Source organism: Halomicrococcus gelatinilyticus (genome assembly GCA_024227995.1).
Taxonomy (GTDB): domain Archaea; phylum Halobacteriota; class Halobacteria; order Halobacteriales; family Haladaptataceae; genus Halomicrococcus; species Halomicrococcus gelatinilyticus.
Map to the genome: position 1 here is coordinate 1,593,719 of CP100465.1, position 55,039 is coordinate 1,648,757.

The 55,039-nt window shown below is 68.8% G+C and carries 57 protein-coding genes (2 of these 57 cut by a window edge); 27 read left to right on the forward strand and 30 right to left on the reverse strand.

What is annotated here, in order from left to right; translation table 11 throughout:
- On the forward strand, positions 1-480 hold the 3' end of the coding sequence (hemL, locus tag NKT36_RS08440) for a glutamate-1-semialdehyde 2,1-aminomutase (RefSeq protein WP_327050605.1). 861 nt of this gene lie to the left of the window's left edge; the window shows 480 of its 1,341 coding nt (coding positions 862-1,341); the start codon falls outside the window, past its left edge; the stop codon is at positions 478-480.
- Positions 481-492: 12 nt separating this feature from the next.
- Here the strand turns inward: hemL and NKT36_RS08445 are convergent, their stop codons facing one another.
- The 8 genes from NKT36_RS08445 to NKT36_RS08480 form a co-directional block, all read right to left on the reverse strand.
- Complete coding sequence (locus NKT36_RS08445) at positions 493-822, reverse strand: DUF5783 family protein (RefSeq protein ID WP_327050606.1); 330 nt, start codon at positions 820-822, stop codon at positions 493-495.
- A 250-nt stretch (positions 823-1,072) separates the two neighbouring features.
- On the reverse strand, positions 1,073-1,633 hold the full coding sequence (locus tag NKT36_RS08450; protein WP_327050607.1) for a GNAT family N-acetyltransferase: 561 nt from the start codon (positions 1,631-1,633) through the stop codon (positions 1,073-1,075).
- A 338-nt stretch (positions 1,634-1,971) separates the two neighbouring features.
- Positions 1,972-2,220, reverse strand: coding sequence for a hypothetical protein (locus NKT36_RS08455; RefSeq protein WP_327050608.1), 249 nt, complete (start codon positions 2,218-2,220; stop codon positions 1,972-1,974).
- A gap of 94 nt (positions 2,221-2,314) precedes the next feature.
- Positions 2,315-3,748, reverse strand: a complete 1,434-nt coding sequence (locus NKT36_RS08460; RefSeq protein ID WP_327050609.1) for a DHH family phosphoesterase — start codon at positions 3,746-3,748, stop codon at positions 2,315-2,317.
- A gap of 347 nt (positions 3,749-4,095) precedes the next feature.
- Entirely contained in the window at positions 4,096-4,251 is a 156-nt protein-coding gene (locus NKT36_RS08465; protein WP_327050610.1) for a hypothetical protein, read from the reverse strand.
- Between the two features lie 95 nt (positions 4,252-4,346).
- Entirely contained in the window at positions 4,347-4,970 is a 624-nt protein-coding gene (locus NKT36_RS08470) for a rubrerythrin family protein (protein WP_327050611.1), read from the reverse strand.
- A gap of 101 nt (positions 4,971-5,071) precedes the next feature.
- Complete coding sequence (locus tag NKT36_RS08475; protein WP_327050612.1) at positions 5,072-5,320, reverse strand: DUF7511 domain-containing protein; 249 nt, start codon at positions 5,318-5,320, stop codon at positions 5,072-5,074.
- Positions 5,321-5,446: 126 nt separating this feature from the next.
- Positions 5,447-6,313 carry a sulfurtransferase gene (locus NKT36_RS08480; RefSeq protein ID WP_327050613.1) on the reverse strand — a complete coding sequence of 289 codons (867 nt, stop codon included), beginning with the start codon at positions 6,311-6,313 and terminating at the stop codon, positions 5,447-5,449.
- A 281-nt stretch (positions 6,314-6,594) separates the two neighbouring features.
- On the opposite strand from NKT36_RS08480, the gene NKT36_RS08485 reads away from it, so the two are divergent.
- The 5 genes from NKT36_RS08485 (at position 6,595) to NKT36_RS08505 (ending at position 12,156) form a co-directional block, all read left to right on the forward strand.
- Entirely contained in the window at positions 6,595-7,392 is a 798-nt protein-coding gene (locus NKT36_RS08485; protein WP_327050614.1) for a sulfurtransferase, read from the forward strand.
- A gap of 257 nt (positions 7,393-7,649) precedes the next feature.
- Positions 7,650-8,114: a twin-arginine translocation signal domain-containing protein gene (locus tag NKT36_RS08490; RefSeq protein WP_327050615.1), complete on the forward strand. Its 465-nt coding sequence runs from the start codon at positions 7,650-7,652 to the stop codon at positions 8,112-8,114.
- 153 nt (positions 8,115-8,267) lie between these two features.
- A complete protein-coding gene (locus NKT36_RS08495) occupies positions 8,268-9,374 on the forward strand; it encodes a thiamine ABC transporter substrate-binding protein (protein ID WP_327050616.1) in 1,107 nt (368 codons plus the stop codon).
- Positions 9,375-11,060: an ABC transporter permease gene (locus NKT36_RS08500; protein ID WP_327050617.1), complete on the forward strand. Its 1,686-nt coding sequence runs from the start codon at positions 9,375-9,377 to the stop codon at positions 11,058-11,060.
- Complete coding sequence (locus NKT36_RS08505; RefSeq protein ID WP_327050618.1) at positions 11,053-12,156, forward strand: ABC transporter ATP-binding protein; 1,104 nt, start codon at positions 11,053-11,055, stop codon at positions 12,154-12,156. The genes NKT36_RS08500 and NKT36_RS08505 overlap by 8 nt, the downstream gene beginning before the upstream one ends.
- Here NKT36_RS08505 and NKT36_RS08510 read toward each other — a convergent pair whose 3' ends face one another.
- The 3 genes from NKT36_RS08510 to NKT36_RS08520 form a co-directional block, all read right to left on the reverse strand.
- Positions 12,157-13,038: a cupredoxin domain-containing protein gene (locus NKT36_RS08510; protein ID WP_327050619.1), complete on the reverse strand. Its 882-nt coding sequence runs from the start codon at positions 13,036-13,038 to the stop codon at positions 12,157-12,159.
- A 124-nt stretch (positions 13,039-13,162) separates the two neighbouring features.
- Entirely contained in the window at positions 13,163-15,502 is a 2,340-nt protein-coding gene (locus tag NKT36_RS08515) for an ATP-dependent DNA helicase (RefSeq protein ID WP_327050620.1), read from the reverse strand.
- A 327-nt stretch (positions 15,503-15,829) separates the two neighbouring features.
- The gene (locus tag NKT36_RS08520) at positions 15,830-16,102 is read right to left on the reverse strand and encodes a hypothetical protein (protein WP_327050621.1); all 273 of its coding nucleotides are present in this window, start codon (positions 16,100-16,102) and stop codon (positions 15,830-15,832) included.
- 176 nt (positions 16,103-16,278) lie between these two features.
- Here NKT36_RS08520 and NKT36_RS08525 point away from each other — a divergent pair, with 176 nt between their 5' ends.
- From NKT36_RS08525 to NKT36_RS08535, 3 genes are all read left to right on the forward strand, one after another.
- Positions 16,279-16,836, forward strand: a complete 558-nt coding sequence (locus NKT36_RS08525; protein ID WP_327050622.1) for a DUF1684 domain-containing protein — start codon at positions 16,279-16,281, stop codon at positions 16,834-16,836.
- Positions 16,837-17,109: 273 nt separating this feature from the next.
- Positions 17,110-17,259: a DUF7563 family protein gene (locus tag NKT36_RS08530; protein ID WP_327050623.1), complete on the forward strand. Its 150-nt coding sequence runs from the start codon at positions 17,110-17,112 to the stop codon at positions 17,257-17,259.
- 53 nt (positions 17,260-17,312) lie between these two features.
- Positions 17,313-17,561, forward strand: a complete 249-nt coding sequence (locus NKT36_RS08535) for a GIY-YIG nuclease family protein (RefSeq protein WP_327050624.1) — start codon at positions 17,313-17,315, stop codon at positions 17,559-17,561.
- A 1-nt stretch (position 17,562) separates the two neighbouring features.
- Here NKT36_RS08535 and NKT36_RS08540 read toward each other — a convergent pair whose 3' ends face one another.
- Complete coding sequence (locus NKT36_RS08540; protein WP_327050625.1) at positions 17,563-18,141, reverse strand: NADPH-dependent FMN reductase; 579 nt, start codon at positions 18,139-18,141, stop codon at positions 17,563-17,565.
- A 206-nt stretch (positions 18,142-18,347) separates the two neighbouring features.
- Between NKT36_RS08540 and NKT36_RS08545 the strand changes: the two genes are divergently transcribed.
- Entirely contained in the window at positions 18,348-18,743 is a 396-nt protein-coding gene (locus NKT36_RS08545; RefSeq protein WP_327050626.1) for a hypothetical protein, read from the forward strand.
- 213 nt (positions 18,744-18,956) lie between these two features.
- On the opposite strand, the gene NKT36_RS08550 is transcribed toward NKT36_RS08545, so the two are convergent.
- Positions 18,957-19,682 carry a DedA family protein gene (locus tag NKT36_RS08550; protein ID WP_327050627.1) on the reverse strand — a complete coding sequence of 242 codons (726 nt, stop codon included), beginning with the start codon at positions 19,680-19,682 and terminating at the stop codon, positions 18,957-18,959.
- A 340-nt stretch (positions 19,683-20,022) separates the two neighbouring features.
- Here NKT36_RS08550 and NKT36_RS08555 point away from each other — a divergent pair, with 340 nt between their 5' ends.
- Positions 20,023-20,793, forward strand: a complete 771-nt coding sequence (locus NKT36_RS08555) for a DUF7089 family protein (protein ID WP_327050628.1) — start codon at positions 20,023-20,025, stop codon at positions 20,791-20,793.
- Here NKT36_RS08555 and NKT36_RS08560 read toward each other — a convergent pair whose 3' ends face one another.
- A complete protein-coding gene (locus tag NKT36_RS08560; RefSeq protein WP_327050629.1) occupies positions 20,794-20,949 on the reverse strand; it encodes a hypothetical protein in 156 nt (51 codons plus the stop codon).
- A gap of 120 nt (positions 20,950-21,069) precedes the next feature.
- Entirely contained in the window at positions 21,070-22,773 is a 1,704-nt protein-coding gene (locus tag NKT36_RS08565; protein ID WP_327050630.1) for an ammonium transporter, read from the reverse strand.
- A gap of 354 nt (positions 22,774-23,127) precedes the next feature.
- Between NKT36_RS08565 and NKT36_RS08570 the strand changes: the two genes are divergently transcribed.
- On the forward strand, positions 23,128-23,643 hold the full coding sequence (locus NKT36_RS08570) for a hypothetical protein (RefSeq protein WP_327050631.1): 516 nt from the start codon (positions 23,128-23,130) through the stop codon (positions 23,641-23,643).
- Positions 23,644-23,945: 302 nt separating this feature from the next.
- Entirely contained in the window at positions 23,946-24,761 is an 816-nt protein-coding gene (locus tag NKT36_RS08575; protein ID WP_327050632.1) for a hypothetical protein, read from the forward strand.
- 68 nt (positions 24,762-24,829) lie between these two features.
- On the opposite strand, the gene hemB is transcribed toward NKT36_RS08575, so the two are convergent.
- The 3 genes from hemB to hisB form a co-directional block, all read right to left on the reverse strand.
- On the reverse strand, positions 24,830-25,819 hold the full coding sequence (gene hemB, locus NKT36_RS08580; protein ID WP_327050633.1) for a porphobilinogen synthase: 990 nt from the start codon (positions 25,817-25,819) through the stop codon (positions 24,830-24,832).
- 118 nt (positions 25,820-25,937) lie between these two features.
- Positions 25,938-26,441, reverse strand: a complete 504-nt coding sequence (locus NKT36_RS08585) for an ACT domain-containing protein (RefSeq protein ID WP_327050634.1) — start codon at positions 26,439-26,441, stop codon at positions 25,938-25,940.
- Positions 26,442-26,506: 65 nt separating this feature from the next.
- A complete protein-coding gene (gene hisB / locus NKT36_RS08590; RefSeq protein ID WP_327050635.1) occupies positions 26,507-27,094 on the reverse strand; it encodes an imidazoleglycerol-phosphate dehydratase HisB in 588 nt (195 codons plus the stop codon).
- A gap of 172 nt (positions 27,095-27,266) precedes the next feature.
- Between hisB and NKT36_RS08595 the strand changes: the two genes are divergently transcribed.
- On the forward strand, positions 27,267-27,452 hold the full coding sequence (locus NKT36_RS08595; RefSeq protein ID WP_327050636.1) for a hypothetical protein: 186 nt from the start codon (positions 27,267-27,269) through the stop codon (positions 27,450-27,452).
- A gap of 84 nt (positions 27,453-27,536) precedes the next feature.
- On the opposite strand, the gene hisA is transcribed toward NKT36_RS08595, so the two are convergent.
- The gene (gene hisA / locus NKT36_RS08600) at positions 27,537-28,259 is read right to left on the reverse strand and encodes a 1-(5-phosphoribosyl)-5-[(5-phosphoribosylamino)methylideneamino]imidazole-4-carboxamide isomerase (RefSeq protein ID WP_327050637.1); all 723 of its coding nucleotides are present in this window, start codon (positions 28,257-28,259) and stop codon (positions 27,537-27,539) included.
- A 77-nt stretch (positions 28,260-28,336) separates the two neighbouring features.
- Between hisA and NKT36_RS08605 the strand changes: the two genes are divergently transcribed.
- The gene (locus NKT36_RS08605; RefSeq protein ID WP_327050638.1) at positions 28,337-29,527 is read left to right on the forward strand and encodes an inorganic phosphate transporter; all 1,191 of its coding nucleotides are present in this window, start codon (positions 28,337-28,339) and stop codon (positions 29,525-29,527) included.
- Positions 29,528-29,612: 85 nt separating this feature from the next.
- Positions 29,613-30,002: a ferredoxin Fer gene (fer, locus tag NKT36_RS08610; protein ID WP_327050639.1), complete on the forward strand. Its 390-nt coding sequence runs from the start codon at positions 29,613-29,615 to the stop codon at positions 30,000-30,002.
- 163 nt (positions 30,003-30,165) lie between these two features.
- Here the strand turns inward: fer and NKT36_RS08615 are convergent, their stop codons facing one another.
- Positions 30,166-31,014, reverse strand: coding sequence for a S26 family signal peptidase (locus tag NKT36_RS08615; RefSeq protein WP_327050640.1), 849 nt, complete (start codon positions 31,012-31,014; stop codon positions 30,166-30,168).
- Between the two features lie 83 nt (positions 31,015-31,097).
- Here NKT36_RS08615 and NKT36_RS08620 point away from each other — a divergent pair, with 83 nt between their 5' ends.
- The 3 genes from NKT36_RS08620 to NKT36_RS08630 all read left to right on the forward strand — a co-directional run bounded on the left by NKT36_RS08620 (position 31,098) and on the right by NKT36_RS08630 (position 33,879).
- Positions 31,098-32,618 (forward strand): DNA-directed DNA polymerase II small subunit, encoded by a 1,521-nt coding sequence (locus NKT36_RS08620; protein WP_327050641.1) that lies wholly within the window; start codon positions 31,098-31,100, stop codon positions 32,616-32,618.
- 91 nt (positions 32,619-32,709) lie between these two features.
- Positions 32,710-33,183: an Lrp/AsnC family transcriptional regulator gene (locus NKT36_RS08625; protein ID WP_327050642.1), complete on the forward strand. Its 474-nt coding sequence runs from the start codon at positions 32,710-32,712 to the stop codon at positions 33,181-33,183.
- 159 nt (positions 33,184-33,342) lie between these two features.
- Complete coding sequence (locus NKT36_RS08630) at positions 33,343-33,879, forward strand: NAD-binding protein (protein WP_327050643.1); 537 nt, start codon at positions 33,343-33,345, stop codon at positions 33,877-33,879.
- 564 nt (positions 33,880-34,443) lie between these two features.
- On the opposite strand, the gene NKT36_RS08635 is transcribed toward NKT36_RS08630, so the two are convergent.
- Positions 34,444-35,124 (reverse strand): class I SAM-dependent methyltransferase, encoded by a 681-nt coding sequence (locus tag NKT36_RS08635; protein ID WP_327050644.1) that lies wholly within the window; start codon positions 35,122-35,124, stop codon positions 34,444-34,446.
- Between the two features lie 142 nt (positions 35,125-35,266).
- Between NKT36_RS08635 and NKT36_RS08640 the strand changes: the two genes are divergently transcribed.
- The 3 genes from NKT36_RS08640 to NKT36_RS08650 all read left to right on the forward strand — a co-directional run bounded on the left by NKT36_RS08640 (position 35,267) and on the right by NKT36_RS08650 (position 37,062).
- Positions 35,267-35,707 carry a DUF2391 family protein gene (locus NKT36_RS08640; protein ID WP_327050645.1) on the forward strand — a complete coding sequence of 147 codons (441 nt, stop codon included), beginning with the start codon at positions 35,267-35,269 and terminating at the stop codon, positions 35,705-35,707.
- Positions 35,708-35,756: 49 nt separating this feature from the next.
- The gene (locus tag NKT36_RS08645; protein WP_327050646.1) at positions 35,757-36,347 is read left to right on the forward strand and encodes a DUF7090 family protein; all 591 of its coding nucleotides are present in this window, start codon (positions 35,757-35,759) and stop codon (positions 36,345-36,347) included.
- Between the two features lie 169 nt (positions 36,348-36,516).
- The gene (locus tag NKT36_RS08650) at positions 36,517-37,062 is read left to right on the forward strand and encodes a metallophosphoesterase family protein (protein ID WP_327050647.1); all 546 of its coding nucleotides are present in this window, start codon (positions 36,517-36,519) and stop codon (positions 37,060-37,062) included.
- An 83-nt stretch (positions 37,063-37,145) separates the two neighbouring features.
- Here the strand turns inward: NKT36_RS08650 and upp are convergent, their stop codons facing one another.
- Positions 37,146-37,820 (reverse strand): uracil phosphoribosyltransferase, encoded by a 675-nt coding sequence (upp, locus tag NKT36_RS08655; protein WP_327050648.1) that lies wholly within the window; start codon positions 37,818-37,820, stop codon positions 37,146-37,148.
- A gap of 208 nt (positions 37,821-38,028) precedes the next feature.
- On the opposite strand from upp, the gene NKT36_RS08660 reads away from it, so the two are divergent.
- The 3 genes from NKT36_RS08660 to NKT36_RS08670 all read left to right on the forward strand — a co-directional run bounded on the left by NKT36_RS08660 (position 38,029) and on the right by NKT36_RS08670 (position 41,384).
- Positions 38,029-38,325, forward strand: coding sequence for a hypothetical protein (locus tag NKT36_RS08660; RefSeq protein ID WP_327050649.1), 297 nt, complete (start codon positions 38,029-38,031; stop codon positions 38,323-38,325).
- Position 38,326: 1 nt separating this feature from the next.
- Positions 38,327-39,307, forward strand: a complete 981-nt coding sequence (locus NKT36_RS08665; RefSeq protein ID WP_327050650.1) for an ArsA family ATPase — start codon at positions 38,327-38,329, stop codon at positions 39,305-39,307.
- Positions 39,308-39,551: 244 nt separating this feature from the next.
- Complete coding sequence (locus tag NKT36_RS08670; protein WP_327050651.1) at positions 39,552-41,384, forward strand: carbon starvation CstA family protein; 1,833 nt, start codon at positions 39,552-39,554, stop codon at positions 41,382-41,384.
- On the opposite strand, the gene NKT36_RS08675 is transcribed toward NKT36_RS08670, so the two are convergent.
- Positions 41,381-41,812, reverse strand: coding sequence for a hypothetical protein (locus NKT36_RS08675; protein ID WP_327050652.1), 432 nt, complete (start codon positions 41,810-41,812; stop codon positions 41,381-41,383). The genes NKT36_RS08670 and NKT36_RS08675 overlap by 4 nt on opposite strands.
- Positions 41,813-41,901: 89 nt before the next feature.
- On the opposite strand from NKT36_RS08675, the gene NKT36_RS08680 reads away from it, so the two are divergent.
- On the forward strand, positions 41,902-42,147 hold the full coding sequence (locus NKT36_RS08680) for a ferredoxin (RefSeq protein ID WP_327050653.1): 246 nt from the start codon (positions 41,902-41,904) through the stop codon (positions 42,145-42,147).
- 36 nt (positions 42,148-42,183) lie between these two features.
- On the opposite strand, the gene NKT36_RS08685 is transcribed toward NKT36_RS08680, so the two are convergent.
- From NKT36_RS08685 to NKT36_RS08695, 3 genes are all read right to left on the reverse strand, one after another.
- Positions 42,184-44,877: a GAF domain-containing protein gene (locus tag NKT36_RS08685; protein WP_327050654.1), complete on the reverse strand. Its 2,694-nt coding sequence runs from the start codon at positions 44,875-44,877 to the stop codon at positions 42,184-42,186.
- Positions 44,878-45,017: 140 nt separating this feature from the next.
- A complete protein-coding gene (locus tag NKT36_RS08690; protein ID WP_327050655.1) occupies positions 45,018-46,250 on the reverse strand; it encodes an MFS transporter in 1,233 nt (410 codons plus the stop codon).
- 91 nt (positions 46,251-46,341) lie between these two features.
- Positions 46,342-47,304, reverse strand: a complete 963-nt coding sequence (locus NKT36_RS08695; RefSeq protein WP_327050656.1) for a winged helix-turn-helix domain-containing protein — start codon at positions 47,302-47,304, stop codon at positions 46,342-46,344.
- Between the two features lie 190 nt (positions 47,305-47,494).
- On the opposite strand from NKT36_RS08695, the gene NKT36_RS08700 reads away from it, so the two are divergent.
- Complete coding sequence (locus tag NKT36_RS08700; RefSeq protein ID WP_327050657.1) at positions 47,495-48,322, forward strand: arylamine N-acetyltransferase family protein; 828 nt, start codon at positions 47,495-47,497, stop codon at positions 48,320-48,322.
- A gap of 9 nt (positions 48,323-48,331) precedes the next feature.
- On the opposite strand, the gene NKT36_RS08705 is transcribed toward NKT36_RS08700, so the two are convergent.
- The 4 genes from NKT36_RS08705 to NKT36_RS08720 all read right to left on the reverse strand — a co-directional run.
- Positions 48,332-49,516 carry an aspartate kinase gene (locus tag NKT36_RS08705; protein ID WP_327050658.1) on the reverse strand — a complete coding sequence of 395 codons (1,185 nt, stop codon included), beginning with the start codon at positions 49,514-49,516 and terminating at the stop codon, positions 48,332-48,334.
- A 122-nt stretch (positions 49,517-49,638) separates the two neighbouring features.
- A complete protein-coding gene (locus NKT36_RS08710; RefSeq protein ID WP_327050659.1) occupies positions 49,639-51,117 on the reverse strand; it encodes an MATE family efflux transporter in 1,479 nt (492 codons plus the stop codon).
- A gap of 313 nt (positions 51,118-51,430) precedes the next feature.
- Positions 51,431-54,142 carry a PAS domain S-box protein gene (locus tag NKT36_RS08715; protein ID WP_327050660.1) on the reverse strand — a complete coding sequence of 904 codons (2,712 nt, stop codon included), beginning with the start codon at positions 54,140-54,142 and terminating at the stop codon, positions 51,431-51,433.
- A gap of 239 nt (positions 54,143-54,381) precedes the next feature.
- Positions 54,382-55,039, reverse strand: partial view of a Zn-ribbon domain-containing protein gene (locus NKT36_RS08720; protein ID WP_327050661.1) — the 3' portion only. The gene runs 62 nt beyond the window's last position; only the last 658 of its 720 coding nucleotides appear in the window; the start codon falls outside the window, past its right edge — the gene reads right to left on this strand; it ends in the stop codon at positions 54,382-54,384.

The following is a 55,039-nucleotide window of genomic DNA, read 5'->3' on the forward strand; positions in this document are numbered from 1 at the left end:
ACCGGCGACGTGTTCCAGGCCGGCACCTACTCCGGTCACCCGCTCGCGCTGACGGCGGGCCTCGAAACCCTCCGCTTCGCGGCGGAGAACGACGTGTACGACCACGTCAACGACCTCGGCGAGCAGTTGCGCGCCGGCCTGACCGACATCCTCGAAGACCGCGCGCCGGAGTACACCGTCACCGGCATGGACAGCATGTTCAAGGTCGTGTTCACGCGCGACGGCCCCCGCGACCTCGACGGGCAGTGCGAGGACGGCTGCCGCCAGGACCCCGACTGCCCGCGCTACGAGTACTGTCCGAAGAACCGCGCCGACGTCGACGCCGCCGAGACCGAACGCTGGGAACGGCTGTTCTGGCCTGCGATGCTGGAGGAGGGCGTGTTCCTCACCGCCAACCAGTACGAGTCGCAGTTCGTCAGCTACGCTCACACCGAGGAGGACGTCAAGGCGACGCTGGAGGCGTACAAGGAAGCGCTGTAAGGGACGGTCGTCTTACTCCTCGTCGGACGAGAACCCGAACACGGACGCCAGTTCCGCCTCGATCTTCTCCACGTAGATGTCCAGCGTCTGCTCGACCTTCTCGTCGCCGACGACGATGGCCTGCACCCGGTCGGTCGGAGAGTCCGGGAGTTCGACGCGGAACTCGCCGTCGCCCTCGTAGAACGGTTCGCTCTCGTTGAGCACCTGCTGGTCGATGGCGTGGATCAGCTCGGAGTCGTACCGCTCGTTCATCTCCTCGAAGGCGCTCTTGTACGCCCGCTGGAGCTCGTTGAAGTAGTGGACGTACTTGTCCTCGAACTTCTCGGGGTCGAAGTCGGCCATACTCGAATCGACGCTTGGCGCGAGTAAAAACCGGACGGTTGTCGGTCGCGAGCGGGAGAGAACCGCGAACAGCGGCATCTCGCGAGGCCGCGCCATCGCGTCGAACGCGTCGCGGTGACCCACGCAACGACCCGACCGCCGACCCCGACATTCGATATCGCACTATGTAGTTTATCATCCAGTGCGTGACGGAATCGACAGGAGAACTGGAGACGACTCGAACGGCCGCAAGAACGGTTAGCGCGGAGTTCTAGTCCGTTCGCGGCTCCCACTCCCCGCGCAGGAGACCGTACCAGAGCATGTCGTGGTAGTCGCCGCGGAACCACGCCGCCTCGCGCAGGGTGCCTTCGTGCTCGAACCCGAGCGATTCAAGCAAAGCGACGGAGGCCTCGTTGAAGCCCCCGGCGCGGGCGCTCAGGCGTCGGAGGTTGCGGTCCTCGAAGGCGTACCGGACCATCCGCGCCGTGGCGTCGGAGGCGTACCCCTGCCCGTGGTGTTCCGGGCCGAACCAGTAGGCCAGCTCCGCGCTGCGCGCCCGGGACGTCTCGCTCGGCCCGTACTGCGACCCGGTCAGCGAGACGATACCCAGGGGGTCGCCGTCGACGCAGGCGAGACAGTGGACACCGTCCTCACCGGAGAGGACGTTCTCGAAGAACTCCGCGCACTGAACGCGGTTCGTCGGATCGACGTCGAGCGCCGGTCGCCACACGCGCTCGTCGTTCATCCACCGCTGGACGACGTCGACGTCCTCCTCCTCCTCGACCGGTCGGAGCGTCACCTCGTCGCCCTCCAGGAAGACTGGTCCGGGCATACCGCGTCGTTCGGTGCTCGCCGTGAATGCTCTTGCGTTGTTACGACGGCAGCGCACGCTGTCCACGACGGAAACCCGGTATCGCACCGGGCGACGGAGCCGCGAGCGGCCCCTGCCCGGTGCTGGACGGCCGGCCGTCGGAGTTCGCCGTGACGACCCTCCGAAGTTGGAGTACGAGTGGCCGAACGCCCGGATCACGAACAGAAGCGGCTTCGTCCGGCCGTTCCGGAAAGCCACCCGGAAACCAGCGATGAATCCTATGGCGCTATATGAAATGCAGCAAATGCGCAAGCGGGACGGTGGTGGTCACCTTGCCGAGGTCGCAGGATAGCGGGTCGTTACCAGTGAAGCAGGTAGAGGAGGTAAACGCTGGCGCCGGTGACCAGCAGGCCGACGCCCGCGAAGCCGACCGCAGCGATGCCCGAGGAGGAGAGCGCGAGCTGCATCGACTGGAGGCCGACCAGTGTCGTGAACGCCGCGAGGACCGTCCAGAAGACCGTCGACAGGAGCGACCGCCCCGCGTCGAGGACGCCGTCCCGTACCGCGTCCCTGATCTGCGTCTGGGTGAGTTCGTCGGATTTCACCATCGCTGACAGCAATGACGTCGCCAGGCAATAACCTGGCGGAGCAACGACAGTCGACGAAGCGTCGACGCTTCTGCGCCGCCGCAAGGGCCCGTCGCTATCCCAGTTGCTCGCCGACGAGGGCGTCGACGTGCTCGACGAACGCCTCCTCCTTGCCGCGCGGAATCGTCGCGCCGGCGGCGACGTCGTGGCCGCCGCCGTCGCCGCCGACCGCCCGCGACGCCTCGGTCATGACGGACGAGAGGTCCAGCCCCTGGCGCGTCAGCGAGGGCGTCCCCCGCGCGGAGACCTTCACCTCCTCGTCGTTCTTCGCCGCGAACGCGACGATGGGCGTGCCGCGGTCGATGCCCTCGGCACCGACGGCCATGCCGGCGACGATGCCGACGATGGTCTCGCGGATGCGGTCGCCCGCGTCGAACCACTGGACGTGCTCCTCGCGGGTGACGCCCTCCTCCTGGACGAGCTGAACGCCTTCCGAGAGGTTGCGGCGGTGGTTCGAGAGGAGCTTGCGCGCACGGTCGAGCGCCGCAGCGCGGTCGCCGAGACAGACCGCCAGGCCGACGTCGGCGCGTTCGTAGCGTGCCGTCGCGTTGAGCAGCGTCGAGAACTCGCTGACGTCCCGGAGTTCCGTCCCCTGCGGTTCGTCGACGAGGGTGTACGTCGTCCCGACGAGCGCGTCGATCTTCTCCGCGGGGACGCCCCGGCGCATCGCCCGCTTGACGAGCGCGCTGGCGACCGTCTGCCGTTCGTCGTCGGTGAGGTCGACCCAGCGGCGCCAGTCGCCGTTCTCACCGTTGCGGAGGTCCACGTCGAGCCCGTCGAGGAACCGGAGGACGCCGTTGCCGTCGTTGGAGATACCGGGGATGTACACGTCGCTGGCGTACTCCAGCAGCTTCGGCAGCGGTCGCGTCTGCTTACCGTAGAGCGCGATGTCGGTGGTCGTCTCGACGACGCCAGCGTCGACGCCCTCTGCGACGATGTTCGCGTTCGCGCCGACGAGTTCGCCGTCGCTGGTCTGCATGTCGCCGACCGCGCCGACGACCGCCAGCGCGGCGAGGTCGCGGTTGCCGTCGGCGGCGTTCTCTGCTACTTCGTCCGCGAGCGCCCGCGCGAGGACGTAGCTCGCACCGGCCCCGGAGAGCTCCGAGGCGCCGTCGACGCCGAACAGGAGCGGGTTGAGGTGGAACTCGGTGTCCGCGTCGGCCGGCTGGTGGTGGTCGGCGATGACGGGCGTGAAGTCGCCGGCCCGCTCGTGGTCGCCGATGACGTCGAGCTGGCCGCTCCCGAAGTCCGTGAACAGGACGGTGTCGACGTCGCGCGCGGCGATGGCCGCAACCTCCTCGGCGTCGAGCTGCTTGCTGAACACCGTCTCGAAGGGGACGCCCGCGCGTTCGAGCGCCGTGGCGGCGATGGCGGCGCTCGTCAGGCCGTCCGCGTCGATGTGAGACGCGAGCAACACCTCGTCGGCCTCGCGCAACCGGTCCGCACAGGCGTGCGCGCGGTCGGCCATCTCGGGAACGGGACTGCTCATCGCTCGGTCCTTGGCGCGTCCCGGCATTTAAACCTGCGTCTCGTGCGGCAGGACGAAAGGGGCAAGATGGAGGGGCGGGACGGAGGCGGGGATGGGCGGAGGCAGCGAGACGGAGGCGGCGGAACGGAGAGGTGGTCAGCCGCGCGGGCGCGAACAAAAAGGGTGGACATGCGAACCCCCACGCACACGGCGTCCAGCGGAGTAGGGGCGACCGGGTGCGGCCTGCCACCGCATTCCAGAGTGGACGCCGCTGTGGGTCGGGGCCGGTCCGCAGAATCCTGCAGCGTGGTGACCGGGAGGGAAACGGCGCTCTCCGGGTCTTCTCGTCTCCCGCCGCCGCGTCCGGGTCAGGGTTCGAACGGCAGGTCCTGTGGGTTCTCGGCGACGACCCACCAGTGGTAGTCCTCCTTCGGATGTCTGCGTTCCACGTGCTCCTCGAGCGGCTGCTCGTCGTCGAAGTCGCGGCCGCAGAGGTTGCAGCGGTGGTGTCGTTTCGGTGCCATGGCCTCTGCACGCCGTACCGGTAGTAAAATCTCCTGCCCGAACGGTGTCCCGCGGTCGCGATCCGCGAGTGACGGGCTGGTGGACCTCGCCGGAGTCAGCAGACCGGTTTCGGGTTCACGCCCATCGACTCCAGCGACCGGGTGTACTCGTCGTAGGCCGCCTCGATGGCGCCGGTGGCGGCGTCGCGGGCGCGCTCCCAGTCCTCGTCGCCCTCGCAGCGGTCGGCGAGCACGGCCAGCGCACGCTCGCGCTGTTCGTCGAGGTCGCCTTTCAGGTCGCGGAACAGTTGCGCCGTCTGCGGGTCGGCCTGGCCGGTGAAGAAGCCGACCATCTGCCCTTTCGACTGCTCGCTGGCGAGCGTGCGCCCGACGAATCCGCCGAGGCGGGCGACGGTGTCCTCCTGCTCGCGGAGGAACTCGTGGACCGCCGGCACCGCGCCGGGGTCGTGGTCGGAGAGGTCCGCGACGACTCGTTCGTAGTGGTCGCGCTCGGTGTCGGCGACGCTCGCGAACAGTGCGCTGACGTCGCCAGCCTCCGCGTCGGCCCACGTCTCGAACGTCCGCCGGGCGGCGTGCTCGGCGTCGGCCGCGGCCCGGTACACCTCGTCGGCGTCCATCTCGCCGCCGGTCGCGGCGTACAGCGACTTCGACGACCCGAGACGCGACAGGGCGGTCTCGGCGTCGTCGCGGACCGTGCTGACGAACTGATCTGCGTCCATGCGCCGGCGTACGGCCGCGTCCGGCTTGTACTCTCCGCTCGCGGTGGTCGTGAAATCTCGCCGGCGCGGCCGGGAGGAGGACGGGGTGAGAAGGCAGGTTGCTACCGGGCGTCGTCGAGAGAGACGCACAGGTCCGCGTCGGCCGATATCCACTCGGCCATCCGTTCCAGTCGCGTCGCGTCCGTCGGGAAGATGGTGCATCGGTCGGGCATCCCGTCGTATTCGACGACGACGGAATCCAGTTCGAAGACTCGCTCGCGGACGGCTTCGCGTTCCGCGTCGGCGGACGTGTCGAGAGTGTCGGTGGTGCCGGACATGATGACCTCGGGCAGCGTCGGGTGACGCCTCACTACGTAGATTCGGGGGACACTCAATAACCGCTGCTAGTTGTTCTCGATAGCGGTCTATAGCTGTACGTCCGGGTTCCGACCGTCACCGCGGGAAGCGGGGATACGAGCCAGCGGTGGGCGTCCTCGTCACTCCTCGCTGCCGGTCTCGACGGGGGCGTCGACGAGGTTGCCCCACTCGGTCCACGAGCCGTCGTAGTTGGTGACGTCGTCGTAACCGAGCAGTTCCGACAGCGCGAACCACGCGATGGAGGAGCGCTCGCCGATGCGGCAGTAGGTGACGACCTCCTGGTCGTCGGTGATGCCGGCGTCCTCGTAGAGTTCGCGGAGTTCGTCCGCCGACTTGAACCGACCGTCGTCGTCGACCGTCGCGGCCCACGAGACGTTCGTCGCGCCGGGGACGTGGCCGCCGCGCTGGGCAGTCTCCTGGAGTCCCGGCGGCGCGAGCACCTCGCCGCTGAACTCCTCGGGGCTGCGGACGTCGACGAGGGGGACGCCGCGGTCGATGGCCGTCTCGACGTCGTCGCGGTAGGCGCGGACGCCCTCGAACGGCCCGCGGGCGTCGTAGCCGACGGTGGGGTAGGTCGGCTCCTCGTCGGTCGTCGGGTAGTCGTTGTCGAGCCAGTAGTCGCGGCTGCCGTCGAGCAGGCGTACGTCCTCGTGGCCGTAGTACGTGAACTGCCAGTAGGCGTAGGCGGCGAACCAGTTCGAGTTGTCGCCGTAGAGGACGACGGTGGAGTCGGGGGCGATGCCGTGACTGCCCAGCAGTTCCTCGAAGTCCTCCCTGTCGAGGATGTCGCGGCGGGTCTGGTCCTGGAGCTGCGTCTCCCAGTTGAACCCGACGGCGCCGGGCGCGTGCGCCTCGTCGTAGGCTTCCGTGTCGACGTCCACCTCGACGAGTCGGTACTCGGGATCGTCGCTCTGGAACGCGTCGAGTCGGTCGACGACCCAGTCGGCGGTGACGAGCACGTCGTTCGCGTAGTCGGTGTCGCTCATGCGGCCTATCGTTCGGAAGCCGGGCGTATAGCCCTGTCAGCCCCGGAGATTCGCGCCAGTGGTCTCCGGTCGCGGCAAGGCGGGCCGCCACCGCCGACGTCGCGGCGCGTCGCTGCCCCGCCGGCGAGCGAGCGACGGCGGGCCACCGCCGTCGCGCCGCCCTCGCGACCCGCGACCGACCCGCGCCCCGGAAAGCGGCAATCCGTGCCGGCGTCTCGTGCAAGCGGCGGATTCCCGCGGAACCCGGAGTGCTAAGACGGGAGGGCGGCAATCCCGGTTCGATGCACGACAGCGTCGTGGCGAGTGCCGACTGGCTCGCCGAGCGACTGACGGACGCGGACGTGACGGTGGTGGACGTGCGCGACGCGTGGGAGTACGACGGCATCGGCCACCTCCCCGGCGCGGTCAACGTCCCGTTCGACCGGTTCCGGGCGGCCGACGGGGACGACGTGGGGATGCTCCCCGGCGTCGACCGATGGGCGGACCTGCTGAGCGAGGCGGGCGTCGCGAACGGCGACACCCTCGTGGCGTACGACGACACCCACGGCGTGTTCGCCGCGCGCTTCCTCGTCACCGCGGAACTGTACGGCCACGACGACTGCCGACTGCTCGACGGCGACTTCAGCGCGTGGACCCGCGAACACGAGACGACGACCGAGGTGCCGGCGGTCGAGCCGACGACGTACGAACCGTCGAGACCCGCTGACGGGCCGCTGGTGGACCGCGAGGCGGTCGAGCGCGCCGCCGAGGACGACGAGACGGCGCTCGTCGACGCCCGCAGTCCGGAGGAGTACGCCGACGGCCACATCCCCGGCGCGGTGAACCTGGAGTGGCGGGAGTTCGTCGACGAGGAGACGCGAGGACTGAAACCGCGGGCCGAACTCGACGCCGTCCTCGCCGACCACGGCGTCACCGACGACCGCCGGGTCGTCCTCTACTGCAACACCGCGAGGCGTATCAGCCACACGTACGTCGTCCTGTCTTCGCTCGGATACGACGACCTCGGGTTCTACGAGGGGAGCGTCAGGGAGTGGACCGAGACGGGCGGCACCCTCCAGACCCAGGACGGAAATCGATGATTCCCCGCTCGTTTCGGCGACGATCGACCCGCTAGACCCTCGTTGAGACCGGGTTCACGCTCCGGGGCCTGCCCCCGCAGTAACGGTCGTAGAGGCGTCGCCAACGTGGAATACCGGCGAGTATCGAGCGGTGTACCGGGGGCGATTTTTCGGGGGTCGAACCCTAACCGGGATAGTTTCGCGTTAGGCTTCAAAACAGTCGAGACCCTTTATCTAAGGCTCCGGCATATAGCGTGATACCCCGGGAGGGGAAAAGGATGAACGAGAAGAAACAACCAGACACAGAGGACGTCGATTCGGAAGAACGACGGTCGTTCATGAAGAAGGGCGCGCTCGCAACGGGCGGGCTCGCGCTGGGACTCGGTAGCATGGGCAGCGCCTCCGCCCAGGAAGGGCAGGCGCTGGTGTACACGTACGACTACCACCCCGGCACGCAGTTCCGCGTCGTGAACCAGCTGGAGCAGACCACGACCGTCCGCCTGCTGCGCCGCCCCGGTGGCGGCACCGTCCCGGAGATCTCGCAGCCGGACGACTACAACGGGTACATCGTCCGCTACCTGATCGGCGGCGACGGCAATCAGGGCCAGATCACCACGTTCGTGTTCGGTGAGAACCTGAACCTGAGCCAGGGCGACACGCGCCGGTTCAGCGGCGATGCCTCGGTCTTCAGCAGCGACCTGAACCTGCTCAGCACCAACGTTCAGGGCGGCGGCGGCAACTAACGCCGCTCGTCGTTTTCCGGTAGCCGAGAAGAGTCGAACAGTCCACGTTTTTTCGCCGACGACGGCCGGCAGAGCGACCAGCGTCGCGACGAACAGTCGTCGGGCGGCCACGTACCACGGTCGTTAAGTACCACCGCCTGAAACCACCGAGTAATGAGACGGCGCACGTTCCTCACGGCTGGTAGTGCCGCGCTCGCCGGACTCGCGGGCTGCATCGGTTCCGGCGGTTCGGACGGGTCGGACACGACCACCTCGACGACGGCGAACACGACCGCCCAGACCGAACCGAGCGGCACGCTGAACGTCGCCACGTACAGTTCGTTCGTCGACGCGCCGAGCTCCTCGCCCGGCAAGTGGGTGAAACGGCAGTTCGAGAAGGAGTACCCGAAGGCGACGCTCGAGTGGCAGACGCCGGACAACGAGGTGAACCACTTCCTCCAGCGGAAGGTCCAGGGCCTCGACGTGACGACCGACGTCTACGTCGGCCTGAACGTCGACCACCTCATCACCATCGACGAGAAACTCGGAAACAGGAATCTGTTCGTCCCGATGGCCGACTCGCTGTCGAACTACGGCCACGTCAAGGACGGGCTCACCTTCGACCCCGACGGGCGCGCCATCCCTTACGACACGGGATACGTCAGCGTCGTCTACGACGGGACGACGGTCGACGACCCGGGGACGTTCGACGCGCTGGCGGGCGAGTACGCGGACGACCTCATCGTCGAGAACGCCCAGCAGGCCGCGACGGGGCGTGCGTTCCTGCTGTGGACCGTCCACGAGTACGGCCCGGACGGCTACCTCGACTACTGGAAACGGATGACCGGGAACGGCGTCAAGATCCTCGGCTCGTGGGACGCCGCCTACACCGCCTACTCGAACGGCGAGCGCCCCATCGTCGTCTCCTACTCGACCGACCGGGTGTACGCCCACCGCGAGGAGGGCGTGAACATGGAGAAACACCGCATCGGCTTCCCGAACGACCAGGGGTACGCCAACCCCGAGGGGATGGCGAAGTTCGCCGACGCGAAGAACCCGAAGCTCGCCGACGCCTTCCTCGAGTTCATGCTCTCGAAGCCGGTCCAGTCGAAGATTCCGACGCTCAACGTCCAGTTCCCTGCGACCGACCACGCGGAGCCGGGCGAGGAGTTCCGCAAGTACGCGAAGGAGCCCGACCAGCCCGTCACCTACTCCTACGACGAGTTGAAGGGCAACGTCGAGGAGTGGGTCGAGCAGTGGGCGCGCCAGGTGGCCAGGTAGATGCAGCCAGGGCGCTGGCTCGAACGGCGCGCGCTCGCCCTGCTCGCCGTCGCAACCAGCGCCGTGCTCGTCGTCCTCTTCTACTACCCGGTCGCCATCGTCTTCGCCGACGCGGGCGGCGTCGCGTCGTTCGTCGACGTGTTCGCCGACGAGTTCCTCGTCCGCGAGATACTCGGGTTCACGGCGTACCAGGCCGCGCTCTCGACGCTCGCCAGCGTCGCGCTCGGCCTGCCCGGCGCGTACGTCCTCTCGCGTTACGAGTTCCCGGGTCGGCGGACGGTCCGCTCGCTGACCATCCTCCCGTTCGTGATGCCCTCCATCCTCGTCGTCATCGGCTTCGTGGCCTTCTTCGGCGAGCAGGGGCTGCTGAACGACCTGCTCGGGCTCGCCGGCCTGGAGGTCGGCTCGCTGCTGTACAACCTGCCCGCGATAATCGTCGCGCACGCGTTCTACAACGCGCCGCTGGTCGCCCGGGTGACGAACGCGGCGTGGGAGAGCGTCGACGCCCGCGAGGTCGAGACCGCGCGCAGCCTCGGTGCCGGCCGGTTCCGCGCGTTCGTCGACGTGCTCGCGCCACAGCTCCTCCCGGCGGTGCTCACGGGCGCGCTGCTCACCTTCATCTTCACGTTCATGTCCTTTCCCATCGTGCTGGAGCTGGGCGGGTTCGAGTACGCCACCGTCGAGGTGTGGATCTACGGCCTCGTCCGCGACCTCGACTACGGCGAGGCGGCCACCCTCGCCGTGCTGGAGACGGCGCTGTCGCTCGCGCTGACCTACGCCTACCTCCGGTACGAGGCCCGGCAGGCGACGGCGTCGCGCGCCGCCCGCCCGCCGGCGCGCAAGCGACTGCTGCCCGACGACCCCGCTGCGGGAGCAGCACTCGAACGCCTCGGCGTGGGCGCGTACGGCCTCGTCGTCGCCGTCGTCTTCGGCGGCCCCATCGTCGCCACCGTCGTCGAGAGCGTCACCGGCCCCGACGGGTTCACGCTCCGGTACTACGCGTTCCTCGTCGAGCGCCAGGCCACCGGCGCGGCGTTCCAGACGAAGCCGGGCGTCGCGGTCTGGAACTCGCTCGCGTTCGGCGTCGGCACCCTGCTCGTCGCGCTGCCGATGGGCGTCGTCGTCGCCGCGCTGGCCGACCGCGCCCGGTCGCGGTGGGGGCGGGCGGTCGAGGCGCTCGCGATGGCGCCGTTCGCCGTCAGCGGCGTGATGGTCGGCCTCGGGATGCTCCGCGGTCTCGTCTTCGGCGTTCCGCTGCCCGTCGTCGGCCGGATTCGGGTCGGCGGCGCGCTCGCCATCGTCGCCGCCCACGCCGTCGCGGCCTACCCCTTCGTCGTCCGGAGCGTCGGCCCGATGCTCGGCACCGTCGACCGCCGGACCGTCGAGTCCGCGCGGGCGCTCGGCGCGACGCGGTTCCGGGCGCTGCTCGACGTCGAACTGCCGCTCGTGGCGGCGGGCGTCGTCGCCGGCGCGGCGTTCGCGTTCGCCATCAGCATCGGCGAGTTCGACTCGACAGTTATTCTTGCCACGGGGAGCACGAGCTACACGATGCCGGTCGCCGTCGAGCGCTACCTGGGCAACCGCACGCTCGGACCAGCCACCGCGATGGGGACGGTGCTGCTCGTCGTCACCGCCGTGAGCTTCGTCGTCGTCGACCGACTCGGCGGGCGGTGGGAGTATGGTTGAGGTCCACCTCGACGGCGTGGGGAAGGCGTACGACGACGTGGCCGCGCTGGAGGACGTGACCCTCCACGTCGACGACGGCGAGTTCTTCACGCTCGTCGGCCCCTCGGGCTGCGGGAAGACGACCACGCTCCGGGCCGTCGCCGGGTTCGAACCCCCGACGCGGGGGACGGTTTGCTTCGGCGACCGCGACATGGCCGGCGTCCCGCCGGAGGACCGCGACGTGGGCATCGTCTTCCAGAACTACGCCCTCTTCCCGCACATGACCGTCGCGGAGAACGTCGGCTACGGCCTGCGGTTCCGCGACCCGCCCGGCGCGCGGACGCCCGACGAGCGCGTCGCGGAACTGCTGGAACTGGTCGACCTCGGCGGCCTCGGCGACCGCGACCCCGAGGAGCTGTCGGGCGGCCAGCGCCAGCGGGTCGCGCTCGCGCGGGCGATCGCCCCCGGGCCGGACCTCCTGTTGCTGGACGAACCGATGAGCGCGCTCGACGCCCGTCTTCGAGAGAGCCTGCGGACGCAGGTTCGGGCCATCCAGTCCGACCTCGACATCACGACCATCTACGTCACCCACGACCAGGAGGAGGCGCTCGCGGTCAGCGACCGCGTGGCTGTGATGCGCGACGGACGGGTCGAACAGGTCGGGTCACCGGAGGCGGTCTACCGCAACCCCGACTCGCGGTTCGTCGCCGAGTTCCTCGGCGAGAACAACGTCTTCGACGGGCGCGTCGTCGCGGACGGCCCGGCCGGGGTGCGAGTCGCGGTCGGCGACCGGGAGTTCGTCGTCCCGGGCACCGGCGCGCCGGGCGAGCGCCTGACCTTCTGCGTCCGTCCCGAGCAGTTGCGCCTCGGGGGCGTTGCCGAGCGGGGCTCGGCAGCTCACCAGACGGAGTCCGGTGGCGGCGAGAACCAGTTCGACGCCAGCGTGGAGACGGTCGAATTCCTCGGCGAGGCGTTCCGCGTCCACCTCGACTGGGACGGCCGCCAGGTCACGCTCCGCGTACCGGAGGAACCCGACGGCGAGACCGTCCGCGTCGGATTCGACGCGAGCGACGTCCACGTCATCGAGACCGCCGACGTGGCGACGCCGTCGCGCTGATCAGTAGCCGTCCGTCGTATCGGTGGTTCGCGTCGTATCGGTGAACCCGTCCGTCCCTCTCGTCCCCGTCGTATCGGTGAACCCGTCCGTCCCTCTCGTCCCCGTCGTATCGGTGAACCCGTCCGTCCCTCTCGTCCCCGTCGTATCGGTGAACCCGTCCGTCCCTCTCGTCCCCGTCGTATCGGTGAACCCGTCCGTCCCTCTCGTCCCCGTCGTATCGGTGAACCCGTCCGTCCCTCTCGTCCCCGTCGTGTCCGTGAATCCGTCTGTCCCGCGCGTCCCCGTCGTGTCCGTGAATCCGTCTGTCCCGCGCGTCCCTCTTGTCGTGTCCGTCTCTCTCGTCGTGAACGTCGCCGTTCCTCCGCCGCCGAAGGTGATGTTCCCGCGCATCTGGTCGGGATGGAACCGGCAGCGGTAGCGACGCATTCGGTCGGTCGCCTGGAACGTAACTTCCCGTTTCTCCCCCCGCTGGGACGACGGTTCCGTCTCCGCCAGCACGACGCCGTCCTCGCCGCCGCGCTCGCCGATGATCTGGAACTGGTGTCGCGCCCCGTCCAGGTTCACCCAGACGACCCGATGCTGGGAGCCCACGTCGAGGTCGATGTTCGGGTTCTCCGTCCGTTCGATGAGTCGCGGTTCCAGTCCGAGCCAGTAGTCGACGCGACCACCGAGGATGGTGACCTGTCCCTCGCCGGTCACCGTCCCCGTCTCCGTCCCCTCGGTAGTCTCCGTCGTGTTCGTCTCAGTCGTGTTCGTCGCCGTCGTCTCGGTGTCGCCGTCCTGTGCGCCCGCCAGGCTGCCGAGGACGCCGACGCCCGCGACGGCCCCCGCTGCTCGCAGGAGCGACCGACGGTCCGATTTCGGTGAATCCTCTCGTGTCATCGTTTTCCCCACCATCGGAACGGCTACGACAGGGAAAAACCGGCCACACCGTTCGACTCGACAACCGGGGATTGAATCACGGTTGTGAACGTTGGCGGCGCACGTCGCCGGGCGTGCTGTCCGTTCAGCCCCAGAACCGGTCGAGGCCGAGCGAGAGCATGTCGGCGCTCACGGGCTGGAACTCCTCGCGCTCGGTCTCGGGGAGGAACTCGCGGACGCTGTCCCAGCTGTCGCGGGCGTACCGGGAGTCGACGAGCACGCGGACGCCCTCCTCGTCGGGGCCGCGGATGACCCGGCCGAGCGCCTGGCGGGCCTTCCGGACGGCCGGGACGGTGAGGGCGTAGGTGAAGCCGTCGCCGAAGACGCGCTCGTAGGCGGTCCGGACCGCCTTCGTCCGGGGGCTGGCGGTGTTGATGATGGGGACGCCGCAGACGACCGCGGCCTTCAGGCGGTCGCCGCGGTAGTCGACGCCCTCGGTGAGCGTCCCCCGGAGGCTGGTGACCAGCACCTTCGACTCGCCGGCGAAGAAGTCGTCCTTCAGCGCCTCGGTGGCGTCGTCGCCGCTGCTCTCGTCGAGCAGCACCGGCTTGTCAACGAGGTCGCGCAGCGTCTCGGCGGCCCACTCCGCCTCGGCGTAGTTCGGCATCCCCACGAGCACGTTGCCGGGCGAGCGCGCGACGTCACGGATGGCGTCGGCGTACACCTGCCGTGCCTGCGTCTCGTCTCCAGGTGCGCCCCGGTTGTCGTAGGTGAACTTCGGCGCGTCCACGGCGAAGCTCTCCCGGTTTTCCTCGGGGAAGTTCAGCCCGTACGTCCGCTCGACGACGGGCCGGCCCTCGCGTTCGAGGTGGGCGAGGCCGGACACCTCCTCGAACACGTCCAGCGGCGCCAGCGTCGCACTCATCAGCACGCCACCGCCGAACTCCGCGAGTTGCTCGCCGATGGCGTCGCTGGGGACGCAGTTCTGCATGGCGAGGTGGGCGTTGTACGCGCGCCGCCAGGAGTCGTCGGGCTCCATGTCGTTCCACGTTCGTTCGAGTTCGATCTCCCGGAAGTAGTGCTCGTGGTCGTTGCGGTACCACTCGCCGAGGACGCGACCCGCCGCCGGCGCGGCCCGCTCTTTGTCGACGGACTCGCCCTCCTCGGCCTCCGCCTCGTTCAGGATGCGCGCGACGACGGCACCGACGGGCTCCGCGCGCGCCCACGTCCCGCCGTCGTACCCCGCCTCCTCGGCCCACTCGGAGATGGCGTCCTGGCCCGGTTCGGTCGGGTCGCGGAGCGGAATCTCGGCGTCCGGCAGGTCGGCGAGGTTCGCCTTCCAGCCGCGGTGTTCGCGTTCGAGGAAGGCGGTGACGCGGCGGTCGAGTTCCTCCCGGAGGTCCCGGAGGAAGTCGCGGACCTCCTTCAGTTCCCGGAGCGTGACGCCGGCGTCCTCCAGCTCCGCCCGCACGAGGTCGGCGTCGGCGGTCGTCGACGACGTCGTGCGGTCGTCGAACTCGACCGGCTGGATGGCCCGCGTCAGTTCGGACTCGGCGTCCCGGAGCGTGGCGTCGCCGACGGACTCGCTGACGAGGTCGCGGACGCGCGGTTCGAGCATGTGCGCCTCGTCGCAGACGACGAACGTCGAGTCGTCGAGCAGCGCACCGGTGAAGGTGGCGGTCGTGACGGGGTCGAAGGCGTGATAGTAGTTGCCGACGACGACCTCGACGTCGGGGAGCAACGCGCCCATCATCGAGTGCGGGCAGGTACCGTGCTGGACCGAGAGCCCGACGAGGTCCTCCGGCTCGATGAGCCCCACGTCGTCGAAGGCGAACGGGACGGCCTCCACGGGGTCGCCGTCCTCCGGCAGGTCGTCGAGGAACTGCGCGTAGAAGGGGCAGTACTCCGTATCGTCGTACTCGGGCATCTCCGGCGGGTAGGGCGTCGGCTCGCCCGCCGTCTCGAGGTAGGTCGCGCCGCCGCCGCTGCGGCCGGAGTCGGCGAGGCCGGTCTGCTGGCGGCGCGCCCGCGTGGCGAGGTTCTGGGCGGTCGTCGACCCGCCCTCGCCGACGAGGTCGCCGGTGTGCTCGCGCAGCGACTCGCAGCGCTCGTAGACGTTGTCCTCGTCGATGCCGCCCGCGTTCTCGCGGTTGTACGGGCAGACGTCGGCCTTCCCGACCATCGTCAGGCCCGAGACCGACTTGTAGTCGTCGGGCAGGTTCGCGTTGATGGTCCGGAGGTCCTCCTCGAACTGGCGGAGCTGCTGTTTGACGCTGGTCAGCACGAGCACGCGCTCGTAGTCGCTGTCGGGGTCGCGCACGAGGTCGATGCCCGCCGTGAGCGCGAGCATGGTCTTGCCAGTGCCGCAGGCGCCCTCGACGACGGTGAAGCCGCCGTCGCGGGCGGTGGCGACGGCCGTCTCGATGCCGTCCACCTGCTCGTCGTAGGGTTCCTCGTGACCGAAGACGTCCCGCCAGTCCGACATCGTTCGTTCCTCGCGCCCCCGTCGCTTAGGGCTGTTGAACTGGAGTGGTCCCGGCATGCTACTTAAGTTCGGGGTGCCGTCGGACGGAGGACAGCCGCGACGGCGGTGTCGTCCCGTCGGTGATGACGTGTCACGCCGTCGCCGCCGCTCGTCGGGGTCACCTGGTGAACGTTTTTGTGCAGTCGCCGTCTGGTCGCGGACGTTGTTCGTCGTGGTGCCCATCTACTTCGTCTACAACGCGCTCGTTCTCGCCAGCGGAGACGCCGACGATTACGCGGCCCCAGAAGACGGGTGAGCGTCGTCGCGATCAGCGCCGCGAGCGCGTCGTCACTGTCGCGACCGCCGGAGCACTTCGAGGACACCGAACGCGACCACGAAGCCTGCTGCACCGGGAAGCGCAGCGTCGCCGGCCCGGTCGAGGAAGTGGACGGTGAGTCCGCCGGTGGTCCCTCGCAGGAGGACGCCGAACGCGCCGTCGGCGAACCGATTCTCCAGTTCGACGGAGTCGACCAGAGAGAGGGCGACGAACGCGACGAGCGCCCAGCCGGCTCCGAGCACCGAGGGCGGCAGGGAGGAAAGCAGAAGTTGGAGTCCTGTCACGTGTCTGGACGAGTGTGGCGGGGGCAGGGTCTAATACCCCGTGGGAGTAGTCCAGGTCGGTGGGGAGCGGAGGGCGTGGCGGCGACGTTTTCCGACGCCGGGAGCGGGCGGGGCCAGAACGGCGGCGACCTGCCGACAGCGGAATCGTTACCCGACTGGCCCGCCAACGACCGGGCATGACCACGACGTTCGACGAGGAGGGCTGGCGGACCGAGCTGGAGGGCCACCGCGAGGAGAAGGACGAGTTCTTCGCCGACCACCCGCAGTCGCCCATCCCGCCGGAACACCGCGACGACTTCGACGGGCTGTCGTACTTCGACCCGGACGCGGACTACCGCGTGACGGCGACGGTCGAGACTCACGAGGAGCCCGACCCGGTGGAGATGGAGACGACGGGCGGGCGGCCGCAACGCTACCTCCGGACGGCGACGCTGCACTTCGACGTCGACGGCGAGGCGTGTTCGCTGGCCGTCTACAGCCGCGAGGACCAGGACTCGCTGTTCGTCCCGTTCCGGGACAAGACGACCGGCCAGCAGACCTACGAGAACGGCCGCTACCTCGAACTCCACCCTGACGGGGAACTGGCGGACGGCGACGACGTCGTCGTCGACTTCAACCTCGCCTACTCGCCGTTCTGCGCGTTCAGCGAGACGTTCTCGTGCCCGCTGCCGCCGGAGGAGAACTGGCTGGACGTCGAGGTCCGCGCGGGCGAACGGACCTGGCGTCCGAACTGACCTGGCGGCCCCGTCGGACGTATCGGGCGCGACACCCGACCCAGACCCGTTTTTCTCCACTCGAAACGAGGGGGTTCGAGCGCCCCAACGAGTTCGGCACAACGGGGATGTTCTCCGATGTACAAAGTGACGTGAGCGTATCCGGAGCGTGAGTGCCCACTATAGAGAAAAGTATTTTCTCGAAAGCCGAAATTGGGCGAGATTCTGGAAAGGATTTTTGATGGAGTGTGTCCAAGACTTTACTGCTGGCGGCACCACCGCCGGCCACCAGGTATGCCAGAATGTAATCACTGTGGCGCGCACGTCTCCGAGCAGTTCGCGCGCGTCTTCGCAGACGAGAACGGTCGCGTCCGCGCCTGCCCGGACTGTTCGGCGAACGCAGGTATCGCCGAAGTAGCACGACAGCGGGCGCAGCGAGTGTAGCCAGACGTGGCGGAATCGACAGGGCAAAGTGAACCACGCGAAGCCTGTCAGGCGTGACCGACCACTGGGTGTACGTGCTGGAGTGCAGTGACGGCAGTTTTTATACGGGATACACGACGGACGTCGAACGGCGCGTCGCCGAACACGACGCCGGCGAGGGAGCGAAGTACACCCGGGGGCGCACGCCGGTCGAGCTCGTCCACAGCGAACGGTTCGAGACGCAGTCGGCGGCGATGTCCCGCGAGTACGAGATCAAACAGTTCGACCGCGCCGAGAAGGAGCGCCTGGTCGGCCGGGAGTAGCTCAGTCGTCGGCCGCCGCCTCGTCCACGGCGGCGTCGGTGACCGCCGGTTCGATGTCGGCGTACTCGACGGCCTGGCGGCCGAGCTTCCGCGTCCGCTCCTCGAGCGCGTCGTCGAGGAACTCGCCGTCCTCGTCGAACTTGTCGGACGCGTTCCGGATGCCGACCTGGTGGGGGAGCACCCACCCGTGGACGCCACGGACTGTGATGCGCATGTGGTCGAGGGTGCTGGCGTACGACCCGCCGCCCGCCGTGGCGAGCAGGCCGACGGTCGTGTCCTCGAACTCGTCGAAGCTGCAGTAGTCGTGGACGTTGCGGAACGCCGCGGAGTACGAACCGTGGTACACCGGGCTTCCCAGGATGACCGCGTCCGCCTCCCGGATCGTGCGCTTGAGTTCCTCGGCCGCGGGCGGCGTCTCCGCGTCCGGGTCGAACACGGGGAGGTCGTACTCGCGCACGTCGAGCAGTTCCGTCCCCGCGCCCGCCTCGGCCGCCGCGTCGAGCGCGTGTTCGAGGGCGGCCCGCGTCTTGCTCTCGTCTCGCATGCTACCACAGAGGGCGACGACCGTCGGTGCGTCCATCACGTCGACCCTCCGTCCGTCGAACGTTTAACCGGCCCGTTCTCGACGCGGACGGACCGGGCGCGGATTCGCGAATCGTCCATACGCCAACGTGGTGGCGTCGCGACAAAACCCTTCCCGGAAGTCGATTTTTGTAGCCGTTGCAACAGTTGTGCTCGGAGTCGGCGCCCGCCACTGTTAACTCGTCTCACGAAGAACGGCCGCGCATGCAGGTCCGGGACGCAGTCGAGGCCGACGGCGGGCGCCTGGCGGACCTGGCGGACGTGCCCAGCGAGGTGATGGGCAACGTGGTCCACGACCGGACCGTCCGCGTCGCGGAGACGGACGACGACATCGAGGGGTTCGTCGGGTTCGACGCCCACCGGGACGCGGTCCACGTCACCCACCTCTACGGGTCGCAAGCGGCCCGCGAGCGCCTGCTCGACGAACCGGTCCGCTTCGCCGCCTGCGAGGAGATGGCGGTCGAACTGCTCGTCCCCGACGACGAGGACGAGAGCGTCTCCGCGGCGAAGTCGACCGGCTTCGAGAACGTCGGTCCCGGCCCGCGGTTCGACGGCCGACCGACGGAACGGTTTCGACTGGAGAATCCGACACGAGAGTGACCCCGACGATCGACGCGCCCGAGCGAGTCGTCGCTCCGCGTAACTGTCGGTACGTCGAGAGAGGAACGCGCCCGCGTGGCGTTCATGGCATGGCACGCGATGATTCGACACGCAGGCGCATCGGGCACTACGTTCTCGAAACCGATAGGTCTGACGGGACGGAACGAGCGGGGAGGCGAGCGCCGGGGCAGAGTCGAAGGGACAGCCAGTCGGTCAGAACGGGAGGAAGGAAAGAAGGTCGTTCTGGAGAGTGTACAGCGCCGCCGCCGCGAGCCAGGTCTGGAACAGCAGCGTGCCGAGCGCCGAGAGGAGGACGAACTCCCAGTCGCGCATCTCCGCGAAGCCCGCGGGGACGGTGAGCATCCCGCGCGTGAAGAGCAGGGCGTTGCTCACCGGGACGACGACGCGGCCCCAGCGCTGGAACCAGCCCTCGAAGCGGTCGAGCGAGTCCTCGCTGACGCGGAACCAGGGCTTGTCGAGCAGGTACTCGCGGCCGCCGCGCTTGGCGAGGAGGAAGAGCGTGTACTGGCCGATGGTCGCACCGACGACGGCGACCAGGATGACCGCGGCGATGGCGTCGTAGTCGGTCGCCGACGCCGGGAGGACGCTCACGCCGATGGGGACGAGGCTCTCGCTCGGTGCGAAGTAGAGCAACATCGCGCCCTCGAGGATGAGGATGAAGAAGAGCGCGAGCAGACCGTACTGGTTCAGCCACTCCTTGGCGAGCGACTTGTCCCCGACCAGGAACAGCGTGACGCCGACGACGGCGCCGCCGGCGACCGCGCCGACCAGCAGGAGGACGCCGTAGTCCTCGACGAACTCCCTTGCCGCCCGCGTGTCCGGGGCGAACGAAAGGATGGCGGCCCCGAACAGCGAGAGCGCGAGGAGGACTACAGCAGGTGTCGTTTCGGCGATACCGGAGAGCAGGGCGGTCGTCATCAGATTCGTGTGATGACGGGATGGGGTAAAGGCGTTGTGTCTCGGCGAGGACACGTCGAACGCCCGTGCGGCGGAAATCGGCAGTATGAGGCGCTGACGATTGTCTTCCGCGTGCGAGACGTCCTCCGGGACGGCAGTTCCGCGAGGCCATCCAGGGTGGCAGTTGTGCACGACAGTTCCGCCCCACCGACGACGGGCGTGCAGACCAGGACGGAGATTTTAAGCGCTGGCGGTGGGAATCGGGAGACATGAGCACGCCTACGAAGATCGTGACCGGAACTGTGGGGCTGACCGCGCTGCTCGTGGTCGCCGTCATGGCGAACATCTGGCTGGCGGCCTGATGTTCGACGAACGCGCGCTCGGCGACGAGGTGGCCGCGGTCCGCGACGAGCACGCGCCCGACGCGCTCGTGCTGGACAGCGAGCGCGACTTCGAGACACTGCCCGTGGTGGCCCGCGACGACCTCGCGATGTTGACCGACGACCTCCGGCCGTTCTCCGCGCCGGCGGCGTGGCTGCCCGACGACGCGCCGGAGCTGCTGCAGCGATACGCCGGGTCGGACCTCGTCGTCGGCATGCCGGGCGACGGGAGCGTCGCGTGGACCCGCCAGACGGTCCCGCCGGTCGTCGTCGTCAAGGCGCGCGTGCAGGGGTCGCCGGCGTCGTTCGTCTCGTTCCTCGTGGCGGAGGCGCTGGTCGAGGTGGGACTCGACCTGCCCGAGCAGTTCCTCGGCTTCTTCGAGGACGCCTACCCGGAGTTCGACGCGGCCGTCCCCCTCGACCCCGGGAGCACCTACCAGCTCGCGGCGGCGCTGTACGACGCCTACGTGGGCCTGCACACCCGCAAGGTGTTCGCAGACTGGGCGGACGACCACCCGGACCTGTTCGCGGCGTGGGAGGACGCCGGCCAGCGCGTCGAACCACGACTCGACGGCATCACGACGGAGGTCTCGCAGGGCCGGACCGACTTCGCCGACGCGACCGAGCTCGCCTGCAGCGCGGTCAAGCACGACCTCGACCTCCCCGCGCCGTTCGCGGCGCTGGACACCGCGGCGTACCGCGACCACGGGGCCGCGTACGCGGTGAAGTGGGCCGAGAAGACGCTCGGGTAGCTACTGTTCCGGTTCCGGGGTCGTGAACGGTATCGTCGCCACGGTGCGCTCGGTGACGGTCGCGATGCGGACGATGAACGAGAAGAGGATGACCAGCGGCAGCAGTCCGACGGTCAACGCGACGGGGAGGAGGACGTCCCTGTTCGCGGCCAGCACCGTGGTGCCGCTCTCGGCGGAAAAGGAGAGGAGCGCGACGATGGCGAACGCCTCGGCCGGGAGTCCGGCGTAGAGCAGGACCCGCGACAGCGACGAGAGCTCCTCCTGGAGGCGAGGTCGTCAGACCGCTTCGGGGCCGCGCTCGCCGGTCCGGACCTGGCAGGCGTCCTCGACCGACTGGACGAATATCTTGCCGTCGCCGGGTTCGCCGGTACTGGCGGCGTCGCGGATGGCCTCGACGACGTCGTCCGCGGGGACGTCCGCGACGACGCACTCGACCTTGACCTTCTGGTGGAGGTCGACGACGTACTTCTCGCCGCGCCACTGGCCGCGCTTGGCGGGCTGGCTACCGCGTCCGCTCACGTTGGTCACGGTGAGGCTCGGCGCCTGGACGTCCGCGAGCGCCCGCTTGACGTCGGTCAGGCGGTCCGGGCGCACGATGGCGGTGACCATCTTGATGCCGCCGTCGTTGGGACGGCCGCCGTCCGCGCGGAGGTCGCTGCCGGAACCGCGGCCGCCGTCCGTCACCACGTCGGCGGGGGTGTCGACGCCGAACTCGGGGTAGGTGTCGACGCCGTGCTCGGCGACGTCGAGGCCCTCGCGCTCGTGTTCGGCCGTGACCCGCGCCTGGCCGAGCGCGCGGGCGCCGCCGAACACGAGGCCCGTCGCGGTGACCGTCCACAGGCCGATGAGGGCGACGCCGGTCGCCTGCACCGCGAGGCCAGAGAGGACGTCGACGAGGGCGAAGCGCTCCCAGGTGCCGACCGCGACGAAGGGGTAGGCCAGCGTGCCGAGCACGCCCGCCGAGCCGTGGACGGGGAAGACGGCGCAGACGTCGTCGACGCCGAGGCGCTTCTCGACGAACGTGAAGACGACGGGGAGCTGGGCACCCGCCAGCAGGCCGACCGCGACCGCGCCCGGCCAGACGATGTCGTCCGCGATGCCGGTGACGCCGACGAGGCCGGCGAGGAGGCCGTTCGCGACGTAGAGGGTGTCGACCTTGCCGGTGCGGTGGATCGAGAGGGCGGCCGCGCCGACCGCGCCGGCGGCCATGCCCAGGGTGGTCACGAGCGCGACGCGCCCGACGGTGGCGAAGGCGGCGAGCGACAGCGTCCCCTCCTCGACGACGAACACCGTCGCGGCGGTGCCGACGTTGAAGCCGTACCAGCCGAACGCGAGGATGAGCGTGCCGAGGACGGCGAAGGGCAGCGAGTGACCGGGGATGACGTTCGCGCTGCCGTCCTCGTCGTAGCGGCCGAGGCGCGGGCCGACGACCCACGCCGCGGTGAGGCCGGCGATGCCGCCCATGCCGTGGACGACCATCCCGCCGGCGAAGTCGTGGAAGCCGAGGGTCGCGAGGACGCCGCCGGCCCACGTGAACCCGACGACGACGGGGTAGATGACCGCCGCCAGCAGGACGGTGTAGGCGACGTACGTCCGGAGCTTGCACCGGCCCGCCACAGCACCGCTGACGATGGTCGCGGCGGTCATGGCGAACACCGCGCCGAACAGCCACGACACCCAGTCGTTGACGCCCGCCGGGGCGAGCACGCTCGCGAACTCGCCGGCGACCGACCACGCGCCGCCCGCGCCGGTGAGGTGGCCGACCACGTTCGACAGCGCTGCGCCGACGAGGAAGAACGCGAGGACGCCGATGCTCCAGGTCAGCAGGTTCTTCGTCAGCTGGTTGGCGACGTTCTTCGAGCGCACCTGCCCCGCCTCCAGCATGGCGAAACCGGCGTGCATGAAGAAGATGAGGAAGGTGACGACGAGCACCCACAGGAGGTTGACGCCCTCCGCGAGGACGGCGAGGTCGCTCACCATGCCTCGTCCTCCGTCGTCGGCTCGCCAGGGCCGTTCTGCCCGTCCGCCGGGGCGGCGACGAGGTCGTCTGGACGACTGTCCACGATAACCGTATATTCTAACCGATTCGTGTTCCAGTTCACGGTAAACGTCAACAGCGATGAGATACATAAGGCTAACCGTTGTGATAATCGATTTTTCCGAAGTCCGATTGGGCGTTCGGCCGATTTATAAGCGAATCGGAGGAATATAAGGGCGTTTATCGCCCAGAAACGGACGTTCGTTCGGCAGATTTCTGGACGAACGTCGACTGCGCAAGACGGGGGAGCACAGCCAGGTGCGCCGGACGAGGAGACGGAGCGCGCACGAGAACTGGTGGCACGGGAGCGAAAACCGCACGATGCAGTTCCTTCGATGAAGGTAGGGCAAAGAATAATCACCGTCGCAGCCGTCGATAGTCCGATGGCGCGCGCTCTCACCCGCAGACAGGCGCTCAGGGCAGGCGTGAGCGGTGCCGTCGTCGGGGTCGGCGGGTGCCTCTCCCGTTTCCAGGGTGACGACAGCGTCCCGGTTACGGTCGACGTGATAAACAACACGCAGGACCCGCTGCAGCCGATCGTCAACGTTGTCGGCCGGTCGGACGAGGTCGGTCCCCAGGACGACAGCGGGAGACACAGACTGATTCCGAACGGTGCCAGAGAGCTTCGACTGGACGTGCCACGGGCGGAGTACGTGCTGGAAGTCGTCATCGAGATTCCCCGGCCCATCCGACGCGAAGCCGACTGGACGGTGACCGACGAGGAGTGCACGCACCGGAGCTGGGTGGTGTTCAGTGGAGCAGACGACGAGAGGACCGTCGACCTCGTCGTCGGCAACTGCACGCAGGCGTAGTCGGCGCGCCACTCCGCGTTCGACGGTCGGTTCCCTGTCCGCAATGTCTCGACCAGTCCGCGTTGACCGGCCAGTACAGGTGTTCTACGGCGACGAGTCGGGGAGGTGAAGGTGGCAGTCGAGTCGAACGGAAGTGCCCGTCCGTCGGTGCTCGGCGCGAGAGCTTCGCCTGCCCGCGGTTCTACCCTGTTTCGTAGAAGCCAGCGCTGTATCCACCTACCGGCGACGCGCTCCCTTCGGAAATGTGACCTGAATAGCTTTCTGAAGTCAGCGTTAATATCTCGCACTCTATAGAGGCAAGCGTGCCGGGAAACGAGGGTCGCTTCGACGATGACGGGGAGATACTGCATCGGCACGCAGTCAGGACCCCGTTGCCGGACGAGGAAGCCGAGCGGGTGTTCCACGAGAACATGATGGCCGTGGCGGACGCCCGGGAGCGGAAGGCAGACCTGCTCGCTTCCCAGCAGGTCTCGGTCGCGGAGGCGTACGAGCGGGAGGTCGAATCCGTCGCCGCGACGTTCAGGCGTCGACTTCGCCGCGTCGCGGGCGACGACTACGAAGCGGTCGCGAGGGCGTACCGCCGTGGCGAACGTGACGACCGGATCGGACGGCTCACGGCGTACTACATCGAGGGGCTCTGGCGGATCCAGGAGCGCTCGACCATCGCGAACACGCTGTTCTTTCCGCTCATCCTCAGGTACCCGGACAGCTTCACGATCAATCTCCGGTTCGCCAGCGGGTGTGCGACGCCGGAGTCGGTCCGCTACGAGTCGCCACAACACGCGTCCGTCGACCCGGAGGAGGACTTCGTCCAGCAGTACCACGACGACAGCCGGTACGAACAGGAACGGGCGGCCGAGTACATCCGCGAGACGGCACAGGTCATCCGCGACGAGTTCCCCGCTCCCGACGAAACCTCGTTTTCGGAGCGCAAGTACGGCGGCGTCGTCTCCGCCGGGGGACGACGGGGGCCGCAGTTCTCGGAGGTGCTCACCAGCGTCACGCCGGACCCGGACCGGTTCTCGGAGTCGGTCACCGAATCGGTGCTCGTCCCGGCGGGGAAAGAGGCGGAGCGCACGCGACGGCGGTTCATCCCCGACGTCGAAGACGTCGTCTGACACCTCCGGGCTCCCATTCGGACGGTTCCGACGAGGTTCGAACCCCGTTCGTTTCGACTGGAGAATCGCTAGAGGGCGTCGGCCACGTCCTCGGCGAAGTAGGTGACGATGACGTCCGCGCCGGCGCGCTTGATGGAGAGCAGCGATTCCATCGCGGTCGCTTCGAGGTCGAGCCACCCCTTCTCGCTCGCGGCGTGCAGCATCGCGTACTCGCCGGAGACGTTGTACGCCGCGACGGGCAGGTCGAAGTTGCGGTCGACCGCCGACACGACGTCGAGGTAGGGGAGCGCGGGCTTGACCATCAGCAGGTCCGCGCCCTGTTCGACGTCGAGGGCCACCTCGCGGACGGCCTCCCGGGCGTTGGCGGGGTCCATCTGGTAGTGGCGGCGGTCACCGAAGGCGGGCGCGCCGTCGGCCGCGTCGCGGAACGGGCCGTAGAACGCCGACTCGTACTTGGCGGCGTAGCTCATGATGGGGACGCCCTCGTATCCGGCGTCGTCCAGCGCCGTGCGGATGGCGCCGACCATGCCGTCCATCATCCCGCTCGGTGCGACGACGTCCGCGCCGGCCTCGGCGTGGGAGACGGCGATCTGCTGCAGGTTCGCGAGCGTCTCGTCGTTGTCGACCGTCAGGCAGGCCTCGTCGGGGTGCTCGCGCACGCCTTCCTCCAGGATTCCGCAGTGGCCGTGCTCGGTGTACTCGCAGAGGCAGACGTCCGTGATGACGGTGACGTCGGTCTCGCTCGTGATGCGGCGCGTGGCCTCCTGGACGACGCCGTCCTCGGCCCACGCGCGCGTTCCTTCGTCGTCTTTCGACGTCGGGATGCCGAACAGCATCACCGTCTCCACGCCGGTCTCGCGCACCTCCTCGACGCGGGCGACGCTCTCCTCGATGGGGACGCGCTCGTGGCCCGGCATCGAGGTGATGGGAACGCGCTCGTCGGTCGTCGCGTCGACGAACACGGGCGCGACGAGGTCGCTAGCGTCGAGGGTCGTCTCGCTGACCAGTTCGCGGACGCCGTCACGGCGGAGGCGTCGCGGGCGGTCGGTGAGGTCCATGGCTGCACCTATCCCCGGTGGCCCCAAAACCGCATCGCTCGCTTCGCGGACGTGCGGCGGAAAACCAGCGACGGCACTCCGGCGACGGCACTCCGGTGAGAGCACCACGGAGACAGCGCTACTTCAGTTCGATCTTCCGGACGAAGTCGAGGTTCTTCAGGTCGTTCAGCACGTCGCCGGGGACGTCGGCGTCGGTGATGATGTAGAGTCGCGGTTCGTCGGTGAACTCGGGGTCCTCGCTGACCGTCTGGCGGATGGAGATGTCGGCGTCCGCGAGGAGGGTCGTGACCGTGGCGACGATGCCCGGCTGGTCGGCGTCGCCCACCTCGACGGTGAGCACGGTCAGGTCGAGGACGGGCGCGAGGTCCATCAGGCTCGGGATGGAGGAGATGTTCTGGAAGATGCGCCGCAGTTCCTCGTCGGCGAGGATGGCGTCGGTGGTCGAGTCGACCACCCGGCGGTCGACGTCGATCTCGCGCGCTATCTGGGTGTTCGGTATCTCGATGCCGCCCGAGACGACCCGCCCCTCGTCGCTGACCGAGAACCCGCGTTCGAGGAGCAGCCTGATGACCTTCTGCTGGCTGGGGCTGCCCTCGAACTTCTGCATGATGCGGTCGAACATTTGCCCCCAACTCGAATCCGGGGTGGCTTAGAGGTTTGTCATCGACGCGTCGCTCAGCGAGCCCGCTACAGGCTCTCCTTCGTACTCGCGACGTCGCTACGGCGCTCGTCGATCTTCGTCGCGTCGTCGAGCGCCCGCGCGACGCCCTTGAACAGCGCCTCTATCTCGTGGTGGGCGTTCTCGCCGGAGACCGACGCGTGCAGGGTCAGCCCGGCGTTCATCGCCAGCGAGCGGAAGAAGTGGCCCGCCATGTGGCTGGTCATCTCGCCGACGCGGTCCTGGGAGAACTCGCCGTCGAACTCGAAGAGGGGACGGCCGCTCACGTCGACGACGACCTCGGCGACGGCCTCGTCCAGCGGCACCGTACGGTCGGCGAACCGCTCGATGGCCCGGCGCTCGCCCAGCGCCTCGTCGAACGCCGTACCGAGCGTGATGGCGACGTCCTCGACGGTGTGGTGGTCGTCGATCTCCAGGTCGCCGTCGGCTCGCACTGTCAGGTCGAACAGGCCGTGCCGTGCGAAGCTGTGGAGCATGTGGTCGAAGAAGCCGACGCCCGTGTCGACGGTGGCGTCGCCGTCGCCGTCCACGTCCAGCGTCACCTCGATGTCGGTCTCCGCCGTCTCGCGCGTCACGGCGGCAGTGCGGTCGCTCATGCCCGGGTGGTGGTCCCACAGCGACAAGGGCGTTCCGTTCGCGACAACGGACCCGTTCGAGGTCCACGTCGACCGGCCCGGGTCGCCGTCGACGGCTCCGTCGCCCCCACGGCATCCGTCTGTCGAACGGGCGTCTGACGTACCATTATGCCGCTCGCAATCGAAAGTCGTGATGATGAAACGAGACGTACTGAGCGTACTGATGGTGGTCCTCGGCGTCCTCCTCAGCGGGACAGTGCCGGGGCTGTTCGTCGGCGCACCGCTGGCCGTGTTCGGCGCCTACTGGCTGGCCGAACCGCGCGTCCAGACCACCGCAGTGCCCGATACGTTCCGGACCATCGCTGGCCGCGCCCGCTAACCACACCCATCCGCGAACCCGTCCGAGACTGCTTCCGGTCGTCACCCATCCCACTGCCGCTTTTTCGGGCTCGTCGTCCCGTCGTCAGTCGAGCGCCGTCAGCGCCTCGGACAGCGTGAACGCGCCCTCGTAGAGTGCGCTGCCGACGACGACGGCGGCCGCCCCTGCGTCACGCAGCGCCCGGACGTCGTCGAGCGTGGCGACGCCGCCGCTCGCGACGACCGGCACGTCGACCGCCTCGACCACGCGACGGACGGGTTCCGTCTGGACGCCGTCCATGCGCCCCTCAACGTCGACGTCGGTGAACAGGATAGCGCCGGCGCCGAGGTCCTCGTAACGCGTCGCCGCCTCCGCGGGGTCGAGGCCGGTCTTCTCGGTCCACCCCGAGACGACCACCTCGCCGTCCTTCGCGTCCAGGCTCACCACCACGGCGCCGGGATGCTCCGCACTGATGTCGGCGACGATGTCGGGGTTCTCGACCGCCGCGGTGCCGAGGATGACGCGGTCGACGCCGCGGTCGAGCAGCGAGGTGGCGTCGTCGACGGTCCGGATGCCGCCGCCGAGCTGCACGTCCACGTCGACGGCGTCGCGGATCGCTTCGACCGCCGGCGCGTTCGCGCGCTCGCCCTCGAACGCGCCGTCGAGGTCGACCAGGTGGAGCGTCTCTGCGCCCTGGTCCACCCAGCGGCGCGCCGCCTCGACGGGGTCGCCGTAGCGCTTCTCGGTCCCTTTCTCGCCCTGCACCAGCTGGACGACCTCGCCGTCCTGCACGTCCACCGCGGGAACGACCTCGAACTCCGGGAACATACGTGCCAGTCGGCGCGCCGTCGTCTAAAAGCATCGAGTCGGCATCGTTTAAGATGCTGGCAGAACTGGGGACGAGTATGGTCGATGTCCTTCTCCTGGTCGGTCTCGCCGTCGCCGTCTTCGTCGGGTTCAACATCGGCGGCTCCTCCACGGGGGTAGCGTTCGGTCCCGCCGTCGGTAGTCGCACCGTCTCGAAACTCGGCGCTGCGACGCTGATGTCGACGTTCTTCCTCCTCGGCGGCTGGACGGTCGGGCGCAACGTCATCAAGACGATGGGGGGCGACATCGTGCCCGGCGACCAGTTCACGCTCGTGACCAGCGTCGGCGTGCTGTTCTTCGTCGGCGGTGCGCTGCTCATCTCGAACCTCTTCGGCGTGCCCGCCTCGACGTCGATGACTGCCGTCGGCGCCATCGCCGGTCTCGGCGTGGCGACCGACACGCTCAACGAGACCGTGATGTTCGAGATCGTCTCGTGGTGGCTGCTCGCTCCGGTCATGGCGTTCTGGATCTGCGCCGTCATCGGACGCTACCTCTACCCGTACCTCGACGCGTGGTTCAAGCTGAAGCAGTCCGACGAACCGATACTCAAGTTCTCTCGCGTCGGGTCGCTGCCGTACCCGACCGTCTCGTCGAACGCGACCCGCAAGCAGGTGTTCGTCAACGTCCTCGTCGTCGCCATCGGCTGTTACATGGCCTTCTCCGCGGGGGCGAGCAACGTCGCCAACGCCGTCGCACCGCTCGTCGGTGCGAACGCCATCAACGAGGGCCAGGGCGTCCTGATAGCCGCCGGCGCGCTCGCGCTCGGGGCGTTCACCATCGCCCGGCGCACCCTCGACACGGTCGGCAACGACCTGACGGACCTGCCGCTGCTGGCGGCGCTCATCGTCGAGGTCGTCAGCGCGAGCCTCATCACCTTCCTCTCGCAGATCGGCATCCCCGCCAGCCTCGCCGTCAGCGCGACGATGTGCATCGTCGGCCTCGGGTGGGGACGGGCCACCCGGACGGTGAAGATCTCCGACGCGGCGGCGTCGGCGGTCAAGGGACCCGAACAGCGGGAGAAGGGCGAGGGCGCGGAGGTGACGGTCAACGCCATCACCGCGGAACCGGACGACGAGGTGGCCAAGATCGGCGAGGAGGACCCGGATGAACTCTCCGCGAGCGACCTGTTCGACCCCTCCACGACGGCACGCGTCGTCGGGCTCTGGATACTGACCCCCAGCATCTCGGCAGTGACCTCGTTCCTGCTGTTCGAGTACGTGCCGCTGTGAGATACCTGTTATCCCCCTCCTGACGTGTCACCGACTCCGGCCGAAACAACAACTACTAACCGTTCGCCCGACCAACGAGCGAACGATGCCAACCGTAGAATACCTCAACTACGAAGTGCTGGACGACCAGGGCTGGGACATGGACGACGACGACCTCTTCGAGAAAGCGGCCGATGCCGGCCTCGGTGACGAGGACTACGGCACCCTCGACGTCAACCAGGGCGAGTACATCCTCGAGTCGGCCGAGGCCCAGGGCTACGACTGGCCCTTCTCGTGCCGCGCCGGCGCCTGTGCGAACTGCGCCGCCATCGTCAAAGAGGGCGAGATCGACATGGACATGCAGCAGATCCTCAGCGACGAAGAGGTCGAGGACAAGAACGTCCGTCTGACCTGCATCGGCAGCCCGGCCGCCGACGAGGTCAAGATCGTCTACAACGCGAAGCACCTCGACTACCTCCAGAACCGCGTCATATAAGCTACCTGAACTCGGTCGCTCGGCCGACCGAGGTTCGGACCACCGTTTTTTGACCGCCGTCCGGTAGGTACCCCGCTACTCTGCGGTCGGTACGTCGCGAAGGAGTAGCGTCCCGACGGTCTCGCGTCCGAAGCGACCGGCCGGGAGTCGCTCACGGGGCCCGTTACGCGGACGCGTTCGCGAGAATGGACGGGGACGCGTCCGCCGCGACGGTCGCGTCGGCCGGTTCGAGAGGCGCGAGCGTGGGAGCCTCGGGTGCGGCGTCCTGTGTCGGCGTCCGGTCCGGGACGGACGTGACACTCATCGAGGAGAAGAAGAGGCGGACGTGGCCGAGCCACGGGATCTTCAGTTCGGCGGTGCCGCGGACCCAGGACGGGTGGACCGGGTCGCTGATGCCGAGCACCTGGTCGTACCCGGGGTTGTTGTCGCCCTTCGTGATGAAGCCGGCGTTCGGGGCGGGGCAGTTGGGCAACTCCTCGCAGCTATCGGCGCTGCCGACGTAGGACTGGTCCGCCTCGCCGTACCAGTTCTCGCCCTTCTCGACCCAGAACATCGCCCGGTGGATGATGGGCGTCTCCCCGTTCTGTCCGTACGGCTGGTAGATGATGACGTCTCCGGGGCGGTCGAAGCTCGAGTAGCCGGTCTGCTGGCCGGTCTGGTAGGTGACGATGCCCGTGCCGTCCTGGGCGGCGCCCGGGGCGAGGCGGTGCTCGTCCATCACGAAGATGAGGTCGCCGCGCTCCATCTGTGGCTCCATGCTCCCGCTCTCGACGGCGACCATCGGCGGCCAGACGCCGCTGACGGCGAACAGCAGCAGGCCGATCGCGAGGACGACGACGACGCTTTCGAGCATCTCTCTGACGAACGTCACGGCCTCGTTGTCGGTGGTGCGGAACCAGCGCCACCAGCCGACCGGACCGGACGGGTCCGCACCGGGGTCGGACGGCCGGTCGGGCCCGGACGGCGTCCCCTCCGGCGCATCGTCAGACGACGACTCGTCTGGAGGACTCATTGCGGACTGGTAGTCCGGCCCCGGTTGTCAACCTTCTGGGTCGGTTCGCTAGGTTTTTGGCTGCTCCCTCGCTTCTTCGACTCGTGCCGATGGAGACCCCGGCTCGACTCGTCAGAGAGCTGACGAGCCGCGGGTACAACGCCGACCGCGAGGCCGTGACGTTGCTCGCGTCCGCGCCCGACCCCGCGGCGGCGCTCGAACGTGCAGTGGAATCCGCCCCCGAGAACGCGCTGAAGCTCTCCGCCGAGCACGTCAGGCGCACCCTCGGCGGGGACGCCGACGGAGTGAGCAACCCCACCGTTTCGGGTGGAAACGGCGGGGCGAATCCGGACGACCGTGGCGGGTCAGCTGCAGTTGAAACGGAGGGGGCCGTCGCGGGGGCGTCGCGGAGTACCGGGTCGCGGTCGATCGACATCGACGGCGACGTCACCGGCGAGAGCACCGGGACGGGCGAGTACCAGGACTTCGTCTCCGTGTTCCGCGACCGGTTCAAGCGGCTCTCCGGCCAGCTCCGCGGGCGGGTGAACGCTCGACCGACGAACGCCGTCGCGGAGATGCCGGGCGGCAGCGAGGCGGCCATCATCGGGATGATCAGCGACATCCGCTCGACGGCGAACGGTCACTGGCTCATCGAACTGGAGGACACGAACGGGACGTTCCCCTGCCTCGTGATGAAAGACCGGAAGTTCGCGGACGTGGTGGACGAACTGCTGCTCGACGAGACCATCGCCGTCGAGGGGACGCTGGCCGACGACGCTGGCATCCTGTTCGTCGACTCGTTGCACTTCCCCGACGTCCCCCGGACCTACGAGCCCTCGACCGCCGACCGACACGTGCAGGCCGCGCTCATCAGCGACGTCCACGTCGGCAGCCAGGAGTTCCTCGCGGACGCCTGGTCGCGGTTCGCCGACTGGCTCCACACGCCGGAGGCGGCGGCCGTCGAGTACCTCCTCGTCGCCGGCGACATGGTCGAGGGCGTCGGCATCTACCCCGACCAGGACGAGGAGCTCGACATCGTCGACATCTTCGAACAGTACGAGCAGTTCTCCGAACACCTCAAGGAGGTGCCGGGCGACGTCGAGATCGTCCTGATCCCCGGCAACCACGACGCCGTGCGGCTCGCGGAACCCCAGCCCGGGTTCGACGAGGAACTCCGGAACATCATGGACGTCCACGACGCCCGCATCTCGGGCAACCCCTCGACGGTCACCATCGAGGGCGTCTCGGTCCTGATGTACCACGGCGTGTCGCTGGACGAGGTCATCGCCGAACTCCCCGAGGAGAAGGCGAGCTACGACGACCCGCACAAGGCGATGTACCAGCTCCTGAAGAAGCGCCACGTCGCGCCCCAGTACGGCGGCCACACCCGCCTCGCGCCCGAGGAGAAGGACTACCTCGTCATCGACGAGGTGCCGGACGTCTTCCACACCGGCCACGTCCACAAGCTCGGCTTCGGCAAGTACCACAACGTCATGGCCATCAACTCCGGGTGCTGGCAGGCCCAGACCGCGTTCCAGAAGAGCGTCAACATCGACCCCGACGCCGGCTACGCGCCGATCCTCGACCTCGACACCCTCGACGTGACGGTCCGCAAGTTCGTCTGACTCGCGCAGACGGACCGAAGTTCTCGCGACGACCGTTGCCGCCGAGCGTCGGCAGCGCAAGGCACCTGTATTCGGACGTGAACGTTGGGGTATGGACGACGGTCTGGACGACCTCGACGGACGGATACTGTACGCGCTCCAGCGCGACGCCCGCCACACCTCCGCGGCCGAGATAGCCGACGAGGCGGGGGTCGCGCCCAGCACGGTTCGCAAGCGAATCGCCCGCCTCGAAGCGCGAGGGGTCGTTCGCGGCTACCACGTCGACGCCGACTACCAGCGCGCCGGCTACCAGTTGCATGCCCTCGTGACCTGCACCGCCCCCATCGACGAGCGCGAGCAACTCGTCCACGAGGCGCTCGACGTGCAGGGCGTCGTCTCCGTCCGGGAGGTCATGACCGGCGAGGACAACGTCCGCGTCACCGCCGTCGGCACCGACCACGACGACCTGAACCGCATCGCCCAGGAACTGAGCGCGGTCGGCCTCGACGTCACCGACGAGAACCTCGTCCGGGGCGAGCACGTCCGCCCGTTCGACTCGTTCGCGCACGACCCAGACCAGTCCTGATCCCATCCGACCGCGTTTCCCGTTGCAGGAAAATTTCTGGCCAGATATTCACGACTCGTTATCCTCTGCGTGCAGTTTATGCTGGTCCGCGACCTCCCTTCGAACGTGGCGCAAGCGGCCGGAGCGTCCCCGAACGTGACGGCCCCGCCCGGAACACCCATGATTCGCACGCTCATCGTCGGCGGCGACCACGTCGGCGGACGGCTGGCCATCCGTCTCGCCGACGTCGACACAGTCCAGTACCTCGACGACGACCCTGTCGACGCGACGGAGGCCGGGGTCGTCGGACGCGAGGTCGACATCACCGACCGCCGACAACTGGAGAGAGTCGGCCTCGACGACGTGGAGACGGTCGTCGTCGCGTCCGAGACGGACAGCGTCAACCTGCTCGTCTCGCAGTTGATCAGAACCTCGTTCGACGTCGACCGCGTTATCGTCCGCATCAACGATCCGCGGAACCGTGGCCTGTTCGAGACGACGGGCGTCGAGACCGTCTGCGTCGTCGACGCGCTCGCGCGGGCACTCGAAGCAGCGGTGGTGCGGAACACCGAGGACCCGGCAGACCTCGGCGTGGAAACGGGCGCGAACGAGGCGGCGATGGACGCCGAGGACGCACGCGGCGTGGTCGACGACGACCCGACGAGCGTCGAGCCGACGACGGAACCGCGGTCGAATCGGCTGGACAGTCGCGCGTAGTCCGCCGAACGCACACGCGAACCCCTGAAGGGGTGAGAATGGTAGAGACCACCGGAATCGATTTCCACGACCCGCTCGACGCCAAGGGGCCCGAACGCGACGCGGAGCGGACGTGACAGACCCTGCCCGCAGGGTCCGTTCAACGAACGGTAATTTACAACTTCGTTTAGTTTACTCACAGGTACGACCGAGCGGACGCCGATAAACACCACGACCCCGAAATCGGGTGGTTCTCCAGTCGAAACGAAGGGGTTTGGTTCCTCGCGTGACGGGCCGTAAACTCCACGAGCGTTGATTCGTTCGTCGAGCGGCGCGAACCGCCGGCCAGAAACGACGTCGCCGGGATCGGCACTGGCGAGCGAGCGCCGGAGTGGTGGGACACCACGTGAGCGAACCGTCGGATTTCGGTCGGTTCGGCGGACCGATCGTCGGACTGGTGGTCCGTGTCACCGACAGACGCCCGGGACCGAAGAAGAACCGTCACGAGCGAGGTTCGGAATCGTTACAGATGGAACGGGAATCCCCGCTTCGTCGGCGTTTCTCCAGTTGAAACGAAGGGGTGGGCTACGGGGCGACGCCGACGGTCAGCAGGGTGCCGAACTCGCGGTAGCGCTCGACCATCGCCTCGCGCGACTCCCAGCCGTCCGTGGGGAACGCGTCGGCGGGCGGGATGGCGGTCTCGCGGTCGGGGACGTTGTCCTGCTCGGCGACGTGGAGGCCAGCGTCGCGGAACGCCCGCCGGTACTCGGCGGCGCTCCAGCGCGTCATCTCCACGTCGATGGAGTCCTGCCACTCGTGGGAGTGGACGTTCTCCTCGTAGTAGTTGACGGCGCAGAAGAAGGTGCCGCCGGGGCGGAGCACGCGGGCGAGTTCCGCCAGCGTCTCGTGGGGGTCGCTCGCGTAGTAGAACGCCTCCATCGAGAAGGCGTGGTCGACGCTGTCGTCGGCGAAGGGCAGGTGGTCGAAGTCGCCGACGAGGAACGCGACGTTCGCGTCGTCGGTGTAGCCGCGGGCGTTGCGGGCCATCTCCGGCGACCCGTCGAGGCCGTACACCCGGCCCGCGTCCTTCGCGTCCCGGAGCGCGCGGCCGGCGTAGCCGCTCCCGGAACCGAGGTCGACGACCGTGTCGCCGTCCTCGACCGGCATCCGGGCCAGGATGGGCTTCGCGGTGTGCCAGTGGCGGTCCTCCATACCCCTGTCGCGGCCGTCGGCCGCCCACGCGTCGAACTCCTCGCGAACGCTCATGGACGGGACGTCGCCCGGGAGGGACTAAACCGGTTCGGAACGGGACGTTCTCGGTCCGAAGACGCCACCGGGGCTACGGTCGGCGGGGTCGGAGCCCCCGTCACGCGGGAAGTTTACGTTCGTCGGGTTCTTCGACGCGAACGTGGTCGGACCGAAGAAGCGGTACGCGCTCGCCGACACCGCCCAGCAGATAGTCGGCGGCTTCCTCCTCGCGGGGCCGTTCGTCGTCACCGAGGAGGTGTGGCGACTGGCGGAGACCATGACGTGGGCGCACGCGCTCGCCGCCGTCTGCATCGTCTTCGGCATCGGGTACGGCGCGCTGTACAAGGCGGACCACGATCGCGACCCGGACAACGAGGCCGAACTGGCTGGCGTCCCGACGCGGTTCGTCTCGCTGATGTGCGTCTCGTTCGGGTCCGTCGCGATCCTCGTCGTCGTGCTCGCCGCGCCCGAGACGTTCCTGAAGGACGGGGTCCTCGACGGGCACGCTTCGCGGGCGGCGGTGGCGACCACGCTGAAGGCGATCACCGTCGGGGCCATCTTCAGCGTCGTCGGCGCCGCGACCGCGGACAGCGTGTTCTGAGTCGTGATTCCCGCATATTTTAAGTCGTAGCCACCAGTTACGGACGGATATGGATTATCGGCTCGCAATCGAGAACGCGCCGGAGACGATCCCGGGTGGGACCGGCGTTCTCCTCCTGCACCCGAGCACGGGAGAGACGGACCGGATCGACACCGACTTTCTGAAGACCGACACCGACCGGTTTCTCGTCATCTCGACGCGGACGACCGCGCGCGAAGTGAAGCAGAAACTGGACCACTACGACGTCGACGAGGAGAAGGCGGACATCCTCGACACGCTCTCCATCGAGCGGGGGTACTCCCGACGCAACACCGAGGACGTCCACTACGTCTCCTCGCCCGACGACCTGGCGGGTATCCTCGAGGTGACCGAGCGCTTCCTGACCAGCACCGAGGGCAAGCGCCGCGTCAGCCTCGACTCCATCACCGAGATGGCGTACTACGCCGACGAGCAGCGCGTCTACGACGTCGTCGAGCAACTGCTCGACCTGCTGGCCGAGAACGACGCCGTCGGCCTGTTCCACCTCTCGAAGGGCGTCCACGACGAGGAGCAGATCGAGCGCTTCCTGGGGCAGTTCGAGACCATCATCGACCTCGACCGCGACGGCAACGTCGAGACCGACTTCTCGAAACTGGACTGAACCGTCCGGGCGGCTCCGGTAGCGAGTCGTGAGCGGCGTTACAGGGGGCGCGAAGGCGGCCTGGCCGACGGAACGGCGACGGCGACCGTGGAGAGGCAGTGCGCTCCGGAGAGCACGCACCCACCACGCGCGTTACATTTAAACTGGTGCCACGGCACACCCAGGTGTCATGGAGATAGCAATTCTTTCTGACACGCACGTCCCCGAGCAGGCGGAACGACTCCCCGACCAGTTCCGGGAGCACGTCGACGACGCCGACCACGTGGTTCACGCCGGTGACTTCGGCTCGGCGGCGGCGCTCGAAGACGTGCGAAAACTCGCGGACGACCTGACGGCGGTCTACGGGAACGCCGACCCGGCCGACGTCGACCTCCCGTCGGTGGCGTCGGTCGAGGCCGGTGGCGTGACCGTCGTCGTCACCCACGGGATGGTCAACCACGTCGAGAAGGCGGTGTACAGTTCTGCAGGGGCCGTCTACGACCGCGACGACTGGCTGGACGCCGTCGCCGACACGGCGCGGGCGAGGGCCGACGCGGACGGCCCGGTCGTCGGCGTCGGCGGCCACAGCCACGAGGTCGAAGACGAGACCCACGACGGCGTCCGAGTGCTGAACCCGGGGAGCGCGACGGGCGTCGGCCCGGCCGACGGGACGGCGACGATGATGACCGTCGAAGTGAACGACGGTGATATCGAGGTCACGCTCCACGAGGCGTGAGAAACCTGGGCCACCGTCAGTTGCCGGTGCCAGAAATTCTCGACAACGGCGCTACGTCCCCCGAAAAGCTCGTCGACTGACGCTTACTGCGTCCGGAACGCGCGGTCGCCCGCGTCGCCGAGGCCGGGGACGATGAACCCGTCGTCGTCGAGGCGGTCGTCGATGCTCACCGTCAGCAGGTCCGCCTCGGGGAAGGCGTCGCCGACGCGGATGAGGCCGTCGGGGGCGCTCACCGCCGAGAGGACGAACAGGTTCTCGGGGTTCGGCTGTTCGGCGACGACCTCCTCCAGGACGGCGCACATCGTGCTGCCCGTGGCGAGCATGGGGTCGGCGACGATGACGGTGTCGTCCTCCGTTATCTCGGGGAGCTTGATGTAGTCGATGGTGATGGGGAACTGCCCGTCGTCCATCCCGGCCTCCTCGTCGCGGCCGGCGCTGATGACGCCCTGCTTCGCGCGGGGGAACGCCTTCAGCAGGCCCTCGACGAACGGCGTCGCGGCGCGCAGGACGTTGACGATGACGACGTCGTCGAGTCCCTTGACGCGCTCGCCGGTCGTCTCAGTCAGCGGCGTCTCGATGGAGACGTACTCGGTGTCCATCGCGCCGTCGATTATCTCGTACCCGGAGATGCGGCCGAGCTTCACGAGCCCCTTGCGGAAGCCGACCTGTTCGGTCTCGGCGTCGCGGATCTTCGAGAGCGTGTCCTTCGCCAGCGCGTGCGTGATGAGGTGGGCGTCGCCGCGTTCCTCGATGGTCATACCAGAATCGTGCGCGCCCGGGGGCTATAACTTAACGAAACCGCGTTCGACCCCGCCCACGTGCAACATACCACACTCGACCGTCGTACGGGCGACGGCCGACGCGTCGCGGCCGACCGCCGCACGAACGGTCGACAGGGACGGGCGACGTGCGACCGTCGGAGCTGCGGAGCGGGACGCTTAACCGGACGGAGTACCTCGTGAACGTATGTCACTCTCCGATCGGATCGCCGCGTACCGCGAATATCTGATGGAGGTGCTGCACGGCCTCTACCACGGGATGATCGAACACCCCTCGTTCGAGCTCATCGAGAAGGAAGCCGAGGACGTCGAGGACGAGTTCATGTTCGCCTGCTTCTCCGACGCCTTCGGCATCCCGAACCCCATCTCCTACTACACGGCGGAGCTGCTGCCGTACCTCGCCGAGGAGTTCCAGCAGTGGGAGCGGCGGATGTGGGACCGCGAGTCGCTCATCGAACGCAAGGGCCAGCAGTACCACTTCTGACATGACGTTCGTCTTCTTCGGTGGCAAGGGCGGCGTCGGCAAGACGACCGTGTCGAGCGCCTACGGCCTGAAGTGCGCCCGCGCCGGCCTGCGGACCCTGGTCGTCTCGACGGACCCCGCCCACAGCACCTCGGACGTGTTCGACCAGCAGTTCGGCGACGAGCCGTCGCCCGTCGACGGCCACGAGAACCTCTGGGCGATGGAGATCGACCCCGACGAGGAGGTCGACCGGCACATGCAGGAGATAAAGCGGGCGATGGGCGACCAGGTCAGTCCGGCCATCGTCAACCAGATCGACCGCCAGATAGAGCTCGCACACCGGACGCCCGGCGCGTACGAGTCGGCGCTGTTCGACCGGTTCGTGGACGTGATGCGGAACGCCGAGGAGTTCGACCGCGTCGTCTTCGACACCTCGCCGACCGGCGGCACGCTGCGACTGCTCGGGCTCCCCGGGTTCCTCGAGAACTGGATCGACCGCCTACTGGACAAGCGGGCGAAGAGCATCGAACTGTTCGAGAAGGCCGCCATCGGCGAGCGGGAGGCCCGCCGGCGCGCCGAGGACGACCCCATCATCGAACGACTCCAGGAGCGCAAGGAGACGTTCGAGTTCGCGGGCGACGTCCTCCGGAACGAGGCCGCCTTCTACCTCGTGTTGAACCCCGACGAGCTCTCCATCCGCGAGACGCGTCGGGCGATAGCAGAGCTGACCGAGCACGACCTCGGCGTGGCTGGCCTGGTCGTCAACAAGGTGACGCCGAAGCCGGACGACGACGAGACGGGGCGCGGCGCGCAGTACCTCCGCGACCGCTGTCGGACCGAGCGCGAGCGCATCGAGGAGATAGAGACCGCCTTCGAGGAGCCGGTCGTCGCCACGATCGAGGAACGGGTCGAGGAGGTGAAGGGGTCGCTGCTGGAGGACGTGGCGGCCGAACTCGACGTCACCGTCGAGTCGGCCGTGGCGACCGGGGAACCGTCCCAGTAGCTCGGGACCGCCAGCAGGCCGGGACGACGGCACGCGACCGGGTCGCGTCGACGGACAGCGGTTCCGGCGCGGAGCGCCGGTCGACGACGGCATCGACCGAGATTTATACCCACACCGTAACTACCTAATAGAATTAATTAATCAGGTAACAGTATCGCTACGGTCGTTTGCTCGTTCCGTTCTAAGAGCCCATCACGTGCATTTATATTCGTCCACGATTTCTGCACTCGTGGGGCAGAATACCATGGCAACAGCAATCATCTGGATGGTAGTGGGCGTACTGGTGTTGTTCAGCATCGGATACGTCGGGTACTCGCGCTATCTGGCACGGTTCGTCGATCTGGACGACAGTCGGGATACGCCGGCACACAAGTACGAGGACGGGCAGGAGTACGTGCCTGCCAAGAAGACGGTCCTGTTGGGGCATCACTATTCGAGCATCGCGGGCGGCGCACCGATCGTCGGCCCCATCACGGCCGGGGCGGCGTTCGGCTGGCTGCCCGCCATCCTGTGGATCGCCATCGGGAACCCGATACTCGGCGCGGTCCACGACTTCATGTCGCTGTCGAGCAGTCTCCGCCACGAGGGGAAGTCAATCGGCTACATCATGGGCGAGTACGTCGGCGAGCGCGGCAAGAACATGTTGCTGTGGTTCGCGTTCCTGACGATCATCCTCGTCATCGCGGTGTTCGCGTTCGTCGTGGCCATCGTCTTCGACGTCTTCCCGAGCGCGGCCACCGCGAGCGTGCTCTACATCCTGCTCGCGCTCGTGTTCGGCGTCTGGCTGTACCAGTTCGACCTCTCGTTCCTCGGCGGGACGGTCATCTTCGTCGCCGGCGTGTTCGCCAGCGTCTGGGTGGGCATCCAGTACCCCGTCGCGCTGTTCAACCACCCGGGACTGGCCGACAACGTCATCGTCCTGTTCGGCGACGGCGGGTCGTGGCTACCGCTGGCGCAGAGCCAGAACGCCAACCGCGCGGCGTGGGTGCCGGTCATCATCATCTACGCGTTCGTCGCCAGCGTCCTGCCGGTGTGGACGCTGCTGCAACCGCGCGACTACCTGTCGTCGTTCATGCTGTACGCGGGCGTCGGCGGGATGCTCGTCGCCATCATCGTCGGGTCGCTCGGCACGTTCGACCCCGTGACGGTCGACGGGACGACCTACTCCGCGCTCGAGACGCAGTTGCCGGCGTTCACCGGCTTCTTCAGTTCGGCGCTGGGGCCCATCTTCCCGTTCCTGTTCGTCACCATCGCCTGCGGGACCATCAGCGGGTTCCACTCGCTGGTGTCCTCGGGCACGACGGCGAAGCAACTGAACACCGAGAGCGACGCCCGCGTCATCGGCTACGGCGGCATGCTCGGCGAGGGACTGCTCGCCACCACCGCCGTCGCCGCGCTGGCCATCGTGGCCACGACCGAGTTCGGCAGCGGCGTCGAGGGCGCGCTGGCGAACTTCCCGACCGGCGGCGGCATCATGCTCACCAGCCTCGGCGTTCCGGCCTCCTACGGCATCCCGTTCATCGGTCTCGTGTTCGTCAGCTTCCTGCTGACGAGCACCGACACCGCGGTCCGCCTGGGCCGCTACATGTCCGAGGAGATCGTCGGCACGCCCGAGACGAGCGTCCAGAAGCTGTCGGTCAACCGCTACGTCAACGCCGGCGTCCAGTGCGTGCTCGGGTACGTCCTGGTCGCCAGCGGGACGTGGGAGAGCCTGTGGCCGCTGTTCGGGAGCGCGAACCAGCTGCTGGCCGCGCTCGCGCTGCTGACCGCGACCATCTGGCTCGTCAACTGGGACGACAGCAAGCAGCTGCTGAGCACGGGCGGCCCGCTCGTGCTGATGTTCGCGGTCACCATCGTCGCGCTGTTCTGGATCGGCCTGTACCGCGCCCCGTTCGGCGCGCTGGAGGCCGAAACCACCGCCGAGGCGATATCGCTCGCCGTCCAGTCGGTGCTCTCGCTGGTGCTCGCCGGACTGGCACTGGCGCTCGGCCGCATCGGCTACCGGAACATCGTCTCCGAGCGCCGCAAGAGCGCCGGCGCACCGGTCGCCGACGGCGGCCAGACAGAGGACGACTAGTCGCCGTTCCCCGCCCCATCCGACGCGGACGCGCTCGTCGCGTCCGTCATTCCACCCGAAACGCTGCCCTCCTCCCGTTCTTTCTCGCGTTCGACCATCGTGGCGACGCCGACCTGCGTTCCCGCGAAGCCGGTGCCGACGACGAGCAGGCCGAGCGCGAGTCGCAGGTCCGCCGACACCGGCAGTTCGAGGAGGCCGAACATCGCCGGCACGAGCATCACCAGCGACGCCAGGCCGGACCAGCGCGCGACCGCGAAGGTACCCGCGTCGCTCGCGTACCGGTTCAGGCGCAGCGCCAGCGCGACGCCGACGCACCAGACGAAGGCGACGGAGGCGGCGAACGCGACGCCGGCACCGAGAGCGGAAACGCCGCCCCCGAATGCGACGCCCGCGAGCACGCCGACCAGCCAGCGGTGCTGCCGTTCCATGCAGGGGCGTTAGTGGCGGAAACCCATCAATTTCGGGTCGCGTCGGCCGCTCCGTCAGCACTATGGCCGCCGCAACCCGACCTTCAGGTATGCGAATCGAATTCGACCGCGACACCTGCACGGGGATGTTCCAGTGTACCGCCGAGTGGGCGGCCTTCGAGGAGAACCGCGACGACGGCAAGGCCGACCTGCAGGACAGCGAGGAGGTCGAGGAGGACCTGTTCGTGCGCGAGGTCCCGGAGGACGCCGAGTTCGACGCGAAGATGGCCGCGCGGGTCTGCCCCGTCGACGCCATCCGGGTGTACGACGACGACGGCGAACAGCTGATACCCTGACCGGGCGGCAGGGTCGACGCCGGGGGCTCCGGCGCGCTATCCGTGGACGCAGTCGACGCCGCGGAACTCGAACCGGGCGCCGCCGGACTCGCTGTCGGTCACCCGGACCGTCCAGTCGTGCGCGTCGGCGACCCGCTCGACGATGGTCAGCCCGAACCCCGTGCCCCCGCTGCTGGTCGAGTAGCCGGGTTCGAACGCCCGGTCGCGCTCGTCCTCGGGGATGCCCGGCCCGTCGTCGGCGACGTAGAACCCCGGTTCGTCGGCGAGTTCGCCGACCCGGATCGACACCGCCTCCCCGCCGTGTTCGACCGCGTTCCGGAACAGGTTCGCCAGCAACTGCTGGAGGTGGCCGCTGTCGGCGCGGAGCCGCGACGCGTCGGCGACCAGCGTCGCGTCGGCCGTGTCGACGCCCTGCCAGCACCGGTCGGCGAGGTCGGCGAGGTCGACGGTCTCGACGTCGGTCGCGGACTCGCCCTGCTGGGCGAGCGTCAGCAGGTCCTCGATCAGTTCCGCCATCCGGTCGTGCGCCCGCGCGACGGCGTCGAGGTCGTCGCTGTCGTACTCCTCGCGGACCAGTTCGAGGCGGCCCTGCGCGACGTTCAGCGGGTTGCGGAGGTCGTGGCTGACGATGCTGGCGAACTCGTCGAGCCGGTCGTTCTTGCGCTGCAGCGCCTGCTCGCGGTCGAGGCGGCTGAGCGCCTTCTCGGTGTGGCTCGCGAGCAGTTCGGCCAGTTCGAGGTCGGTCTCGTCGAAGGCCGACGGCCGTTCGGAGACCGTCTGGAACACGCCGTGGTCGCCGATGGGGATGCTGAGCGCGGACCGGTAGGCCTCCTGTGGCTTCGCCACGTCGCTGTCCCGCACGTCGTCGATGCGGATCGACTCGCCGGTGCGGTACGTCTTGCCCGCCACGCCCTCCTCGGTCGACATGTCCGTGACTCCGTCCGGTGAGACGCCTTCCGAGATGGCCGCTATGGACAGCACGCCGTCCTCCTCGATGTCGATGGTGGACTCGTCGAACTCCAGGACGTTCTTGGCCGCGTCGATCGTCCGCTGGCACACCTCCTCCCGGGTGTCACAGGACAGGAGGTCCGGGGCGAACGCGTGGAGTTCCGTGAGCCGCCGTTCGTGTCGCTTCCGGGCGGAGATGTCGCGGCCGATGCCGACGACCCGGTCGAGGCCGTCGGCGGCACCGGTCAGCCGCGCACCGGTGAACTCGTAGGGGACGCTCGCGCCGTCCACCGTCCGGACCTCGGCCTCGACGGTCGCCCGTCCGGTCGCCAGCGCCTCGTCGAGCGCGTCGGCGATGCGGTCGCGCTCGTCGGCGGGAAAGCACTCCAGCGCGTCCGTGCCGGCGACCTCGTCGTCGGTGTGGCCGGTCACGGCCGTGACGCGGTCGTTCCACCGCCGCAGGTCGCCGTCCGCGCCGACGACGTAGTACATGTCGTCGAGCGTGTCGATCGCGCGGTCGACGAACGCGCGTTCCTCGCGGAGCTGCCGTCCGCGTTCGATCGAGTCGAGCGCCGTCGTCGCGTGGGCCGCGACCGTCTTCGCGAGCGAGACGTCCTGCTCGTCGAACGCGCCGGGCTCGTCCGAGGCGATGAGCAACACCCCGTGGTCGCCGAGCGGCAGGATGACCTCGCTCCGGATCGTCGTGTCCGAGTTGACGCGCCCGGGGACGGTCGAGACGTCGTCGTAGGTCCGCGGTTCGCCCGTCTCGAAGACGTCCCACGCCAGCGACTCTCCGGGTTCGAACGCCGGGAGGTCGCCGACGAGGGTCGCCGCGTGTTCGGTCCAGGCGACGGGGGCTAGCCGGTCGGTCGCCTCGTCGTGGAGGTGGACCGCGTTCATCGGCATGTCGAGGATGTCGCGGACCGCCTCGACGGCGACGTCGGCCACCGCCTCGGCGGTCCCCGCCTCGATGAACTCCTGGGCCGTCGCGTGCAGGTTCTCGATCGCCCGTTCGCGGCGCGCCCGCTCGGTCGCGTCCCGGATGGTGCAGACGAGTTCGCCGCCCGTCGTCGTGGCGAGGACGTGGTCCTCGACGAAGGTGGTGCCGTCGGCCCGCAGTCCGGTCGTCGTCCCGTGCCAGCGGCCGCGCTCCTCGACGACCGGGAGGACCTCGTCCTGCATCCTGTCGACGTCCTCGTCGCGGTAGATGAGTTCCCAGCGTTCCCCGACCATCTCCCCGGGGTCGTACCGGTACAGGTCCGCGTAGGCCTCGTTGACGTAGATGAAGCGCCCGTCCTCGTCGAGGATACCGATCCCCTCCCGGGCGGTCTCGATGGCGTTGATGTGGCGACGACGCGCCCGTTCGGCGCGGGTCCGCTCGACGGCGTTCCGGATGCGGTTGGCCAGGATGGCGTACTGGTCGGTGCCGACCTCCTTCTGGAGGTAGTCGGTCACGCCGGCGGAGATGGCGTCGCTGGCGACCTCCTCGCTGCCCTTGCCCGTGAACAGGATGAACGGGAGGTCGGCGTCGCCCTCGCGGTCGGCGTCGCCCTCGCGGACGGTCTCGAGGAACTCGATGCCGTCCTTGCCGGGCATGTCGTAGTCGGACACGACGCAGTCGACCTCGGCGTCGGCGAGGCGGTCGAGCCCCGCGCTGGCACTGGATTCGGTGACGACGTCGATCCGGTCGTCCTCCCGTTCCAAGAACTCGGCGACCATCTCCGTGAGGGCGGGGTCGTCGTCGACGTGCAGGACGCGGATCGAGTCGGATGTGTGGCTCATGTGCTGTGGCCTGATTGGTACCTGTTCAAACAGGTCCGTGATAAGAGCGGTGATTGCAGGTGTCAGCGTCGAACGGTGGCGGCGGCCGTCGCGGTGGGCGACCGTCGCGCCCGTGGTCGGTCGACGGCCGCCGCCCACCGTCAGTCCGTCCCGGTCGCACCCCGGTCGTCGACGCGCGGCGTCTCCGCGCCGGACCGGACCGGCGACGTGGCGAGCCAGAGGAGTCCGCCAGCGGCCGCGACCCCGACCCCGACCCAGGGAAGGAACTCGACGGGGCCGAACAGTTCGACCACGCGGCCGCCGAGGAGGTTGGCGGTCCCGGAGGCCAGCGAGAGGACCATCGACGCCCCCGAGAGGACGGTCGCCCGGCCGACGTCCCCGAGGCGGTCGTTGAGGTACTGGTTGCGGACCGGCCGGGTGACGATGCTGACGCTCCGGTTGAAGAAGAGGAGCGGCACCACGAGCACCGGGGCGAGCGCGACGCTGGCGTACGCGAGGCCGTACGCCGGGACGAGGAGCGCGAACACGCCACGCGTGCCGAGTCGGTCCTCGAACCAGCCCACGGTCGTCGCCGCGCCGGCGGAGACGAGCTTGAACGCGGCGTACAGCACCCCCAGGCCGGCGACGGGGAGGCCGACGGCGTCCAGCGCCGGCTGTTCGAACGTGCGCGTGACCGAGAACAGCCCCTGGAACAGCGCCGCGTAGACGACGAGCCACCGGACCGCCGGCCGGGCGGCCTGCAGGCGGAGCATCTCGACCGCCTCGCGGACGGTGAACACGTCGGCCGCGGCGTCTCCGTCCCCGTCGTCTGCGGCCGCCTCGACGGCCGGGAGCGTGAACAGGATGGGGATGCCGAGCGCGGCGAGGCCGGCGTTGGCGAGGAACGGCAGCGACGGCCCCACGCTGTAGAGGACGCCGCCGGCGATAGCCGTCGCCGCCGATGTCACGAGCAGCGCCGTGCTCCCCCGTCCCTCGATGCGGGCGTACTCCGACTCGTCGTACCGCGCCTGCAGCACCTCGTACAGCCACGCGTCGATGGTCCCGGAGCGGAACGCCCAGCCCATCGCCCAGGTGACGTGCAGCGCCACGTACGCGAGCTTCGAGTCGACGAAGGGGTAGGCCGCGAGCGTCCCCGCGCGGAACGCGCTCCCGAGGACGAGGCTGCCACGCCGGCCGAGCCAGTCGCCGAGGTAGCCCGTCGGTATCTCGGCCGCGACCATCGCGAAGGAGAAGACCGCGTACACCAGTCCGATGAAGCCCAGGCCGTACCCGCGGTCCTCGAGGAAGATGATGGCGACGGGGACGTAGAAGCCCGCGGAGTTGGTGACACGGAAGGCGTAGTACCGCCAGATGAGCCAGCGCGAGGACGACATCGAGTACATCCTCGGACGGCTCACTAAAGGGGTTTCCCGGAACGCAGTTTTAGTAGCGTACCTTACAATTGCCGCGCCCGCCCCGTTGCTGTCAGGCGTAGTTCCGCTCGACGACGGCGAGATTCCCGTCGACGACGAGTTCGAGCGTCTCCCCGTCGAGTTCGACTTCGAGCGCGACCTCCCAGGGGTCGGTCGAGCGGACGTCGACGTCGCGGTCGGTCGCCGCGAACGCCAGTTCCCAGATGGGCGTCGAGGTGACGTCGAGGCCGCGCTCGCGGCAGAACGAGACGAGGTCGGGGTCGCGGAGCAGCGCCTCGCCGACCTTCAGGTAGTTGCGGTGGCCGCAGTGGTCGCAGGAGCGGTTGACACAGACCGCTCGCAGGTCGGGGCGGGGGTACCCCGTCTCCCCGGGCGGGTCGAACGACGTGTCGACGGCGTTGCCACAGAGGGGACAGACGCCGCGGGCGAACGCCAGGCGGACGTGCCGGACGTACTCGGCGGCCCGAGAGAGCGTCTCCGCTTCGCCGTCGAGGATGCCGGGTGGCACCAGGTCGTACTCGTAGAGGTACTCACAGTCGGGACACTGCAGTACGAACGTCGCGTTGTCGTAGGTCGCCTCGACCGCGGTCCCACAGTGGTAACAGTCGAGGCCGACCGCGACGGGGTCGAGCGACCCCTCGCCCGTGCCGGTCCGGGCGCGGATGGTCCGGGTGAGCGTCGTCCCCTCGGGCCGGAGCGCGTACCCGTCGTCGTCCGACGGGACGACGTCCTCGATCAGCTGTGCGGTCCCCTCCGCGCGGTTCTCCACGAAGTGGTCGACGAGCCGCTGGAGATGGTAGTTGAACTGGCTGCTGCGGACGTCGGCGTCGACCCGCTCGCGGAGCTCCGAGAACGACAGCGACGGCAGTTCACCCTCGCCGCCGCGCTCGGCGCTCAGCGCCCGGAGTATCTCCGCCCGGACCTCGTCGCCGACGAGCGCGAACGTCTCCTCGGTGGTCAGCGACCCGTCCCCGGCCGCGTCGTCCCCCGTCGAGTCGTGGTCGTCGACCGTCATCTCGTCACGACGTCGGGGAGCAGGCGAGTAATCGTTTCCGGTCGTCGCGACGGCGTCGACCGCTCTCGCCGGCGGCGACGCGCATCGACGTCGTCCAGGGACGGCGCGCTGTGCTCGCCGAACCTGTCGGGACGCCTACTTCAACGGCGTTCAGCGAGCACTTTAGTCGCCGACGGACCGATAGCCGGGCATGAACAGGGGCGACGCAGACCTCGAACGCTACCTGTCCCGTATCGGCGTGGCGGCGTCGGACGTCCGGCAGCAGGACGTCGAGACGCTGGAGCGCCTCCAGCGGGCGCACGTCACGACGGTGCCGTTCGAGACGCTGTCCATCACCGGCGACCCGTACGGCGAGCGCGACGGTGAGGGGGTCTCCCTCTCGCTTCCTGCCCTCTACGAGAAGATCGTCGAGCGCCGCCGCGGCGGCTTCTGTTACGAGCTCAACGGCCTGTTCGGGTGGCTGCTCGACGAGATGGGGTTCGACGTCGAGCGTCGCGCGGCGCGGGTCGTCAGCGACGGGGAGGCCAGACCGCCCGCGAACCACCTCACCACACTCGTCTCGCTGGACCGGCCGTACCTCGCGGACGTGGGCCTCGGCGTCCCCGTGATGCGGCGGCCGCTCCCGCTCGACGGGACGGTCCGCGAGGACGCGGCCGGCGTCCGGTGGCGGGTCGTCGAGAGCGACCGGCCCGACGCCGACTACGTCTCCCAGTTCCGGACGCCGGACGAGGAGGCGTGGACGGACCGGTTCGTCTTCCGGGACGCCCCCCGCGAACTGGACTACTTCGAGGCGACCTGCGAGTTCCTCCAGCGCGCGCCCGAGTCGCCGTTCACCGGCGACCCGGTCGTCTCCATCGCGGTCGACGAGGGGCACCGGAAACTCACGCCAGGGACGCTGACGGAGCATCCCCACGGAGAGACGACGGAGACGTCGCTCGCTGGCGAGGCGTGGCACGACGTGCTCGAACGCGAGTTCGGCGTCCGCTACGGCGAGCGGGAAGAAAGAGCAGGGCGGTGAGCGGGACCGCTACTGCTGGAACTTCTCCTGAATGATCTTCAGGGCCCGCTCGCGGTCGGTCCAGTCGACGAAGATGGCGACGCTGGTCGCGCTGGTGATGAGGTCGTGGACGTCGATGTGGGCGTTCGCGACGGGCTGGACGATCTCGCTGATGATGCCGGACTGGTTCGGCAGTTCGCCGCCCGTCACGCGGATGACCGCGACGTCGTCGTCCACGGTGACGCTGGACAGCGACCCCGCGTCGATGACCTCCTGGTGGAGGATGTTCTCGGCGCGCTCGGAGACGTCCTCGTCGACGTAGAAGGTGATGCTGTCCATCCCGCTGGCGACGGCGTCGATGTTGATGTCGCTGTCGGCGAGCGCGTTCGAGAGTTCCGAGAGGATGCCGGGGCGGTTCCGGATGGCCCGGCCCGCGACCGTCAGGCAGGCCAGCGGCGACTCGCGCATGTCGATGAGGTGATCGAACTGGCCGGTGACGCTGGTGCCGCCCGTCAGCAGGTCGCCGTGCTGGTAGTGGACGACCCGGACGCCCAGGTCGTCGTCCTTGTACGACAGCGCCGACGGGGCGACGACCTCAGCGCCGCGGAACGAGAGGTTGCGGAGTTCGTCGACCGTGATCTCCGCGACGTTGCGCGCCCCCTCGACGACGTGGGGGTCGCCGGTCATGACGCCCTCGACGTCGGTGACGATGACGACCTCGTCGGCGTCGACGTAGGAGCCGAGCATGACGGCGGTGGTGTCGCTGCCGCCGCGACCGAGCGTCGTGACGTTCCCTTCCCCGTCCTCGGCGAGGAACCCCGTCACGACGGGGACCTGCTCGTCGAGGGTGTCGGCGAGGTCGTGAGCGCGCTGGCGGGTCGTCTCGGCGTCGACCTCGCCACGCGAGTCGGTGACGACCGGCCAGTCCTCGCCACCGGGTTCGAGGAACGCGGCGTCGACGCCGCGGGCCGAGAGCGCAGCCTTCAGCATCCGGACGCTCGTCCGCTCGCCCATGCTCACGATCTCGGCGCGGTCGGCCTCGTCGGCGTCGAACTCGATCTCGTCGAGGAGTTCGTCGGTCGTGTTCCCCATCGCGCTGGCGACGACGACGATCTCGTGCCCGGCCTCGACGGCCGCCGCGATGGAGTCGGCGGCCCGGTTGATGCGGTCGCCGCTCCCGAGACTCGTCCCCCCGAACTTGGCGACTACGCGCACCGGTCTACCCCTCCATTGCTACCACTGCGAATCATGTAACGTGATAGCAACGGTGGCCAGATAACTGCTTTCATGTCCGGGATTTCTGCCAGCAACTGTCGGGTCCGCCGGAGGTTCGCCACTCAGTCGGCGCCCGTGCCAGTGCCGACGTCTGAATCGCGAGCGACACGTTTCCACGCGCCCGTCCAGAACCGGAACGTGTTGACGCCGGCGCGAAAGTACATGTCACCGAGGATGGCGGCGTAGATGGCCACGAGCCCCAGGCCGACGCCCGGGGCGAACGACCAGTTACCCAGCGAGAACACGGAGACGCCGGCGGGCAGCGCGAGGAACGCGACGGGGAGCTTGTAGAAGTAGGTTCCGACGAACGTGCCGTACAGCGGCCACTTCGTGTCGCCCGCGCCGCGGAGGCCGCCGCGCATCGTCCGCGAGACGCTGAACGCGCCGACGCCGAGGCCGAACACCCGGACGAACTCGACGGTCCGGTCGAGGTGCTGGGTGCCGAACCCGCGAGCGATGGGGCGAGCGGCGGCGATGAGGACGGCCGCGAGCAGCAACTGGGTGACCAGCGCGATGCGCAGCGTCTGCCAGCCGTACTCGTTCGCCTCGTCCTCCTCGCCCGCGCCGATGCTCTGTCCGACCAGCGTGCTGGACGCCGTGGAGTAGCCCCACGCCGGCATCAGCGCCAGCAGCATGACGCGCCGGCCGATTGCGTAGGCCGCGACCACCGGGGTTCCGAGCACGCCCAGCACGAACAGGAACGGGAACCGGCCGAGCGTGCGCGAGAGCCGCGTCCCGGCCAGCGGCAGGCCGACGCGGACGATCTCGCTGGCGATGTCGGTGTCCCACTGCTTGCCGCCGAGGTGCAACTGCACGGAGAACCGACCCGACAGCAGCGCGACCGTGAAGATGCTCGCCGCGAGCGTGTTGGCGACGGCGGTCCCCCAGGCCGCGCCGGCGACGCCCAGCGGGTCGACCGGGCCGAGGCCGAAGATGAGCACGGCGTTCAGCAGGATGTTCGTCGGCAGCGTCAGCAGGCGGACGTACATCGGCGTCCGGGTGTCGCCGCTGCCGGCGAGCGCCCGCGCGGCGATCATGCTCCAGAAGCGGAACGCCACCGAGAGCATGACGATGCGGAGGTACTCCGCGCCGTAGTCGACGACGACCCGCTCGTCGGTGAGCACGCGGATCATCGGCTCCGCGTACAGCCACGTCGCCGCCGTGATGGGGACCGCGACGAGGAGCGCGAGCCACAGCGACTGCTTGATGGCGAAGTCGGCCTTCCGGTGCTCGCCGGCCCCCTTGAACCGCGAGACGACGCTGATGGTGCCGCTGGTCAGCGCCAGCGCGAGGCCGAACGGGATGAAGAAGTACTGGAAGCCGAACTCCAGACCCGCGACTGCGGACGAGCCGAGCGCGATGCTGACCATGAAGAAGTCCGCGACCCGGAGCAGGGTCCGCATCCCCCCGGTGACCATCACGGGGACGGCGAGGTCGAACGCCTCCTCGCCCTTCTCGCGGTCGAGCAGTCCGAGTCGGGCGAGCGCGGCGGGGAAGAGAAAGAGCACCCGCTGGACCCGGTTCCTGGCCTCGCGCAACATCTGTCAGGAGTTCGGGGGGCGGCGTAAAGGGTCTTGGCAATGGGACCGCACGTTGCCGGTGGCGGCGCGCGTTGCTGGTGCCGGCGCGCGTTGCCGGTGCCGGCGCGTTGCTGGTGCCGGCGCGCGTTAGCGGTTCCGGGTCAGCGGCCACGAACCGACGGGAACGTCGGTCGCCCACCGTCTCCGGGGCGAGGCAGGAACCGTTCGGCGTCCGTCCCCGGTGCGATGTGGGAGCAGCGTCGGCCACCGATTCGCGTGGAACGTCGCTCGGCGGGCGGAAGCCCACCGTTTCGGGTGGAGCGTGGCGGCGGTGCTAGTTCGCGAGATCGACGTCGACGAACTCGAACCGGGCGCCGCCGTCCGCACCGGCCGTGACGTTCACGTCCCAGCGGTGGCCGTCGGCTATCTGCTTGACGATGCAGAGGCCGAATCCGGTGCCGTCGGCGGAGGTGGTGAACCCGGAGTCGAGCACCCGGTCGCGGTCCTCCTCCGGGATGCCGGGTCCGTCGTCTGCGACGTAGAACCCGTCGCGGTCGTCGAGCACGCCGACGGTCACGCTCACCTGCTCCCCGCCGTGCTCGATCGCGTTACGGAAGAGGTTCTCGAGGAGTTCGGCGAGTCGGTTCTCGTCCGCGCAGATGGTTTCGTCGGGGGCGACCGCCAGGTCGGCGGCGGCGGTGTCGACGTTCGCCCACGCCATCGTCGCGGTCTCCTCGATCGAGACGGGGTCCGGTTCGACGACCGACCGACCCTGCTTGGCGAGCTCCAGGAGTTCGTCCACGAGCGTCTCCATCCGGTCGGCGGACTCCTCGGCGCGCCGCAGGAACTCGTTGTCGTCGCGCTCGCGAGCGAGCTGCAGGTTGCCAGCGACCACGTTGAGCGGGTTGCGGAGGTCGTGGGCGACCGTCCGCCCGAACTGCTCCAGGCGGTCGTTCTGCCGCTGGAGTTTCTCCTGGGTCGCCTTGATGTCCGTGATGTCGTGGTTCACCGCGACGAAGTGGGTGATGTCGCCGGACTCGCCGGTGATGGGGGCGATGGTCTGGTCGATGTGGTAGCGGCCGCCGTCCTTGCGCTCGTTGACGATCTCGCCCTCCCAGACCTCGCCGCCGAGGACGGTGGTCCACAGGTCGTTGTAGAACGCCGTGTCGTGTTCGCCCGACTTCAGCAGCGAGGGGTTGTCGCCGATGGCCTCCTCGACCGCGTACCCCGTCGTCTCCTCGAACGCGGGGTTGACGTACTGTATCGTCCCCGAGGCGTCCGTGATGAACACGACGTGCCCCGCCCGTTCGACGGCCTCCCGGAACAGCTGCAGCTGCTGGCGGCGCTCGCGCCGCTCCGAGACGTCGCGGATCGTGCCGACGAGGAGGTCCTCGCCCGCGTTGGTGATCTTCGTCGTCGCCGTCTCGACGGGGAGTTCGGTGCCGTCGCCGAGGCGTCGATGGTGGGTCACCGTCGTGGTGGTCTCGCCGAGGTCGATGGAGTCCCAGTAGTCGTCGAACCGGTCGCGTTCGAACTCGGGGTTCAGGGTGGCGACGTGCTCGCCGACGAGTCGGTCCCGGGTCGTGCCGAGCATCTCGGCGTAGGCCGGGTTGACGTACTTGAGGTGGCCGTCCCGCCCGTACGCGGCGACGCCGACGCCGATCTGCTCGCTGGCCTGCCTGAACACCGCCAGGTCGCGCTCGCGGGCGCTCTCCTCGCGGAGGTCGCGGAAGATAGCCTGGAAGAGCGTCGTCCCGTCGAACTCGACGACCCGGGCGTTGATGGCGACCGGAATCTTCTCCCCCGAGTCCGTGACGACGTGGATCTGCCCGCCGTCGGGACGGTCCGTCCGGAGGTCGACCCCGCCCTCGACGTGGTCCTCGAACAGTTCCCGGTACTGGTCCTCGTGCTCCGGCGGGTGGAGCGCCGACTGGTGTAGTCCGACGACCTCCTCCCGCGCGCGTCCGAGCAGTTCCTCGCCGGCCGTGTTCGTCTCGACGATGCGACCCGAGTCGGCGTCGGCGACGAATATCGCCCCCGGTGCGGCCTCGACGAGGGTCTCGTACTTCCGCCGCGTCCGCTCCGCCCTGGAACGGACGCCCCTGGCGTTGATCGCGTGGCCGATGGTCTCCCCGAGTTCGGAGAGGACGGAGCGTTCCGTCGCGTCGAAAGCGTCCGGTCGCCGCGCGTAGACGCCGAGGACCCCGTACACGGTGTCGTCGTACACGAGCGGGACGCCGGCGGACGACCGGAACCCGTACTCCCGCGCCTGGTCTCGCCAGGGTTCGAACTCCGGGGCGTCCATGAGGTTCGACGCGACCTGGAGTTCCCCCGTTCGAACGGCCCGTCCGGCGGGCCCGCGGGCGGTCGCGCTGTCGTCCGTGGTGATGGTGACGTCGTCGAGGTAGCTACGGGCCGTCCCGGCGCTGGCGCTGACGTCGACCTCGGCGGTCTCGGCGTTCGGCTCTCCGACCCATGCGAACGCGTATCGGTCGGACGAAGCCAGGATGTCGCAGACGGCCGTCTCGATCTCCTCGCGCGTGGTGGCCCGGACGAGCGCGCTGTTGATGTCGCGGATCGTCGCGTTGATGCGGGCGTGCTGGGTAGCCCGGCGTTCGGCCCGGTACCGGTCGACGGCGTTCTCGATTCGGTTCGCCAGCAGCGTGTACTGGTCCGACCCCATCTTCTTCTGGAGGTAGTCCGTGACGCCGGCCGTCACAGCGTCGCTCGCCACCTCCTCCGACCCCCTGCCGGTGAACAGGATGAACGGGAGGTCCGGGTACTCCTCCCTGACCCGCTCCAGGAAGGCCATCCCGTCCATCCCGGGCATCTGGTAGTCGCTGACGATGCAGTCGACGGACTCGGCCGACAGTCGTTCGAGTGCGGCCGTCGCGCTCGTCTCGGTGACGACCGAGATGCGGTCGTGGTCCCGTTCGAGGAACGTCGCGGACAGTTCGAGGATATCCGGCTGGTCGTCCACGTGGAGGACGTCGATGGGGCCCGAGGAATGGTGATTAGTCTGACTCATCTCCGGACGGCCTGTCATTGATACCAGTCACAGGGGCGCATACTCTAAATCTTTGGCAAAAACGCCCATACTTTCAGATGATAATCTTACACGAGTGGACCGTCCGGGTGGTGAGCATTCCCGACGAAGGTCCGGCGTGCGTCGTACGACGACCACGGCATCGTTCGTGTCCACCCGTTCGGCCGTCCCCAACGTGCGCCGGCGCGCCGGAGACGTGACTGTCCGGGCGAGTCGGCGGGCGGCACGGATAGAAAGAACTAGCGCTCGATCTCGTCCGACCAGGAGTCCGGAACCTGGATGACGTACCGGCCGTCCTCCTGGAGGGCGATGATGTACTCTTTGCGCTCGTACAGCTCCATCAGGTTGAGCTCGTACTGGCCCGGGTTCACCACCTTGATGCTCTCGAACTGGCTGTTCAGTTCCTCCCGGAGCTCTTCGAGGGTCGGTTTCTCGCCGTCGGGCGCGTCCACGACGGTGCCCTCCCCCTCGGCGGGCGAGCGGTCCGGCAGTTCGTCGTCGGCCACCACGTCGGTCCTCGCGTGTGCCTGCGCGGTGTCCTCCTCGGTGTCGTCTTCGTCGGCGGGACGGCTCGTGGGCGCGTCGGCGTCGGCATCGACGCCGGCGTCGCTCCCGTCGACCGACGGACGGTCGGGTTCGGCGGGCGTCTCGGACTGGTCCCGGTCGTCGCGCGTTCCGACCCACTCGCGGACGGTGGAGGCCGCACGGCCGACGGCACCGGCGTCGCTCCCCGCCCGCGAGCCGCCGGTCGAGTCCGGCGACGCGGCGGGCGTCGTTTCGGATGGAGACGGAGACGTCTCGTCGGCGGAGCGCTGGTCCGGGGCGGACCCGCCCTCGGACGAACCGGCCCCGGCAGGCCGGAACTGGAACTTGTTGCCGCCGCAGTCGGGACACCCC

Bases quoted from the DNA above. Each gene is read 5' to 3' on its own strand.
- NKT36_RS08445 (WP_327050606.1), bottom strand. From the start codon at position 822: ATGGCCGACTTCGACCCCGAGAAGTTCGAGGACAAGTACGTCCACTAC.
- NKT36_RS08450 (WP_327050607.1), bottom strand. From the start codon at position 1,633: ATGCCCGGACCAGTCTTCCTGGAGGGCGACGAGGTGACGCTCCGACCG.
- NKT36_RS08455 (WP_327050608.1), bottom strand. From the start codon at position 2,220: ATGGTGAAATCCGACGAACTCACCCAGACGCAGATCAGGGACGCGGTA.
- NKT36_RS08460 (WP_327050609.1), bottom strand. From the start codon at position 3,748: ATGAGCAGTCCCGTTCCCGAGATGGCCGACCGCGCGCACGCCTGTGCG.
- NKT36_RS08465 (WP_327050610.1), bottom strand. From the start codon at position 4,251: ATGGCACCGAAACGACACCACCGCTGCAACCTCTGCGGCCGCGACTTC.
- NKT36_RS08470 (WP_327050611.1), bottom strand. From the start codon at position 4,970: ATGGACGCAGATCAGTTCGTCAGCACGGTCCGCGACGACGCCGAGACC.
- NKT36_RS08480 (WP_327050613.1), bottom strand. From the start codon at position 6,313: ATGAGCGACACCGACTACGCGAACGACGTGCTCGTCACCGCCGACTGG.
- NKT36_RS08485 (WP_327050614.1), top strand. From the start codon at position 6,595: ATGCACGACAGCGTCGTGGCGAGTGCCGACTGGCTCGCCGAGCGACTG.
- NKT36_RS08490 (WP_327050615.1), top strand. From the start codon at position 7,650: ATGAACGAGAAGAAACAACCAGACACAGAGGACGTCGATTCGGAAGAA.
- NKT36_RS08495 (WP_327050616.1), top strand. From the start codon at position 8,268: ATGAGACGGCGCACGTTCCTCACGGCTGGTAGTGCCGCGCTCGCCGGA.
- NKT36_RS08500 (WP_327050617.1), top strand. From the start codon at position 9,375: ATGCAGCCAGGGCGCTGGCTCGAACGGCGCGCGCTCGCCCTGCTCGCC.
- NKT36_RS08505 (WP_327050618.1), top strand. From the start codon at position 11,053: ATGGTTGAGGTCCACCTCGACGGCGTGGGGAAGGCGTACGACGACGTG.
- NKT36_RS08510 (WP_327050619.1), bottom strand. From the start codon at position 13,038: ATGACACGAGAGGATTCACCGAAATCGGACCGTCGGTCGCTCCTGCGA.
- NKT36_RS08515 (WP_327050620.1), bottom strand. From the start codon at position 15,502: ATGTCGGACTGGCGGGACGTCTTCGGTCACGAGGAACCCTACGACGAG.
- NKT36_RS08525 (WP_327050622.1), top strand. From the start codon at position 16,279: ATGACCACGACGTTCGACGAGGAGGGCTGGCGGACCGAGCTGGAGGGC.
- NKT36_RS08530 (WP_327050623.1), top strand. From the start codon at position 17,110: ATGCCAGAATGTAATCACTGTGGCGCGCACGTCTCCGAGCAGTTCGCG.
- NKT36_RS08540 (WP_327050625.1), bottom strand. From the start codon at position 18,141: ATGGACGCACCGACGGTCGTCGCCCTCTGTGGTAGCATGCGAGACGAG.
- NKT36_RS08545 (WP_327050626.1), top strand. From the start codon at position 18,348: ATGCAGGTCCGGGACGCAGTCGAGGCCGACGGCGGGCGCCTGGCGGAC.
- NKT36_RS08550 (WP_327050627.1), bottom strand. From the start codon at position 19,682: ATGACGACCGCCCTGCTCTCCGGTATCGCCGAAACGACACCTGCTGTA.
- NKT36_RS08555 (WP_327050628.1), top strand. From the start codon at position 20,023: ATGTTCGACGAACGCGCGCTCGGCGACGAGGTGGCCGCGGTCCGCGAC.
- NKT36_RS08565 (WP_327050630.1), bottom strand. From the start codon at position 22,773: ATGGTGAGCGACCTCGCCGTCCTCGCGGAGGGCGTCAACCTCCTGTGG.
- hemB (WP_327050633.1), bottom strand. From the start codon at position 25,819: ATGGACCTCACCGACCGCCCGCGACGCCTCCGCCGTGACGGCGTCCGC.
- NKT36_RS08585 (WP_327050634.1), bottom strand. From the start codon at position 26,441: ATGTTCGACCGCATCATGCAGAAGTTCGAGGGCAGCCCCAGCCAGCAG.
- hisB (WP_327050635.1), bottom strand. From the start codon at position 27,094: ATGAGCGACCGCACTGCCGCCGTGACGCGCGAGACGGCGGAGACCGAC.
- NKT36_RS08595 (WP_327050636.1), top strand. From the start codon at position 27,267: ATGATGAAACGAGACGTACTGAGCGTACTGATGGTGGTCCTCGGCGTC.
- hisA (WP_327050637.1), bottom strand. From the start codon at position 28,259: ATGTTCCCGGAGTTCGAGGTCGTTCCCGCGGTGGACGTGCAGGACGGC.
- NKT36_RS08605 (WP_327050638.1), top strand. From the start codon at position 28,337: ATGGTCGATGTCCTTCTCCTGGTCGGTCTCGCCGTCGCCGTCTTCGTC.
- fer (WP_327050639.1), top strand. From the start codon at position 29,613: ATGCCAACCGTAGAATACCTCAACTACGAAGTGCTGGACGACCAGGGC.
- NKT36_RS08615 (WP_327050640.1), bottom strand. From the start codon at position 31,014: ATGAGTCCTCCAGACGAGTCGTCGTCTGACGATGCGCCGGAGGGGACG.
- NKT36_RS08625 (WP_327050642.1), top strand. From the start codon at position 32,710: ATGGACGACGGTCTGGACGACCTCGACGGACGGATACTGTACGCGCTC.
- NKT36_RS08630 (WP_327050643.1), top strand. From the start codon at position 33,343: ATGATTCGCACGCTCATCGTCGGCGGCGACCACGTCGGCGGACGGCTG.
- NKT36_RS08635 (WP_327050644.1), bottom strand. From the start codon at position 35,124: ATGAGCGTTCGCGAGGAGTTCGACGCGTGGGCGGCCGACGGCCGCGAC.
- NKT36_RS08645 (WP_327050646.1), top strand. From the start codon at position 35,757: ATGGATTATCGGCTCGCAATCGAGAACGCGCCGGAGACGATCCCGGGT.
- NKT36_RS08650 (WP_327050647.1), top strand. From the start codon at position 36,517: ATGGAGATAGCAATTCTTTCTGACACGCACGTCCCCGAGCAGGCGGAA.
- upp (WP_327050648.1), bottom strand. From the start codon at position 37,820: ATGACCATCGAGGAACGCGGCGACGCCCACCTCATCACGCACGCGCTG.
- NKT36_RS08660 (WP_327050649.1), top strand. From the start codon at position 38,029: ATGTCACTCTCCGATCGGATCGCCGCGTACCGCGAATATCTGATGGAG.
- NKT36_RS08665 (WP_327050650.1), top strand. From the start codon at position 38,327: ATGACGTTCGTCTTCTTCGGTGGCAAGGGCGGCGTCGGCAAGACGACC.
- NKT36_RS08670 (WP_327050651.1), top strand. From the start codon at position 39,552: ATGGCAACAGCAATCATCTGGATGGTAGTGGGCGTACTGGTGTTGTTC.
- NKT36_RS08675 (WP_327050652.1), bottom strand. From the start codon at position 41,812: ATGGAACGGCAGCACCGCTGGCTGGTCGGCGTGCTCGCGGGCGTCGCA.
- NKT36_RS08680 (WP_327050653.1), top strand. From the start codon at position 41,902: ATGCGAATCGAATTCGACCGCGACACCTGCACGGGGATGTTCCAGTGT.
- NKT36_RS08685 (WP_327050654.1), bottom strand. From the start codon at position 44,877: ATGAGCCACACATCCGACTCGATCCGCGTCCTGCACGTCGACGACGAC.
- NKT36_RS08690 (WP_327050655.1), bottom strand. From the start codon at position 46,250: ATGTCGTCCTCGCGCTGGCTCATCTGGCGGTACTACGCCTTCCGTGTC.
- NKT36_RS08695 (WP_327050656.1), bottom strand. From the start codon at position 47,304: ATGACGGTCGACGACCACGACTCGACGGGGGACGACGCGGCCGGGGAC.
- NKT36_RS08700 (WP_327050657.1), top strand. From the start codon at position 47,495: ATGAACAGGGGCGACGCAGACCTCGAACGCTACCTGTCCCGTATCGGC.
- NKT36_RS08710 (WP_327050659.1), bottom strand. From the start codon at position 51,117: ATGTTGCGCGAGGCCAGGAACCGGGTCCAGCGGGTGCTCTTTCTCTTC.
- NKT36_RS08715 (WP_327050660.1), bottom strand. From the start codon at position 54,142: ATGACAGGCCGTCCGGAGATGAGTCAGACTAATCACCATTCCTCGGGC.